The sequence below is a fragment of the Flavobacterium terrae genome (genome assembly GCF_900142035.1).
GTDB lineage: Bacteria > Bacteroidota > Bacteroidia > Flavobacteriales > Flavobacteriaceae > Flavobacterium > Flavobacterium terrae.
Genome location: NZ_FQZI01000004.1, coordinates 1 through 57,043, shown reverse-complemented (window position 1 = coordinate 57,043; position 57,043 = coordinate 1). Strand labels below are relative to the sequence as shown.

Here is a 57,043-nt window from a genome sequence, read left to right as displayed (position 1 = left end):
TTTAGCACTTTCTGAATTAAAAATATCAGTTGTATAATGTGTAGCAAGTAATTGTTTAAAATTGGTTTTTAGCTGTTTGTTTTCATTAATGAAAGACTCAAAAGTTTTACTTTCCGATTTTTTAATAAAAAAAGATACCGCTTTAATACTGGCAACTGTAATTGTTTCGTGATATTTTTCTGAAGCTCCTAGTGAAATAGCATATTCTTGAATTTGTTTTCGAATGACTTCGATTGCGTTTTCAATGCCGTATTTCTGAATATAAATCCAAGCTAGGCGTAAATGAGCTTCATGTGTAAAGAGTTCTGGATTTAATGTGCAGTTTTCGAATTCTAATGTAAATTCTGTGTCACTTAGTTCAAAATGCTTTTCCATAATCTTATATTTAGGGACAACAAAATTACTGATGTTTCGTAGAGAATAACTTATTTTTGCGAAATATTATGAAGCATCGACATTTTATTTTGCATAAACCTCACGGTTATTTAAGTCAATTTATTTACGAAAAAAAGCGCCCTAAAAAGAAATTGGGTGAATTATTCGATTTTCCCGAAGGAACTATGGCAATTGGGCGCTTGGATGAAGATTCGGAGGGGTTGTTGTTGCTTACGACAGATGGAATGATGAGCGAGATTGTAAGAAGTAAAACAATTGAAAAAGAATATTTTGCTCAAGTAGACGGGATCATAACCGATGAAGCTATTGAAAAATTAAAAAATGGCGTCGAGATTGGTTTCAAAGGAATTCGATATACAACAAAGCCTTGTGAATCGTATAAAATAGAATCCTTACCAGACTACATTGGAGAGGGAAGAAGAATACGTGATGAACGACATGGACCAACAAGTTGGGTAGCGCTTACCTTAACCGAAGGTAAATTCCGCCAAGTGCGAAAAATGACTGCGGCTGTTGGCTTTCCTACCTTGAGATTAGTAAGAGTTCGCGTAGGAACAGTTACTTTGCATGATTTAAAGGCTGGCGAAGTATTAGAAGTTGAAGATTTTTTCGAATAACCAAATTAATAAAAAGTCAAATATGTTAAATATAGTTTTAGTAGAACCCGAAATCCCAAATAACACAGGAAACATAGGTCGTTTGTGTGTTGGGACAGGGAATCGTTTACATTTAATAAAACCTTACGGTTTTGAAATTACCGATAAAAATCTAAAGCGTTCAGGATTAGATTACTGGGTTCATTTAGACTGGAAAGAATACAGTAATGTTGACGAGTGGATTGCACAAATTCCAGATCAATCAAGAGTGTTTTTATTTAGTTCAAAGTCTGACAAATCTTATTACGAAGCTGAATTTAAAGAAGGAGATTGGTTGGTTTTTGGAAAGGAAAGTATTGGTTTGAGTGAAGAAGTAATGAATACTTTTGAAAATCATCTTACTATTCCTATGAGCGATAAAATTAGAAGTTATAATATTGCGAATTCAGTTGCTTTTGTAGTAGGTGAGGCGAGAAGACAATTGTGGTTTAAATAAATGAGAAATAATAACCTTGACATACTAAAAGTAGTAATGGCCTTTTTGGTCGTAGCTTTGCATATTTTTCCTGTAACAAAGCTTAAAGGTTTTGAAGGACTTCTGTCTTATGAAATTGCAAGCGGAATTACTCGAATTGCTGTGCCAACTTTCTTTTTAATTTCTGGATATTTTTTAAGAAATAAACTCAACGATAAAGCTTATTTGTTGAAATATCTTAAACGAATTTTATTACTATATGTGATTTGGCAAATACTATACCTTCCTGATCTAATTCGGTTTTATAAGCTAGGTTGGTTTAGTCAATTTGATATGATTTTAAAGCTTATCTACGGTTATTGGCATTTGTGGTATTTGTTGGCATCTGTTATTGCTGTTGGATTATTGTATTTGGTTAGAAATAGTTCTGTTTTTTCAAAATGGGTCCTTATAATTTCATTATTGACTTTTGGATATATTTTTCAAATTTTAATTCAATCCGATGTTTTGCATCGTTATTTAGACATTCAATTTGTATATGCAGTCATAGGAACAACTAGAAACTTTTTGTTTTTTGCGTTTCCAATGATGCTTGTTGGAACTCTATACGATTCATGGGGTCCTAATGTTTTAAAATTAAAGAAGTATTATATTCCTCTCTGGATTTTATTGTTAGTAGAAGTGGGATTGTATTATCAATTCAAAGTTAAAGCAATGGATTTTTTATTGTTTTTGCCTTTGTTGAGTATGCTAACTTTTAGTCTAGTAAAAGAAAGAGCATCCATTACAGATGCTCCAGTGAGTTCAACATTATCTTTAGGGATTTATCTAATACATCCCTATGCTATTCGTTTGGTATATGAAATTTTACCTCAAAAAACATTTGGTTTTGTAGTAGTGAAATATTTTTTAGTTTGTATTACTGCTATATTTTTCTGGTGGATTTTGGATAAAATAAATAAAAGAATACCTTATTTCTTTTAGTTTAGAATCTCTGTGAAGAATTGCTTCATTGCTTCCCATGAACGTTTAGCTGCTTTTTCATTATAAGCAGTCCCTTTACTTTTATCACTTCCTGCATCTTTGTGTGTGAAAGCATGTACAGCATCTGCATAATAAATCATTTGCCAATCTGCTTTTGCTTTCTTCATTTCATCTTGAAAGGCTTTGATGTCTGTTTCAGGAACAAAAAAATCATCAGCACCATGTAAAACTAAAACTTTTGGTTGTATGGGTTCAATATTTCTTGCAGTATCTCTTCCTAAACCACCATGAAAAGATACTATGCCTTGAACTTTCATATTGCTTCGAGCTACTTCAATCGCACCAGTTCCACCAAAACAATAACCTATAACCGCTATTTTATCTGGATTTGCACCTGCTTTTATAAGTTGGTCTAATGCCAATTGAATTCTTTTTTGATATTCTATATAATTGGTTTTAAAGTGACCCGCAATTTGGCCTTCTTCTTTTGTGTTTTGTGGTCTTTTGTCTACTCCATAGACATCGGCAACAAATGTTATATAGCCAAGTTTTGCTAATTCAGCTGCGTTTTCTTTGGCATTGCTATCTATACCCATCCAGGCAGGAAGTAATAACACACCAGCTTTGTTTTTCAGTTCTTTTTTAGGCTGTGCTAATTGTCCTTCAAGTTTTTGGTCACCATCAGAATAAGCTATAGGTTTAAGTTGAGCATTTGCAATAAAAGAAACCATGACTAGTAGTATTGAAGTGATTTTAGTTTTCATATGTTTAAAATTTTGCTACTAAAATTACTCTTTTGCATGGAGAAATATGTGAAGAAAATCTTAATTATTTAAAAAGAAACTTTCCTTTTTCAGCATCAAAAACAATATCTTCATCTTCAAACAATGTATTGAATACTCCCATTTCAATCAGTTTACAAGGATCTTCTTGAACAATTTTATTTTTTGTCATTACAATCATCTCATCACTTAATTGTATAGCTAAGTCAATATCGTGCGTAGAGAAAAGTATACATTTTCCCATTGTAGCTGACAGTTTTTTTAGCAGTTTAAACAATGAAACCTTATGATGTAAATCAAGATGAGTTGTGGGCTCATCCAAAATAATTAAGTTAGTATCTTGTGCCAAGGCTCTCGCTACTAAAACCTTTTGAAGTTGGCCGTCGCTGATTTCAAAATGTTTTTTCTGGATAATTTCTTGTATGTTAGTAAGCTCAATAGCATTGATGACTTTTTCAATATCTTCAGGAGCCATTTTTCCAATCCAATTGGTATAGGGTTGGCGGCCTAAAGCGACTAATTCATAAACGGTTAAATTACTTGGAGGTAGTTTTTCGGTCAATACAACACTAAGATTTTGTGCCAATTCCTCTAAATGGTAAGAATTAATGTTTTTCTCATTTAGAAAAACTTCTCCTTGAATTGGTTTTTGAATTCCAGTAATAGTTCTTAAAAGGGTCGATTTGCCAATTCCGTTTGCACCAATTAAAGTGATTAATTTGCCCTCATGTAAATCTAAATTCAGGTTTTCCGCTATTATGGTATTTCCTTTTTTGGTGTGATAACCAATCGATAGGTTTTTACTATAAAGTACTTTTCTCATGGCTAACTCACTATTTTTTGTTTTCTAACTAATAACCAGATGACTACAGGTGCTCCAATAATCGATGTGATAGCATTGATAGGTAATGTTACTTCTAAGCCTGGCATTTGAGATACAACATCACAAATAAGCATAATAGTAGCTCCTATTAATAAGGTACTCCAATATAAAATAAAGTGATTGCTGGTTTGAAATAGTAATTTAGCCATATGGGGAACAGCCAATCCAATAAACGCTATAGGTCCCGCAAATGCTGTGATACTTCCTGCTAAAATACTTGTGGCAAATATGATGATCAATCGTGTTTTTTTAAAGTTTAATCCTAAACTACGTGCGTAATTTTCGCCTAATAAAAGGGCGTTCAAAGGCTTAATGCAGACTAAGCTCATGAGCAATCCTATGCTCACAGCTATTGTAAGGATTACTATGGATAACCAAGATAAGTTTCCTAAATTTCCAAGTGACCAAAACGTGAATTTTTGCAATTGTTCTGCGGAACTAAAATAGGTTAGTATCCCTACAATGGCACTAGTAAAACTTCCAAACATTAGACCAACAACTAAAATAGCCATAGTGTCTCTTAGTTTTTGTGATACTAGTAAAACCAAAAGTAAAACAGTAAAACTTCCTAAAGTAGATGCTATTACTACTCCGTATGAGGAAAGTAAAAAGCTACTTAAAAAAGCAGGCATTATCGACGCACCTAAAATCACAAAAGCAACCCCTAAACTAGAACCAGAACTTAGCCCAAGTACATAAGGCCCAGCAAGTGGATTTCTAAATAAGGTTTGCATTAAAAGCCCGCTTATGGAAAGTCCCATGCCAACTAAAATTGCTGTTATCGCTTTGGGCAATCTATAATTAATGATAATGTATTCCCAAGTTGATTTGCTGGCTTGTCCACCAGTTAAACTTTTAATTACTTCTTTGAAAGGTATGGTAACCGAACCAAAACTAATATTGATTAGTAATAAAGCTAGTAGCCCAAAACCGAGTAGAAAGAAGAGTAGGGTATTTCGTTTTTTGTTTGCCAATTTATTTTAATTTTTCTGCAAAAGTAAGTGTGTAATTTGGAAGTAATTCAGGATGAAATATTTTAATATAATCTTTCAAAACTAAATCGGGACGGCTTGGAGCCATTTCGTAATAAACAGTTCCACCAGTAGCCCCAAGCTTGCTTTCAAAAGTGTAAACATTTTTCTTTCCAAAGGCGGTAAATTGACTATAATGTGGATTACTTGAGCCTAATTCTTCTAGGGTTTTATAAGTTCCAGCAGCAATCCAAACATCAGCATTTTTTGCTTTTTCTAGTACTTTTTCAAAAGGAAGTCCTAAACTTCCAGTGCCTTCTAAATCAGCCCATAAATAATTTACTTTGGCATCTTTTAAAAATTGAGCAACCCAACTGTTTCCTCTAGCCACAAACCATTGATCTTTATACATATTTCCATATAAAACAGTGGCGTCTGCTTTTGTATTTGTAACAGAAGATAAGGCTTGTTTGTATTCTTTTACAATATTGTCAAATAATTCACTGGCTTCTTTTTCTTTGCCAAATAAAGCGGCATAAAGTTTTAACCATTCTGCTTTTCCTAGAGGTGATTGTTCCATCCAATCGCCTTGAATCATTACTTTTAAGCCACTTTTTTCAAGGTTTTTGATCATAGGATTATTGTTGTCTACACCAAAAGTTACAATTAATTCAGGCGATAAATCAATCAATTTTTCCATGTTCAAACGTTCGTTTTGTCCTACGTTTTTCACTATGCCTTTGTCAATCAATGCTCTTGTTTTTTCTGAAGAAATATAATCAGTGTGAGGGAAACCAACTAATTTGTTCTCTACACCTAACATTTCCAGAAAAGGAACGTTTGTTGTTGAGGTTACCACTATAGATTTTAAAGGAACTGGTATAGTTGTGTATTGTTTAAGACTGTCAGGAATATTTGCGTTTTTTTCTTGAAGTACATAAGTGAAATCTCTATCAGCATCTGGCCATGGATTAGTGACTTTTACTACCGAATATCCTGTGTATTTGTGAATGGAAAGTCCGCTCGCATATTCGATAACTTCTTCTGAAGTGGTGTTTTTAACTGTAGTTGTTTTTTCGTTTTGTTTACAACTTATAGTAAATGCAAAAAAAGAAATAAAAAGGGCTTTATAAAGAAAAGTCTTCATTAGTTAGTGTTTATTTCCCGCAAAGGTAAAAGAATTTGCAAAAAAAATCCGATTCTTTTTTATTCTAAAAATCCACAAATACTATCTTTACGGCATGAATGTTATTAAAGTAAAGCAATGTTCTACTTGCGGAACTCCTTTTAATTGTGGTGATACTTTAGAGGGGACTAAATGCTGGTGCAATGATTTTCCGCCTATTTTTGTGCCTACAACTGTTGTTGATTGTTTATGTCCTGAATGTTTTAAACAAGCATGTTCGGTTAAAATTGACGAATATGTCAATACAATTACTCCTGATACTGCTAAGGAAAATAAAGCCAAAGATTTGCCCAAAGCTGAAAACTTAATCGAAGGAATTGATTATTATCTGGAAGATGGCAAATATGTTTTCAAAACTTGGTTTCACTTGAAAAGAGGCTATTGTTGTGAAAACGGATGCCGACATTGTCCTTACAAACAAGAAATTAAATAAAAAGCTTGAAGCCTAGTGCTTAAAGCATAAAGTAATGAAATAATGATTTACCTAATCACAGGAGGTGAGCGCTCCGGAAAAAGTAGTTATGCTCAGGATTTAGCCATGGAACTTTCATCAAATCCCATGTATGTGGCTACGGCTAGAAAATGGGATGGAGATTTTCAAAGCAGAATCGATCGCCATCAGGCAGAAAGAGATGAACGTTGGATTAATGTTGAAAAAGAAAAACATTTAGGCGAAATAGATTTTTCGGGAAAAGTGGCAATTGTGGATTGTGTTACGCTTTGGTTAACCAATTTTTTTGTTGATACTAAAAATGATGTTGAGCTTTGTTTAGAACAGGCAAAAGCCGAGTTTGATGCTTTGGTTACTCAAAAAGATGCAACCATAATCATAATCACTAATGAAATAGGGATGGGGGTTCATGCGCAAACTCATATTGGAAGAAAATTTACAGAATTGCAAGGTTGGATGAACCAGTATTTAGCTAAAAAAGCCGATGAGGTAGTTTTGATGGTTTCAGGAATTCCAGTTAAAATAAAAGAGAAAAAATGAATTTTGTAACTTCTTGGAGTGGAGGAAAAGATTCTTGCTATGCAATGATGCAAGCTGTAGCACAAGGATTGAAACCAAAGGTTTTGTTGAATATGATGAATGAAAACGGTCAAGTTTCCCGTTCGCATGGATTACCGTTATCAATTTTAAAGCAACAAGCGCAAAAAATGAACTTGCCTATTGTGACTATTCCCGCCACTTGGAATGAATATGAAGCTAAGTATATAAAAGCATTGCAAGAGATAAAAACGGAATTCGAATTGGATGCTGCTGTTTTTGGTGATATCGATTTGCAACCTCATAGAGATTGGGAAGAAAAGGTTTGCAATGCAGCTGGGATTAAAGCTGTTTTACCTTTGTGGCAACAAAACCGAATTGATTTAGTGAATGAAATGCTTGCCAACGGAATTGAAACCATGATTGTTTCTTGCAATATACAAATGGGTGAGGGTTATCTTGGAAAAATAATGACTAAAGAATTAGCCCAAGAATTAGAAGCTAAAGGAATTGATTCTTGTGGTGAAAACGGAGAATTTCACACGATGGTAATTAATTGTCCGTTATTTTCAGAACCAATAATTTTACCAGAATATACCAAACAAATCTATAAAGACTATTGTTTTATTGTTTGGGAATCTAATTAGAATAAACTAATGAGCTATTTAGACGATATAATGAAATCTCGCCGAGATACACGTCATTTTTTAAATGACGCTGTGTCTGATTCGGTTTTAGAGAAAGCTTTGCAAGCTGGACATTGGGCTCCATCTGTGGGATTGACTAATGCGACTAAATATTATATCATCAAATCAGGTGAAATAAAAAAAGCTATCAAAAAACTATTCTCAGAATATGATGAAAAAGCGGCTAATCAAACCGAAAATGCTTCTCAAAAAGAACAATATCAATCACTAAAACTTGAGGCTATTGAGGAAGCTCCGCTTGGAATGGTGATTTGCTATGATCGTTCTGTATTGAATAATTTCACTATAGGCACTGTTGGTAGTAACGAAGCAATTAAATTCAGTGCGGTTTGTGCGGCACAAAATATTTGGTTGTCTCTCACAGAACAAGGGTATTCTATGGGTTGGGTTTCGATTCTGAATTATTATCAGTTCAAAAAAATATTAAATTTACCCGAACATATAGAGCCATTAGGGTATTTCTGTATAGGAAAGCCAGCGACCAATTATGATAACCAACCCATGTTGCAACAATTGCATTGGAAGCAAAAAGAAGAACATCCCTTTGTTCAGGAGATTACTGAAATACATCTAGATATAGTCGAAATACATCATGAATCTTCAGTAAAAGTTCTTGATAATAAAACACTCCAATCAGAATTACAGTTTAAGATCGATAATAAAACGAAACCAACAGGAGCTTTAGGTGTTTTAGAAACCTTGGCACTCCAAATAGGAACCGTTTTTCAAACTTTAACGCCTAAAATAAACCAACCTAATATTGTTGTTTTTGCAGCAGATCATGGTATTGCAGTGCATGGTGTTAGTGCCTATCCGCAAGATGTTACCCGACAAATGGTGACCAATTTCCTAGAAGAAGGAGCGGCGATTAATGTTTTTTGTAAGCAAAACAATATTGACTTATCAATTGTGAATGCAGGTGTAAATTATGATTTTCCGCCAAATGCAAAATTAATTGATGCTTCCATTGATAAAGGAACACAGTCTTTTTTACACGGACCAGCCATGACTAGAAGCCAAATGGAACTTTGTTTTGAAAAAGGAAGTGAGATTGTTGCAGAAATTGCTAGTAAAGGAAGTAATTGCATTGGTTTTGGTGAAATGGGTATTGGGAATACTTCAACGGCTTCTGTATTGATGAGTATCATCACAGGAATTCCTATCGAAGAATGTGTTGGAAAAGGAACAGGAGTGAATGCTGAAAAATTAAAATTCAAAAGTGATATTCTCAGAAAAGCCATTGAGACTTATTCAGGCGAGGATAATCTAGAAGATAAATTGGCTTATTTCGGTGGATTTGAAATCTTACAAATGGCAGGAGGGATGTTGGAAGCTTTTGAAAATAACATGCTTATTCTAGTTGATGGTTTCATTTGTAGTGTTGCTTTTTTAATTGCCTACACTAAGAATCCATCAATCATTAGAAATGCGATATTTAGCCATCAATCTGCAGAACAGGCACACGGATTACTTTTAAACTATATGAATGCTAAAGCAGTTTTGCAATTGGATTTGCGTCTAGGCGAAGGAACAGGTTGTGCCATTGCATTTCCCATAATACAATCGGCAGTAGCGTTTTTAAATGAAATGGCTAGCTTTGATAGTGCTGGTGTAAGTAATAAAGAATGAAATTAATGAAAAAAGAACGAGATATATTTTTAACAGCAGTAATGTTCTATACCCGAATACCGTGCCCCAAGAACATTGATCACAATCCTGAATATCTTAATAAAGCATCACGCTATTTTCCTTTGATAGGTTGGATAGTCGGGACAGCTGCATTTGGGGTGTACTGCCTTTTCAATTATCTGATAGGTTCTGAAATAGCGGTATTGTTTTCGATGGTTGCATCTATTTTAGTTACCGGAGCTTTTCATGAAGATGGTTTTGCCGATGTTTGTGATGGTTTTGGAGGAGGATGGACTAAAGACAAGATTTTAAAAATTATGAAGGATAGTGCTATTGGGGCTTATGGTGCCATAGGGGTTGTGTTACTTTTGTTAATGAAATTCTTGTCAACCAATGTTCTTTTGGGAAAAGCAAACGTATCTGGTATCAATTTGTACTTAGTATATTTTCTAATCTTCGTTAGTGCGCACGCATTAAGTAGATTAGCAGCCGTTTCTATAGTTTTTACACACGAGTATTCTCGAGAGGATGCCACAAGTAAAAGCAAGCCAATTGCCAAAAGTTATACTTGGCGAGAAGTTATAGGCGCATTCTTTTTTGGCTTGTTACCCTTGTTACTTTTGTCGTATTTTCAATGGCAAATGATTTTGGTTTTAGTTCCAATGTTTTTGATGCGAGTTTATTTAGCGCGTTACTTCCAAAAATGGATTGACGGTTACACTGGAGATTGTTTAGGAGCTACTCAACAAGTATGTGAAGTTGTATTTTATTTATCGTTCATTGCACTATGGAAATTTATTTAGTCCGTCATACCGAAACGGTGTGTGCGAAAGGTATCTGTTATGGTCAAGCCGATGTATCTTTAATGCAACCTTATCAGGAACAGTTTCAAGAAATTAAAAAGCAATTACCAGAAGAAGCATTTTTCTATTCCAGTCCGTTGGAACGCTGCACTATTTTAGCCGATTTTTTGTCGACTTCTAATTTTACTACCGACAAAAGGCTAATGGAGATGGATTTTGGGAGTTGGGAATTAAAAAGTTGGGATGAGATTCCAAAGGAAGAAATGGATCCTTGGATGAATGATTTTGTGAATGTAAAAGTTCCCGAAGGAGAATCTTTTGAGATAATGAATGATAGAGTACTTTCGTTTATCGATGAAAAACTAACAGAGGTTTCAAAACCAATTGTAATTGTTTCCCATGCAGGAGTGATACGAAGTTTTTTATGCAAACAGATGAATCTTCCACTCAAAGAAGCTTTTTCTAATAAAGTCGATTTTGGTCAAGTCATTAAAATTAATTTATAGTTTATGAATACTAGTTCAAGAGAATTTATGTATGCAGTTTATACAATTGTATTTATTCATGTTGTAATTATTTCAATTATACTTTATAAAAGATATAAAAGGAAGAAGAAATAAGATTTTGTTTAATATCTTCTAAAAAAATAATTTAAAATCAGATATTATTTGCATTATTAATAATCTGAGCTCTATATTTGCACCCGTATTGAGGTTGTGAATTTACATTTTTGTAAAAACACATTAAAAGGGAATTAGGTTAAATGCCTAAGCTGTACCCGCAACTGTAAGCTATCAAGCTTGTTGTTATCCACATGCCACTGTTTATTATTTTAAATGGGAAGGTGAACAACAAGACGCAAGCCAGGAGACCTGCCCAGTACTTTGAGTATCAAACTTTCGGGAAAAAAGGTTTGGGTATGGGTAAATTCTATACTTTTCTCCCATTTTGTTTTACAAATGTTTAATTAAAAATGAACAAAAAAATTGCATTAGCTGGTGCTTTTGTGTTGGCTACACTTGGCGTATTTGCTCAAGAAAATGACTCTATCCGTAACTTAAATGATGTAGTTGTTTCCGATTCAAAATTTGCCTTATCAAAAGAAAAATCTGGAAAAGTAATTGTAAAAATTACTGCAGAAGATTTAAAAAAGAAACAAGGACAATCATTAGCAGCGGTTTTGAGTACTGTTGCGGGTGTTGAAATTAATGGAAATCAAAGTCGTACCGGAAAAGATTTGGGTTATTACATCAGAGGTGGTAGAAACCATCAAACTTTAATCTTAATCGATGGAATTCCAGTTACTGATGCTTCTGGAACAAATTTAGCATTTGATTTAAGACTTCTACCTATTGAACAAGTTGAAAAAATTGAGATTCTTAAAGGTGCATCAAGTACATTATATGGTAGTGGAGCTGCAGCTGGGGTTATCAATATTATTTTAAAAAAATCGGCTAAAAAACCAATTCAAGGGAATGCTTACATGAATATGGGTACTCAAGAAACGGTTAATCATAAAAATAATTATGAACCTTTAGAGTACAATCAAGGAGTTTCTCTGGGAGGAACATTCGAAAAGTTTAATTACTCTGCAACTTTAAATAGTACTATTGCTGATGGTATTTCTGAGGCAAAGCCAATGAACGATAACGATGTTTTTGAGAGTGATGCATTTTCAAGAGTAAATTCTGTTGTAAAAATTGGTTTTACACCAACAAAAAAATTATCATTTGATTTTTTTGCTAATTATGATAGAATGAAGAATGAATTTGACGGTGGTTCATATTCTGATGATTTAACAAATGTTAGTCTTTCTGAGCAATATAGAGTTGGTTTCTCTCCAAAATATAAATATGAAAAAGGAGAATTTGTAATTAATTCAGGAGCAAATTCTATTACTAGAGATTTCTTTTCTTATGGTTCACCATCAGACTATAAATCAAAAAGTGTAAATGCTGATGTGTATAACAAATATCAAATTTTTTCTCAGCTATTTTTAGTTACTGGGGCACAATTTCAATTTCATGAAATGTCAAATGGAAGCCTTTATGGTTCTATTGCAAAAGAATTGGCTAAATTCAACATGATTGATCCTTATGTAACTGCAGTTTTTAATTCAAGTTTTGGATTTAATTTGAATGCAGGGGCTCGATATAATCTTCATAGTAAATATGGAAATAATTTAGTTTTTAACTTTAATCCTTCTTATAGCTTTTCTGGATTTCCTGTGAAAATATTAGCATCATTTAGCACTGCATATGTAACTCCAAGTTTATATCAGTTGTATTCACCTTATGGAGATTTAGATTTATCTCCTGAGCAAGATGCTACTATAGAAGCAGGTTTTGAAGTTGATTTATTAGATAAAAAATTGAACATTAACGCAGTTGCTTTCCATAGAGAAGAAAAAGATGCGATAGGTTTTGATTTAATTACCTACAAATATTTTAATGTTGATGGTAAAAATAATGCTAAAGGTATCGAAACTATGGTTTCTTACTCAGTTACAGATAATGTAAAGTTCAATGCTAATTATACTTTTACAGAATTAGAAAAACAATCTAGAATTTTAAATCCGAAGCATAAAGTAAATGCTTCATTAGATATTGCTGCAACTTCTCGTTTATCATTTAATGCATCTTACCAGTTTGTTGCTGATAGAACAACTCAGTATAATGTTTATGATCCAATTACTTGGGAGTCTATAACAATTACTGAAATTCTTAAAGATTATCAATTGGTAAATGCTAATGTTAGATATGCGTTAGTTAAAGATAAATTGAACGTGTTTTTCTTTTCAGATAATATTTTAAATAAAGATTTTATGGAAGCTAGAGGATACAGCGCAAAAGGTAGAAACTTTAAAGTTGGTTTCAACTTTTTATTCTAAAAATTAAAGAACGAAAAAAACTGCTCATCTGAGCGGTTTTTTTATGGTATTTGTTCTAAGTACATTTCTTTATTTAAATCTCTTCCTTCAACTTCTTTAACTTCATTGAAGACTTTAAAAGTTTTAGGAATGGCTTGTTTTCCTCCGCTAGAAATTAAATCTAAAACTTTTGCAAGATAAGGTTCTGTTGCGTTACCAAGAATTCCTAAATCACCTAGGTTTTCAGCCAATGTGTTTTGAGAGGCAGGACTTATACCTTGAGCATAATCTCCAAAACCATTTTTATCTGTAATTTTTAATACAATGGGTTGCATGGCATATTTATGATCTGGATTTACATTTTGTTTTCTATAATCATCAGAATCATATAAAGTAATTGAGCCTACATTTTTTCCTGTTGTAGTTGTACCAATTTGGACAACATCTATGTACGGTTTTAAAGAGTTAATTACTAATTCACTTGCAGATGCGGTGCTCTTTGTTGTTAAAATATATATTTTAGAAAGATTAAGACTGTTTAAAGCTATTCCAGAACTAGTAGAATTCGTAAATAAATTATTTAAACTACTTGGGTTTAATTGTGCCATAAGTTTAGGATTCCATTGTTGTTTGGCAAAAATCTGTCCGTTAAATTGACCAGTTATCATACTTGCTAATCTGGTTGCAGTTGTTACGGAACCTCCAGAATTGTACCTTAAATCTAATACTAAATGTGTTATTCCTTCAGATTTTAAATATCCAAAAGCATCATTTAATTCGTTTTCATAAGCACTGTAAAATCCATTATACATCAAATACCCAACTTTTTTTGTACCAACTATATGTGTTGTTTTTATTAAAACAGGATTTTCTGTATATGGTCCTTTTACTAAGGATACCGATTGTCCATTTGGAGTTATTGCACCATTATCATAATTTGCAAGATTTAAAGTATATGAACTGTTTGCTAGTAGATTTTTATAATTACTCGCTGTTAACGGAGTTCCATTTATTGCATAAAAAATTGATCCTCGTTGAATGTTTTTTGTTGAAGCATCAGAATTTGGCATTACATATTTTACCCAACCAAAAATTTCAGTTGTGCTTCCAGATTTGTAATTCAGACCATATTCTAAACCATTACTATCATTTGATCCATTTAAGACCTGTTCAAGTTTTGTGTAGTCATTATACAAAACACTGTATTTGTCAATAGAACTTCTTTGATAAATTAAGTTTTCAAATAAAGATTCTGGTGTAGAAAAGTTGCTTAGATAATTATCTAAATCTTTTTGATAACTAAACTTGGAATCACTCAAATCGGGAACATTTGGCTGGTACAAATAATAGCCATTCAGTCCTTTCCAAATAAAATTTTGAATAGGATAATTTGAAGGGTTGTCATCATAGTCATTGCAAGAAGTAATAAAAATACTTGAAATAACTAGTAGAAATATATGTTTAGCTAAAGATTTCATTCTAATAATTTTATTTGAGTAAATTTAAGAAGTAAAAATTATTTATAGTGAATGTAACAAAATAAAAACTGATTCGTCTAGATAATATAACAAGCCAATAAATGAACCAATCTGAATTTTTAAGTACAATAAAACCTTTTAAGGACAAGCTGTTCAGATTAGCTAAAAGATTGCTTGTTAGTAATGAGGAAGCAGAAGATGCTACTCAAGACGTTCTTGTAAAACTTTGGAATAAAAATGACGCTCTTAAAGAGTATGGAAGTATAGAGGCTTATGCAATGACAATTACTAAAAATCACTGTTTAGATGTTTTAAAATCAAAACGTGTTTCAAATTTAAAAATTGTCCACAATAACTATACTGAGCCAGGAGCTGAATTACACAAAAGAATTGAAGATCAAGATTCTTTACACTGGGTTGAAAAATGGATTAATGATTTGCCGGAACAGCAAAAGTTAATCATCCAGATGAGAGATATCGAAGAATATGAATTTGAAAAAATTGCAGAAGTTTTAGATATGAACGAAACTGCAGTTAGAGTAGCATTGTCAAGAGCTCGAAAAGCAATACGTGAAAAAATGATTAATACCCATAATTATGGATTACAATAAAATAGAAATATTAATAGAAAAATACTTTCAAGGAGAAACCTCAATTGCTGAAGAAAAGGAGTTGCGCAGTTACTTTTCTTCTCTAAATGTGGCGCCACATTTAGAACAATATAAAGCAATGTTTGGTTACTTCTCCCAAGCTAAGTTAGATCAGTATACAAAAGAATTTCCACGTCAGAAAATTACAAAAAAAGCAATGTGGATTTCTGTAGCTGCCTCGACAGTAATTTTGCTTGGAATGTTTGCTTTTTATATGAATAATGTTCAAAAGCTAGAAGTTAAAAATGAACTTGGGAGTTATGATAGTCCTCAAGAGGCATTCGAACAAACTCAAAAAGCTTTGGCTTTATTGTCACAAAACGTAAACATTGGCATAGAAAGTGTTCAATATGTACAAGAGTACGAAAATGCAAAAAACAAAGTGTTTAAAAACAATAATTAAAATTATCAATCATGAAATCAACAAATCAAAAATTTAAAAAAATTAAATCAATATCTATGACAAAAAGGATAGTTATCATTGCGGCCTTTATTTTGTTGCCGTTTTTTAGTCAAGCTCAAACATTATTTGACAAATATGATGGACAAGAAGGTGTTACTTCAATTGTAGTAAATAAAAAAATGTTTGATTTAATGAGTAAAGTGAAAATGGAAGCTTCTGATAAAGATGCTCAAAAATACTTAGCTTTAATTAAAAAGTTAGATAATTTAAAAGTGTTTATGACTTCAAGTAATAAGACAACCGCAGATATGCGTGGGAATGTTGATAAATACTTGAAATCAAGTAACCTTGAAGAATTAATGAGAGTTAATGATGGAGGTAAGAACGTAAAAATATACGTAAAATCAGGAGGTTCAGATACTCAAGTAAAAGAATTGTTAATGTTTATTGAAGGGGCAAATGTTAAGGGTAATGAAACCGTTTTAATGTCTCTAACAGGAAATTTTGACATTAATGAACTTTCTACTTTAACGAATAGAATGAATATTCCTGGTGGAGATGAATTAAAAAAAGCTGGTAAATAAAAGCTTATGAAAAATTTTTTGAAATATGTTTCATTAGGGATAACATTGCTTCTTATAGGCTGTAAAAATGAACCCACACTACAGAAATATTTTGTTGAAAAAAGTGAAAACAAAGATTTTACAGTATTAGATGTAACTCCTAATATTTTAAATCTAGAAAAGACTAAGCTATCTTCAAATGAAAAAGATGTATTAGATTCATTTGATAAAGTTAACATTTTAACTTTTAAAGCGGATGATAAAAATAAAGCTCAGTTTGAAGATGAAAAGAAGAAAATTTCATCGATTTTAAAAGATGAAAAATACGAATCTTTGATAAAAGTGAGTATGGGCAAAGATGGGGCCGAGTTTAAATGCTCTGGTAAAGGCGAACATATTGATGAATTCATCTTATATGGAAATAGAGCAGAAAATGGATTAGCGGTTATTAGAATTACTGGTAACGATATGAACCCAACAGTGGTTATGGAAATGTTGAAACTAATGCAAAAATCTAAAATAGATGTTGAGCAGTTAAAACCTTTGCAGGAATTGTTTAAATAAAAAAGGCGACCATTTGGTCGCCTTTTTTATTTAGCTTCTTTGTAATATTTCATCGGAAACAAAAGCATTCCAAAGCATTCTCCATCTTGTTTTCCAATATGTTTGTGATGCATTTTGTGTGCTCTTCTTACCGCTCGAGCATATCTGTTGTTAACGTTTTTAAAAATTTTAAATCTTTGATGTATAAAAATATCATGAACCATAAAATAGGCTAATCCATATACAAAAATTCCAACTCCTATAGACAAGCCTATATTTAGTAAGTCATATTTCCACAATAAAAAGAAAACAATACTAACTATTGCATAAAAAATGAAAAAGGCATCGTTTCTTTCAAACCAAGAATTGTGATCTTTTTTATGGTGATCAGCATGTAAATTCCATAAAAAACCATGCATGATATATTTATGACTAAACCAAGCCATAAACTCCATGAAACAGAATGTTAGTATAAAAACAAATAGTTGAGTTATCATATTATAAAAGATTCAATCGGTATTTGACATAGCAATTAGCCAGTAGACTAACTTTTTGATAATTTGGTACTCTAATTCGAGTGTTTTTAATTTCAGTAGAAGGGGTGTTTTTTAGTTTCACTAACAGTTTTTTATAATAAATGTAAGCAGTATAAACTCCAAATTTTGCTTCAAGAGGTAAATTTTTAATCCCTTCAAAACCCTTCTCAAAATCAGCTTCAATCTCTTTAATGATTTCTTTTTTTGAATTTTCGTTCAAGTTCTGTAAATCAGTGTTTGGAAAATAGGTCCTATCAAGTCCTTCAAAGTCCGCTTTTAAATCTCTTAAAAAATTTACTTTCTGGAATGCTGAGCCTAAACTCATAGCTGAATTTTTTAATTTATCGTATAAATCTTGATTTCCTTTTACAAACACTTTTAAGCACATAAGTCCTACAACATCTGCACTGCCATAAATGTATTCGTTGTACTCTTCTTTAGTTTTATATTCGTTTTTGTGTAAATCTAATCGCATGCTATGCATAAAAGATTTTATCAATTCAAAAGGAATTTCATGTTTATGAACTGTGTATTGAAAAGCATTTAAAATAGGATTTAGACTTATTTTTTCTTCCAAAGCTAAGCTTAAATCATTTTCAAATTTATTGAACAACTCCTCCTTGTTGTAGTCATGAAAAGTGTCAACAATTTCATCTGCAAATCGGACAAAGCCATAAATGTTGTATATGTCTTGTCTAATACTTGGAGCAAGCATTTTTACTGCTGATGAAAATGAGGTGCTGTAAGATTTTGTGACTAACTTACTACATTCATTCGAGACATTATCAAATAGTGCTTTCATTTTTAAGAGTATTTTTCGATGAGTTGTGCGACTAATTTTCCTGATATTAATGATGGCGGTACACCTGGACCTGGAACTGTAAGTTGACCTGTAAAATACAGATCTTTTACTTTGTTACTTTTCAATTTAGGTCTTAAAAATGCTGTTTGCAATAATGTGTTTGCCATTCCATATGCGTTTCCTTTATAGGAATTGTACTCTTTAATAAAATCATTAACACAAAATGATTCCTTAAATATAATGTTTTTTCTTACTTCTTGTTGCGTTAGTTTTTCGAGTCTTGAAATGATTTTTTCAAAATATTGTTCTCTTAATTCTGGTGTGTCATTTAAACCTGGGGCAAGTGGAATCAAAAATATCCCCGCTTCTTTTCCTTTTGGCGCCGAGTTTTCATCAGTTTTTGATGGAAAGCTAGCGTAGAAAAGAGGTTCATCAGGCCATTTAGGTTTGTCGTAAATATCTTGAGCGTGAACATCAAAATCCACATCAAAAAATAATGAATGATGTTCTACATTCTCTATTTTTTTGTCAAATCCAACATAGAAAAGTAATGACGAGGGAGCAAAAGTCTTTTTATCCCAATATTTTTCTGAGTAAGCTCTATGTTTTTGATCCAATAATGTTTCGGAGTGATGGTAATCGGCACCAGATAAAACTACATCTGTGTTTATAATATTGCCATTTACTATCAAAGCACAGGCTTTTCCATTGTCAACCTCTATTTTTTCAACATTAGAATTAGTTTTAATTTGGACGCCTAATTCTTTTGCTAGTGATTCCATAGCTAGAATAACACTGTACATGCCATTTTTTGGGTGAAAGGTTCCCAAGCCAAAATCGGCATAATTCATAAAACTATAAAAAGAAGGAGTATTAGAAGGTTTTGCGCCAAGAAAAAGAACAGGGAATTCTAATATTTGAACGAGTCTTTTGTTTTTAAAACGGCTTCGTACATCTTTAGAGATATTACTGAAAAATTGATTTATTTTTTTAGCAGTTTCAAATGTGATTAGTTCTAGTGGAGATATGCCTGGACGATATACTAAATCCTTAATAGCAATATCATAATTGTTTTTAGCTTCATTTATAAAAGCTTCTAATTTTTCACCACTTCCAGTTTCTATCTTTTCAAAAGTATTTTTGATTTCAGAAAGATTATCTGCAATTAAAACAAAATCATTTATGCCAAAATATACTTGATATGCTGGAGAAAGTTTTATTAATTCGTAATAATCGCTGGTTTTTTTATCAAAATCTTTGAAAAATCTTTCAAAAACATCTGGCATCCAATACCATGTTGGGCCAATGTCAAAAGTGAAACCTTCTTTTTTTAATTGTCTTGCTCTACCACCTACAGTTGAATTTTTCTCATATATGGTTACCGCATGTCCAGACTGAGCAAGATAACAAGCACCTGCTAAAGATGAAAAACCTGACCCTATGATTGCTATATTTTTTTTCATTTTGTTTAACAAAACTAAGTTAAAGTTAAACAAAACATATTTAAACAATTCTTAAATTTCTGTTAAGACTTCGGGTGTGGTTCTAAAAATCTTTATTGATGAATTTAATTTTGAATTGTCAATGTGTTCTGTTAATCTGCCTGCAATCCATAATTCGGAATTACCAAGTGATAATATTTTATCATTAAATTCTTTTATGTAATTGTTTATATTGTCCTTGTCTGGTTCTACAGTTGTGTATGTCAAATAGCAAATATTTTCAAAATAATTTGGCATACTTTTCAAGTTTTCTAACGGTATACTTTCAGATAAATATATGGTTTTATAGCCTTTATAGACCAATTCGTAGTTTAAATATAAAAGGCCTAGTTCGTGAATTTCATTTTCAGGTAAAAAGAGTACAAATACTTTGTCGTTTTTAGTAGGGTTTGTGTTTTGAAGTATTTCTGTGTTAACAAGTATTTTTTGTTTAATCAAATGACTAATGAAATGTTCGTGTGCAGGTGATATCGTTTCTGTTTGCCATAAAAGCCCAATCTCCTCCATTAAAGGAATGAAAACTTCAACAAACACATCTTTAAAAGTTTTTTTAGATAATAATTCGTTATAGGTGGTTGTAAAAAGAGTTTGGTCAAAGTTCATCATCGCCAATTTAAATGCATTCAAAGCGTGATTCCTTGCATTTTTTTCGGTGATTATTTTTTTGACTAATTCGGAAATTTCTTTACTGTTGCTTTTGGATATTTTAGATATTTTATAGCCATGATTATGAAGTAAAGTGATATTTAGTAGCTTTTGTAAATTGTTACCATCATATACTCTTATGTTTGTGTCTGTTCGCATGGGTTCTAAAATGTTGTATCTTTTTTCCCAAATGCGAATCGTGTGAGCTTTGATTCCTGAAAGATTTTCAAGATCTTTAATACTGAAAACAGATTTTATATTGTTCATCTTTTTCAACTTTATCTTAAACAAATTTAAAGAAATAATTAATTAGAATGTTTATTTTTGTTTAAAATCATTTAAATGAAATACGACTATATTTTTGCTGGCTTAGGTTTAGCCTCCATGATGATAATTGTCAAAATGGAGAATGAAGGTATTTTAGAAGGTAAAAATATATTAGTAGTTGAGCCAAATGACAAAAATGCTAATGATCGAACTTGGTGTTTCTGGGAAGAAGGTGATGGTGATTGGGATCAAATCTTAACTCACAAATGGTCAAGAGCTTTTTATGTAGATGAAAATGTAAAAATTGATTGTTTGAATGGATCATTCTATAAAATGATTGAATCAAAGAATTTTTATGATTTTTTTAGAAAAACCACAAGAAATTGCAGTTTGTACTGGGTAAAAGAAAGAGTAATTTCTTTTCGTGAAGAAAACAATAGTGTTATAGTACAGACTGCTGCAGATAATTATGAAGGAGCTATCTTGTTTAATTCTATTTTTGATATAGAAGAACTTGATTCCAATAAAAAATTTCCTCTTTTACAACAAAACTTTGTAGGTTGGTTTATAGAGACAGATAACAATTATTTTAATCCTGAGGAAGCTTTATTTATGGATTTTTCAGTTTCGCAGAAAGGAAATACAAGGTTTATGTATGTTTTACCATTATCCGAAAATAAAGCTTTATTTGAGTATACCTTGTTTTCTCCTGACTTGCTTAGTTTTGAAGAATATGAATTAGAAATAAAAGAGTATTTAAAAAAAATAGGTTTAGAAAACTATAATATCCTAGCTAAGGAGAAAGGAAATATTCCAATGACCACTTATCCTTTTTGGAAAAAAAATTCTAAGCTTATTTTAAATATTGGAACAGCAGGAGGATGGACGAAAGCTAGTTCTGGTTTTACTTTTTCTAATGTTATAAGGGAAAGTCAAAGAGTGGTAGATTTCTTAAAGAGAGATGCAATAGATTTTAAAAAATTTAAGGTTCCGACTAAATTCACTTTTTACGATGATTTGTTTGTAGATGTTCTTTATAATGATAACTCTTTAGGTAAAGTTATTTTTTCTTCAATGTTTACAAAGAGTGATCCTAATTTAATATTGAAGTTCTTAGATGAAAAGACTACAATGTTTGAAGATTTACAAATTATTTGGAGTTGTCCCAAAAAGGAATTTATCAAATCATTTTTTAGAAGATTAATAAAATAAAAAAATCCGCTTATTGCGGATTTTTTTGTGACCATGATGGGACTCGAACCCATACGCCTTGCAGCACCACCCCCTCAAGATGGCGAGTCTACCAATTCCTCCACATGGCCATAAACAAAAAAAGTCAAACTTAACGTTTGACTTTTTGTGACCCCGCTGGGATTCGAACCCAGGACCCCATCATTAAAAGTGATGTGCTCTACCAGCTGAGCTACGGAGTCTAAGCTTTCAAGAAATTAATTCGGTCAAATTTGTGACCCCGCTGGGATTCGAACCCAGGACCCCATCATTAAAAGTGATGTGCTCTACCAGCTGAGCTACGGAGTCTAAATCATTTCCTGATTGCGGGTGCAAATATAATACCTTATTTTTAACATTTCAAACTAAATTAATGATAAATTTGAGTTTTTTTTAAAATTACTTCCAAAGCGTTTATTTATAAGCTTTTATATTTATGAGAAAAATTGTTTTAATAGGTTATATGGGATCGGGTAAGTCGAAAATTGGTCAACTTTTAGCTGAAAAGTTAGATTTTCCATTTTACGATTTAGATTTTTTGATAGAAAATGAATTAGAAAAATCAATTGGTGAAATTTTTTCTGAAGAAGGAGAGGTCTTTTTTAGAAAAAAAGAACATGAGGTTTTTAAAAAAGTCATTGAAAGTAATGAATCTTATGTTTTAAGTACGGGTGGTGGCACACCATGTTATGCTAACAATCATTTATTTTTGGCTAATGAAGATGTAGTTTCAATATACCTTAAAGCTAGTATTCCAGTTTTAGTATCAAGATTGAAGAATGAAATCGATAAGCGCCCGTTGCTTCAAAGTTTAAAAGATGAAGAAACTTTTGAGTTTATAGCTAAACATCTTTTCGATCGTAGTTATTTTTACAATCAATGTAAATATTCGGTTTTGACAGACGATAAATCCCCAGAACAAATAGTTGCAGAAATTAATGCTCTATTGTAAATAAGCACAGTCATTGTTTTCGTTAAAAACAACCTGTACATGCTCTAAAATAGAAGTAGATAATGATATTCCTTTAAAGTCAGCTTTTACAGGATATTTTTTGTGGTTTCTATCAACTAGTACAGCAGTTTTGAATTTGTTTAAAGGAACGTCGAGAAAGTGCTTTACACCGTATATCAAAGTTGTTCCTGAATTTAATACATCATCTACTAATACTAAACCTTTGTTTTCATAAGCTGATTTGTCTAATGAGGTAGTTATAGAGGATGTTGGATTTTTTTTATCGATGATAACGTCACACAAAACAATTTTTAACGGAGATATACTTTTTAAAACAGCAGATAGTTTTTGAGCAAAAATGCTTCCATTTCCATGAATCCCTGCAAGAATAATTTCTTCATCATCTATGAATGTTTCATAAATTTGATAGGCAATGCGTTTGATTTTGAATTCTATTTCCTGATGATTTAAAATGATATTCTGATTCATGGGTTATTTTTTTGTAAAGATAAAAAAGAGTTCGTTTCCTTGGCGAGGTTTAATAGAATTATAAGCTGGTTCTAATGTTTTTATTTTGAATAATTCTGAAAAAATAGATAAATATTCTTCCTTACTTCCTCCAAAGGGAGGTCCTGCTTCAGTAAGTGGGAATTGAAATAAAAGACCAACCAATTTTCCATTGTCATTAAGTAGTGAGTGCATTTTTTTTGCATAATTCATCCTTAAATCTGGATCAAGAGCACAAAAGAAGGTTTGTTCTATTATTAAATCATACTTTTCAGTATGGTCAAAAAAATCTTGGTAAATGAATTTTGAGTTGTCGCAATCGGGGAGCTTTTTTTTCAAATTAGCTAAGGGTTCCTTCGCATAGTCTAAAACAAATGAATTGGTAAAACCATTTTTCAGTAAGTATTCAAATTCATAACTATTTCCACATCCTGGAATTAGTATTTTTAGGGCTTTATTGTTTAATTGGTCAATATATTCTTTTAGTGGTGTAGTAATCTCTCCAGTATCCCAACCTGTATCATTTTTTTGATACCTGTTTTCCCAATAGTCGCTATTCAATTTCATTTTCTTCGTCGTTAAAATCAAATTCGAAATCGTCTAAGTCTCTACGGTCTTTTTTTGTAGGTCTACCTTCACCAAATTTTCTGTAATGCGATTTTGAGAGTTTTAGCATTTCTAAATGTTCAAAAGCTTCAATAGGTGTTTCATCAATCCTATACAAATCTACAAGTTTAGCGCCAACACGATTATCTGGTACAGCTAGCACTTTTATAATATATGTAATTTGGTCTTTTCTAAAAGTAATTTTATCTCCTGGTATAATATCTTTAGAGGGCTTTGCCACATTTCCATTTAAGGTAACCTGATTTTTTTTGCATGCTTCTGTAGCCATATTTCTTGTCTTGTAATATCGAACACACCACAAGTATTTATCTATTCGCATAAATTTTAAAAAAGTAAGTTAAAATTTAAAACAAAAATAAATCAAAATTGTATCTTGCGCACTTAAAATTTTTGAATAATGAATAGAATCTTGAAGAGCATATTTTTTTTAATTTTTGGTGTTGCATTTGTTTCTTGTAACAAGGATGACAAAGCAGAGGATGTGTATGTTATTCCTTATGCAGAACAATATCCCAAGGATATAGCAGCTATTGAGAAATTTTTAGGCGAATATTATATGGAAGTTTCTTCAGATTTTGATGTTACATTCACGAAAATACCTGACGGAAATCCAGATAATAAAGTGTCTATAATGGATCAAACAGATTATCCTTTATTAAATAAAAATGTTTTGAGTAATGGTGTTAATTACAAAGTATATTATATCAACATAACTAAAACAGCGGCAAATTCATCTGATCCTGATTATTTTGGTGCTAATGAATCTCCATCTAAAGTTGATTCTGTATTTGTGTCATACAAGGGTAGATTATTGGATAATACAAGTTTTGATGAATCAAATACACCAGTTTGGTTTGAGATGACAAGAACGATTGAGGGATGGGGTGAAGTCTTGTCAGAATTTAAAACAGGGAATCATGTTTACGATGATTTAACAGGTGTAGTAACATTTTCTGATTTTGGAGCTGGGATAATGTTTTTGCCTTCAGGTTTGGGATATTATAACAATTCATCTGTTTCAATTTCTGCGTATTCACCATTAATTTTTAATTTTAAATTAAAGAAATTGAATTATGTAGATCATGACTATGATCGAATTGATTCAAGATTTGAGATTAATGTTGGGGTAGATGGGAAATTTGCTGATACAGATGGCGATGGGTATCCTGACTATTTAGATCAAGATGATGATAATGATGGGTATTCAACTAAAAACGAAATCAAAAAACCTGGTGGTGGATATTATACTTATGATGAAATTTCTGACTGTGATGGGAATTTATCAAATCCATTAAGAGTTAGAAGGTATTTAGATAAAAGCTGCCATAATTAAAAAATGTACACAATAAATAATGAAAAAAGCCACGTTTTACGTGGCTTTTCTTATGTCGAAATTAATTATTTTCTTTTGATAACTCTTTCTACAGCTTCCACAATCGCTTGATTGTTTAGTTTGTATTTCTCCATTAATTGTTCAGGGGTTCCTGATTCTCCAAAACTATCATTAACAGCTACAAATTCTTGCGGAGTTGGTGTGTTTAAAGCTAATAATCTCGAAACGCTTTCTCCTAAACCACCTAAAATATTATGTTCTTCTGCAGTTACTACACAACCTGTTTTTGCTACCGATTTTAAAATAGCTTCATCATCTAGAGGTTTAATAGTATGTATATTGATTACTTCTGCAGAAATTCCTTTAGCTTCTAAAGCTTCGGCAGCAATTAAAGCTTCCCATACTAAGTGACCTGTTGCAACAATTGTTACATCAGTACCTTCGTTTAACATAATTGCTTTACCAATTACGAATGGTTCGTCAGCTGGAGTAAAGTTAGGAACAACAGGACGTCCAAAACGTAAATATGCTGGACCGTGGTGATCTGCTAATGCAATTGTTGCTGCTTTGGTTTGATTGTAATCACAAGTATTGATTACAGTCATTCCAGGTAACATTTTCATTAATCCGATATCTTCTAGGATTTGGTGAGTAGCACCATCTTCTCCTAAAGTTAAACCAGCATGAGATGCACAAATTTTTACATTTTTGTCTGAATAAGCTACTGATTGACGAATTTGATCATAAACACGTCCAGTAGAGAAATTAGCAAATGTTCCAGTGAAAGGAATTTTTCCACCAACAGTAAAACCTGCTGCAATTCCAATCATGTTTGCTTCTGCAATTCCAATTTGAAAGAATCTTTCAGGATGATTTTTTTTGAAATCATCAAATTTTAATGAACCAATTAAGTCGGCACATAATGCAACAACGTTTTCGTTTTTTTGACCTAATTCAGTCATTCCCGCTCCAAAACCTGAACGAGTATCTTTACTTCCTTGATTTTCGTATTTTTTCATAATCTTAATAGTCTCCTAAAGTTGCAGGGTTTTGGTTTAAAGCATTTTCTAATTGTTCATTACTTGGTGCTTTTCCGTGCCAAGCATGTGTGTGCATCATGAAATCTACGCCATTACCCATTTCTGTATGTAATAAAACGCAAACAGGTTTTCCTTTACCTGTTTTAGCTTTAGCTTCTGTCATACCTGCAATGATTGCTTCAATATTGTTTCCTTCTTTTATTTCAATAACATCCCAATCAAACGCTTCAAACTTAGCTTTTACGCTTCCCATGTTTAAAACTTCGTCAGTAGAACCATCAATTTGTTGTCCGTTTAAATCAACAGTTGCAATTAAGTTGTCTACTTTTTTAGCAGATGCATACATGATAGCTTCCCAGTTTTGTCCTTCTTGCAATTCACCATCACCAGTAAGTGCATAAACAATATGATTGTCATTGTTTAATTTTTTAGCTTGTGCAGCACCAATCGCTACAGATAGCCCTTGACCTAAAGATCCAGAAGCCATTCTTACTCCAGGTAAACCTTCATGAGTAGTTGGGTGTCCTTGTAATCTTGAGTTTAACTTACGGAAAGTTGCTAATTCTGAAACAGGAAAATAACCACTGCGAGCTAAAACTGAATAGAAAACAGGTGAAATGTGACCGTTTGATAAGAAGAAAAGATCTTCACCAATTCCGTCCATGTCAAAACCTGGTTTTCTTACCATTAAATGTTGATATAGTACAGTGAAAAACTCAGCACAGCCTAAAGAACCTCCTGGGTGACCTGAATTAACAGCATGTACCATGCGAAGAATGTCTCTTCTTACTTGTGTTGTAAAATTTGTTAGTTGTTGAATGTCAGACATTTTGAATACGTATAAATTATTTGTGGCCAAAATTACTTTATATTTTTTCCATTGGCAAAAGTTTTAAAAAATACTTTGAAAAAAAGTAGGCAAGCGAGAGGGATAGGAGCAAGCTACCATGTAGCGCGGATAGCCCGACCACGACAAGGGAGTGGACTCGCCCAATTAATTGTTAAATAAATTGTGAAATGCTAAATCGAAAATTTTAAATATTTTATCTTTGCCAACTATATTTGATAGTATGAAATTTGATTTAGTACAAAAAGATCCACAAACTAAGGCGAGAGCTGGTTTTGTTACTACGGATCATGGTGTTATTGAAACACCTATTTTTATGCCTGTTGGGACTGTTGCTTCGGTAAAAGGAGTTCATCAGCGCGAATTGAAAGAAGAAGTAAATCCTGATATTATATTAGGAAATACTTACCATTTATATCTTAGACCTCAAACGGAGATTCTAGAAAAAGCTGGTGGATTGCATAAATTCATGAATTGGGATAGAAATATTTTGACTGATTCAGGAGGTTATCAAGTGTATTCTTTGTCTTCTAATAGAAAAATTAAAGAAGAAGGGGTTAAGTTCAAGTCTCATATCGATGGTTCGTACCATTTCTTTTCACCAGAGAGTGTAATGGAAATTCAGCGTTCAATAGGAGCTGACATCATTATGGCGTTTGACGAATGTACGCCATATCCTTGTGATTATCGTTATGCTAAGCGTTCGATGCATATGACTCACCGTTGGTTAGATAGATGTGTTTCGCATTTAGAAAATTTACCATTTAAATACGGTTATGAGCAAACATTATTTCCAATTGTTCAAGGTAGTACGTATAAAGATTTACGTCAACAATCTGCTGAATATATTGCAAATGTTGGAGCTCAGGGTAATGCTATTGGAGGACTTTCAGTAGGTGAACCAGCAGAGGAAATGTATGCTATGACTGAAGTGGTTACGGCAATCCTTCCAGAAGATAAGCCTCGATATTTAATGGGGGTTGGTACGCCAATTAATATCTTGGAAAATATTGCATTAGGGATTGATATGTTCGATTGTGTGATGCCAACAAGAAATGCTCGTAATGGTATGTTATTTACTGCGCATGGTACTATCAATATTAAAAATAAAAAATGGGAAGCCGACTTTTCACCAATTGATGAAATGGGTCATACTTTTGTTGATACTGAGTACACAAAAGCTTATTTACGTCACCTTTTTGCGGCTAATGAGTATTTAGGAAAGCAAATTGCTACCATTCATAATCTTGGTTTTTATATGTGGTTGGTTCGTGAGGCAAGAAAACATATCTTAGCAGGAGATTTCCGTGAGTGGAAAGAAAAAATGGTTAAACAAATGAGCCAAAGATTATAATGTTAAAACAGCTTTTTTCGAAACTAACAATTATTGATAGATACATATTAAGGAGGTATTTAATGACTTTCTCAATTATGTTGATTATGTTTATTCCTATTGGTATAATTGTCGATGTCTCGGAAAAAGTGAATAAGATTCTAGAGAATAAAGTTCCGTTCCCAAAGGTAGCTGCATACTATCTAGATTTCATTATCTATTTTGCCAATTTACTCTTCCCAATTTTCCTTTTTCTTTCCATTATTTGGTTTACTTCAAAATTGGCTAATAATACTGAGATTGTTGCTATTTTAAGTTCGGGAATTTCTTTTCAAAGGTTTTTAAGGCCTTATATTGTTGGGGCAACCATAGTTTCAATTTTTGCTCTATTGATGGGTTTCTTTTTAGTACCAAAAGCGAGTGAAGGTTTTAATAATTTCAGGTACATGTATTTGAAAGGAAATGGTCGAAACCAAATGCGGGAAACAAGTGATGTGTATCGTCAAATTAGTGATACTGAATTTATTTATGCAAGTAACTTTAATCAAGAAGCTAAAACAGGATACAACTTTGTTTACGAAAAGTTCGATAAAGAAAGGATGCTTTATAAGATAACAGCCTCTTCAATTGTTTGGAATGCAAATGATAGTACCTATACTTTAATGAATTTTAATAAAAGAACTGTTGGAGAACTTAATGATAAAATTGAGACTGAAATTAATAAGAGTATGAAATTCAATTTTGATTTAGAAGATTTAACTCCTGTAGTTTATATCGCGGAAACGCTAAACTTGACTGAGTTGAATAAGTTTATAGAAAAGGAAAAGAAAAGAGGTTCAGCGAATATTAATACGTACTTAGTTGTAAAATATAGAAAATATAGTGTTCCTATTTCGGCTTTTATTTTAACTATTATAGCTGTTGCAGTTTCTTCAATGAAACGTCGCGGTGGGATGGGAGTAAATTTAGCTATAGGAATCGCTTTAGCTTTTAGTTATGTGTTTTTAGATAAGATATTTGGAACAGTTGCAGAGAAATCATCTTTTTCTCCTCTAATTGGAGTTTGGATTCCAAATATAGTATACGGTATTTTAGCTTTTTATTTACTTAGAAATGCCAAACGATAAAAATTTAAATAGTTACTTACATCTTCATTTTATCGTTTTTGTATGGGGATTTACTGCGGTTTTAGGTGCTTTAATCACTTTAGAAGCTCTTCCATTGGTTTGGTATCGAATGCTTTTTGCTTCTCTTTTTATATTGATTTATATTTTTTATAAGAAGATTTCGATAAAACTACCCTTAAAAACAATATTAATATTACTATTTGCAGGGCTTGTCATAGCTCTCCATTGGTTTACTTTTTTCAAAGCCATAAAAGTTTCAAATGTTTCGGTTACTCTAGCATGTTTGTCAACAGGAGCTTTTTTCGCTTCTATTTTAGAACCAATTTTCTTTAAAAGAAAAATAATTGGATATGAAGTTTTATTTGGTTTAATCGTAATAGCGGGTCTTTATTTGATTTTTAATGTAGAAGGTCACTATGTAGAGGGGATAATTCTTGCTTTGACTTCAGCTTTTTTATCAGCTTCTTTTTCCATCATTAATGGAAAGTTTGCTAAAGTGTATGACCCAACAGTTATTTCATTTTATGAGTTGTTAGGAGGTGTATTGTTTTTCTCTGTTTTTCTATTAATTGGAGGAAATTTTAATGCAGATTTCTTCAAATTGTCTTGGGAAGACTTAAAGTGGTTATTTATCTTGAGTTCTTTTTGCACTGCATACGCTTTTATTGCCTCTGTTGCTGTGATGAAGTATTTAAGCCCTTACACAGTAATGCTTACTATTAACCTTGAGCCTATTTATGGGATTATATTAGCATTGATTGTATTTGGAGAAAAAGAGCAAATGAATAGACAGTTTTATATTGGTGCACTTATTATTCTTACAACAGTAATTTTAAATGGTGTTTTTAAAAACAGGAATAAGTAATTACTTGAAATTTAAACATATAGGCCTTTATTGTTTATAAACTTCAAATTTTACTTTTAAACTCAATCGAAAACTTTATCTTTGTTAATTCAAATAAGAATAAAAACCTAAAAATCTTATGGAATATTTAGATTTTGAGCTACCTATCAAAGAACTTGAGGAACAGTTAGAAAAATGTCAACAAATTGGTGAAGATTCTCAAGTTGACGTTACTGCAACATGCGAAAACCTTTCTCAAAAATTAGAAGAAACTAAGAAAGAATTATATGCAAACTTGACAGCATGGCAACGTGTTCAAATGTCAAGACACCCAAATAGACCTTATACATTAGAGCATATTGCTAGTTTAACAGATAATACTTTCTTAGAATTATTTGGAGATCGTGGTGTGCGCGATGATAAAGCAATGGTTGGAGGTTTAGGAAAAATAAACGGGCAATCATTTATGATTATTGGTCAACAAAAAGGAGTAAATACAAAAATGCGTCAGATGCGTAATTTTGGTATGGCGAATCCAGAAGGTTACCGTAAAGCTTTACGCTTAATGAAAATGGCCGAGAAATTTAATATTCCTGTATTGACTTTAGTAGACACTCCAGGTGCTTATCCAGGACTTGAAGCTGAAGAAAGAGGTCAAGGTGAAGCTATTGCAAGAAATATTCTTGAAATGATTCGCCTTAAAGTACCAATTATCACAGTTATCATTGGAGAAGGTGCTTCGGGAGGAGCTTTAGGGATTGGTGTTGGAGATAGAGTTTATATGATGGAAAATACTTGGTATTCTGTTATTTCGCCAGAATCTTGTTCTTCTATTTTATGGAGAAGTTGGGAATTTAAAGAACAAGCTGCAGAAGCTTTGAAATTGACAGCTAAGGATATGAAATCAAACAACTTAGTTGATGATATTATACCAGAACCATTAGGAGGTATTCATCGAGATAGAGAAGCTGGATTTAAATTTGTAAAAGAATATATAGTTAAAGGTTTTAATGAGTTAAAAGACTTATCAACAAATGACTTAATTGCCCAAAGAATGGATAAATACAGTAAAATGGGTGAGTTTAACGAATAGCTAACTAGTTTTAGTTACAAAGATCCGAAGCCTTACCGTTTCGGATTTTTTTTTGGTTATTAACAAAAAAAATATTGTTTTCAACATTTTATATTGACAAGTCAAAAAAATAAAACTTTAAAATTTGACTACCTTTGAAACATGGAAAATATCAAAAATATCAATCCTGTAAGAGTAGATAAAACTACTATTATAAATTTAGAGAAAGGAAAACTTCCTCCGCAGGTGCTTGACCTAGAAGAAGCGGTTTTGGGGGCTATGATGATTGACAAAAAAGGGGTAGATGAAGTAATTGATATTCTACAACCTGATGCTTTTTATAAAGATGCACATAAGTACATCTTTGAGGCTATCGTTACTTTGTTTAATGATTCGCAACCTATTGACTTATTAACAGTTTCGGCTCAATTAAAGAAAATGGGTAAGTTAGATTTAGCTGGTGGTGATTTTTACTTAATTCAGCTAACTCAAAAAATTTCATCTTCGGCTCACATTGAGTTTCATTCTAGGATTATTCTTCAGAAGTTTATTCAAAGAAGTTTAATTAAAATATCTTCAGAAATCATTGAAGATTCTTATGATGAAACTACAGATGTATTTGATTTATTAGATAAGGCAGAATCGAAGCTTTATGAAGTAACTCAAGGAAATATTAAACGAAGTTCAGAAACAGCTCAGAGTTTAGTTATTCAAGCTAAAAAACGAATTGAAGAAATTGCTGGAAAAGAAGGTCTGAGCGGAATTGCCACAGGTTTTGATAAGCTTGATGAAGTTACTTCAGGTTGGCAACCATCCGATTTAATTATTATTGCTGCTCGTCCGGGTATGGGTAAAACGGCTTTCGTTTTATCGATGGCCCGTAATATAGCTATCAGTTTTAATCATGCAGTGGCAGTTTTCTCCCTAGAGATGTCTTCGGTACAGTTAATTACCCGTTTGATTTCTTCTGAAACTGGTTTATCGTCCGAAAAGTTAAGAACAGGGAAATTAGAAAAGCATGAATGGGAACAGTTAAGTGTTAAGGTAAAAGATCTTGAAAAAGCACCATTGTTTATTGATGATACACCTTCGCTTTCTATTTTCGATTTAAGAGCTAAAGCAAGACGTTTAAAGTCGCAACATGATATTAAAATTATAATTGTCGATTACCTTCAGTTAATGACTGCTGGTGGTGGTGGAAAAGGAGGAGGAAATCGAGAGCAAGAAATTTCAACAATTTCAAGAAACTTAAAAGCTTTAGCAAAAGAGCTTGATGTTCCAGTAATTGCTCTTTCTCAGTTATCCCGTGCTGTAGAGACTCGTGGTGCAAGTAAAAGACCTTTACTGTCTGACCTTCGTGAATCTGGTGCTATTGAGCAGGATGCCGATATAGTTTCGTTTATTTATCGACCAGAATATTATAAAATTGATGAATGGGATGATGATGAACATACACCAACTCAAGGTCAAGCGGAGTTTATTATTGCTAAACACCGTAATGGTGGATTAGAAAACATTCGTCTTAAGTTTATTGGCCAGTATGGTAAGTTTGATAATCTAGAAGATTTTAGCACTGGATTTAGTGATTTGCCTTCAAAAATGAATTTAGATGATCAACCTAACCCGTTTATCACACCTAATTTGCCTTCTGCAAATGATGCTTTTGGAAGTAATCTCAATAATTTTGATGATGACAGTGATGTCCCTTTCTAAAATTTAAAAAAAACTTTTTAAAAAAGCTGTTCCTCAAAGAACAGCTTTTTTTATTTCATAAAATAATATATGAATCATGATTCATTAGTAGTTTCAAAGATGTTTATAGTTTAAAAAATAACACTATGAATAGATAATTAAAATTGTATTTTAGTTAAAAATTTAGATGACAATTCCTATGATTTCAATTTGTAAATAAATGGATACTACTTTATCTATTATTATTCCTGTCTATAATGAGGAAAGAACAATTTTAAAAATTCTTGAAAAGATAGAACTTGTTGTTTTAGAACAAGAGATTAAAAAAGAAATCATTGTTGTTAACGATTGTTCTTCAGATTCATCAGAAATTTTGATTCAGAACTACCTGCAAGAAAAGAAGCATTTAAATATTAGATTTTTTTCCAACGAAATAAATGTGGGTAAAGGAGCTTCAATTCATAAAGGAATTAGTGAAGCTACAGGAGACTATATTATTATCCAAGATGCAGATTTAGAATACGATCCAAGAGAATACAACATTCTTCTACAGCCTTTTTTAGATGGTTTTGCCGATGTTGTTTATGGTTCGAGATTTATGGGAAGTAAACCACATCGTATTTTGTTTTTTTGGCACACAGTAGGGAATAAGTTTCTAACTTTTTTGTCGAACATGATGACCAATCTAAACCTAACAGATATGGAAACATGTTATAAGATGTTTTCTGCAGATGTCTTGAAATCATTACAATTACAAGAAAAAAGATTTGGATTTGAACCCGAAGTAACTGCTAAAATGGCAAGAATTCCAAATATTCGAATTTATGAAGTAGGTATCTCATATTATGGGCGAACTTACAAAGAAGACAAAAAAATAACATGGAAGGATGGATTTCGAGCCATATTTTGTATCATCAAGTATGGGCTTTTAAAATTATAGTTCTCTATTCTTTATAAAAATATTATGATATGGCTGAAAAAAAGAAAATACATTCAAAAGCTACAGATGAAGTAAACGAAACACAAAAATCCTATTCTTGGATGTTATGGTTGGTTGGAATTGTTTCCTTTGCTTTATATGCTAATACTTTGGCACATGGTTTTGTTCTTGATGACATAGCTGTTATTCAAGAAAATAAATTTGTTAAAAATGGTATACTTGGAATCAAAGATATTTTAACTACTTTTTATTGGCAGGGGTATTGGAACTCTAACAGTGGTTTGTATAGACCAACGTCATTAATCTTTTTTGCGATTGAATGGCAAATTATGCCTAATTCTCCATTTATTCATCATTTAATGAATGTGGTTTTTTATGTATTGGATAATATATTGTTGTTCATAGTATTGAGACATTTTTTTAAAAATTACTCGTATTGGATTTCATTTATCATTGTTATCCTTTTTGCTGTTCATCCTATACATACTGAAGTTGTTGCAAACATTAAAAGTAGAGATGAAATTTTATGCTTGTTCTTTTTTCTATTATCAGTTTATAGTTTATTCTGTAGAATAGGTAGGTATTGGAAAATGGCATCAGTTGTTTTCTTTCTTTTTTGTTTGCTATCAAAAGAAGCTGGAATATTGTTTCTTCCAATTTTAGCTTTTCTTTTATGGAGCGAGTCAAAAAATAATAAACAAGTAATAAAAAGCATTTTGCCTCATGTAGCTGTAACTATCTTTTGGCTATTTGGCCATCAATTAGTGATTAATTCATCGTCATACCCAAAAATACAATATACTTATTTAGATAATTCGCTGGTGGCTTGTAAAGATTCACTATCACAAATAGCTACTGGTTTTACAATTTTGGGACGTTATATTTGTAATGCTTTCTTTCCTGTTAATATGAGTTATGATTATTCTTTTAATCAAATTCCTTGTGTTGAATTTTTATCATTTCCTTTTTTTGGGAGTGTGTTTGTAATACTTCTATTATTAGGGATTGCTTTTTATTATAGAAAGAAATGCGTTGAAATCTCGTTTGGTATTATTTTCTTTTTTATTACAATTGCTCTAGCTACTAATATAGTAGTTTTGATAGGTACTACTATAGGAGATAGGTTGTTGTATACCCCTGTTTTAGGAATTTGTATTGCTTTTGTTTTTATGACTTTTAATAGTTTTAAAAAAATGCAAATTGATTCGAATAGTAATAGACTAATTGTTGGTTTTGGATTACTCTGTATTGTTTTTTTCTTAAATTCTTTCCAAAGAAATAAAGACTGGAAATCTAATTTTACACTTTTTACATCAGATATAAATAATTCACCAAATAGTGCAAGAGTTAATTTTAATTATGCTACTGCTTTTTTCTCACAGTTGCCAGAAGATGTTTCTGAACAACAATCGCAATTACCTGCTATTATTCAGTATTATAATAAAGCCTTACATATTGATCCTAATGATAAAAGCACTTTAGTTAATCTTGGCGTTTGTTACTATAGAATGAAAGATTATGATAGTGCTTACAAATGTACTAGTAAAGCAATGGAAATTGACCCTAGCGATACATCTCTTTTTGGAAATATGGCAGATATTTACTTTATGAAGTCGGATTATGAAAATGCCATAACATACTATAAAAAATGTATATCTAATAATACAGATTCATCTAATACTTATAACTTCTACGGCACTGCACTTTTTAATTTAAAGAGTTATGATGAAGCAATTGCTGTTTTTAAAGAAGGACTTAAAAAGAACCCAACTCATTCCCAAATGTGGCTGAATTATGGTAATGCATTGGCGATATCAAATAGGTTAAAAGAAGCTATTGAAGCTTTTGAAAAAGCCTATGCTTTAAATCCGAATCAAAGACAAGCTTTAAATTGTTTATTTATGGCATATAACGCTATAGGTGACCCAGTTAAAGCAAGCTATTATTATCAACTTTATACAAATAAATAGGCCGTATTTATATACGGCCTAAAATTTAATTATACTAATTAGTTATTTTTTTATAACTAATTTTTTTGTTTGAATGTTTGTTCCTTTGTCACCTTTAACAAAGTAAGTCCCTTCACTTAAATTCTCAATATTGATGGTAGTTTTAGAATTTGCTTTTGAGCTAAATCTATTTACGGTCTGACCTAATTGGTTAATGATTACAAAATTTCCATCAGTTTCTGTTTCAATAGTAAGTATTCCACTGTTAGGATTTGGATACATTTTGAATTTAGAAAACAAATCAAATTCATTTGTTCCAAGAGTTGTTACAGTGATACAATTTGAAGTAACTGTACAGCCTGCAACAGTAATATCAACTTTATAATCTCCAACAACAGTAGGAGTGTAAGTTTGATTAGTTTCTCCTGTTAGAAGTGTATTTGGACAACTATACCATTGATAAGAAGCTCCTGTTTGAGTCGCAGTTAAAATTCCATTAGATTGTGTTACATTAGAATCAATTGCTGAAGGCTGTGTAATAGTAAAGTTTACTGATGTTGTACAAGAGTTAGCATCAGTAATTGTACATGTCCAAGTTCCAGCAGTTAAACCAGTTACAGATGTTGTTCCATCACCTATAGGATTTCCAGGGGTCCAATTATATGTATATCCACCAGCACCTCCAGATACCGGATTAATAGATGCCGCTCCATTAGCTCCACCATTACATGAAACATTCGTTTGTGATGCAGCACTAGTAAATAAAGCTGAAGGTTGTGTTATTGTAAAGTTTTGTGTGGCAGTACAACCATTAGCATCAGTTACTGTACAGGTCCAAGTTCCAGCAGTTAATCCACTTACAGACGTTGTTCCATCACCCACAGGGTTTCCTGGAGTCCAATTATAAGTATATCCACCAGCTCCACCAGTTGCTGCTGTTACAGAAGCAGCACCATTGGCACCTCCATTACAAGCAATATTAGTTTGAGAACTAGCATTTAATACTAAAGCAGTAGGTTGTGTAATTGTAAAGTTTTGTGTTGCAGTACAACCATTAGCATCAGTAACGGTACACGTCCAGGTTCCTGCACTTAATCCAGTTACAGACGTAGTTCCGTCACCTGTAGGGTTTCCTGGAGTCCAGTTGTATGTATAACCACCAGCACCACCAGTTGGTGTATTAATTGCTGCTGCTCCATTAGATCCACCATTACATGAAACATTCGTTTGCGAAGCTGCAGTAGCAACTAAAGCTGAAGGTTGAGTAATAGTAAAGTTTACCGATGTTGTACAAGAGTTAGCATCAGTAATTGTACATGTCCAAGTTCCAGCAGTTAAACCAGTTACAGATGTAGTTCCATCACCTACAGGATTTCCAGGGGTCCAATTATATGTATATCCACCAGCACCTCCAGATACCGGATTAATAGATGCGGCTCCATTAGCTCCACCATTACATGAAACATTCGTTTGTGATGCTGCACTAGCTGCTAAAGCAGAAGGTTGTGTAATAGTAAAGTTTCTTGTAGCTGTGCATCCATTAGCATCAGTTACTGTACAGGTCCAAGTTCCAGCATTTAAGCCACTTACAGATGTTGTTCCATCACCTATAGGGTTTCCTGGAGTCCAATTATAAGTATATCCACCAGCTCCACCAGTAGCTGCTGTTACTGAAGCAGCACCATTGGCACCTCCATTACAAGAAATATTGGTTTGAGAATTAGCATTTAATACTAAAGCAGTAGGTTGTGTAATTGTAAAGTTTTGTGTTGCAGTACAGCCATTAGCATCAGTAACTGTACACGTCCACGTCCCTGCACTTAATCCAGTTACAGACGTTGTTCCATCACCTGTAGGGTTTCCTGGAGTCCAGTTGTAAGTATAACCACCTGCACCACCAGTTGCTGCATTTACAGAAGCTGCACCAGTTGCCCCTCCATTACAAGCTATATTAGTTTGAGAAGCTGGGGTTAAAGATAAAGAGGTTGGTTGAGTAATCGTAAAGTTTCTCGATGCTGTACAACCATTCGCGTCAGTTACTGTACAAGTCCAAGTTCCAGCAGTTAAACCACTCACTGAAGTTGTTCCGTCACCTGTAGGGTTTCCTGGGGTCCAGTTATATGTGTATCCACCGGCACCACCAGTTGCTGCATTTACAGAAGCCGCTCCTGTCGAACCACCATTACATGCGATATTCGTTTGAGAACTAGCATTTAATACTAAAGCTGTAGGTTGAGTAATTGTAAAGTTTTGAGTTGCTGTACATCCTATTGCATCAGTAACTGTACAAGTCCAAGTACCAGCGGTTAAACCAGTAACAGATATTGTTCCGTCGCCTACAGGGTTTCCTGGAGTCCAGTTGTAAGTGTATGGTCCAATTCCACCAGTTGCTGCATTTACAGAAGCTGCACCAGTTGCACCTCCATTACAAGCAACATTTGTTTGTGAACTAGGTGATAGTGCAGGATTTGAAATTGTCAATGTCGCAGAGTTTGAATTCGTAAAACAAGTTGGGCTACCATTAGTAACTACACAACGATAAAGGAATCCATTCATACCAGTAGTTGCTCCCGTAATTGTTAAAGTGTTTGTTGTTGCAGTTGAATAAACTCCACCATTTGTTATATCATTAAATCCACTTCCAGTATTTACTTGCCATTGATAACCAGTAGCACCAGTAGCAGTTACACCAAAAGTTGTATTTGTATTATTACAAATACTTCTATTTACAGGCTGAGTATTAATCGTTGGAGCAACACAAGTTGGAGTTTCGAATAGTCTAAAATTATCTATTGCCCATTCCTCATTATTGGTGTTATTGGAGTAAACCCTAAGTCTTAAGTTCAGGGTAGTTCCTGTACCTGAAATTGTTTTGGTAAATTCGCTGAAAGATTTAGTAAGAAGTCCTCCATCTCCAAGCATATCTCCATTAGTGTCTTCTCGAAATTGTTTATTTGCAACATTATCAGAATAGAAAGTAATCAAATTGTTATAGGGACCTCCATCTATTGAATATTGAACGATTATATAATCGTTGTGTGTATTACCAAAAGCTAAATTATCCCATTGACCATTAGATGAAGCAGCTGCAAACAAACCTCTAAAGCTTAAACCTGTTTTTCCGGAGATGTTTATTCCAGTAAAATCAATTTGTTGTTCTTCGTTACCAGCTCCGAAAGCAGCATCGTGGTCTTCACCAGCCCAAAACATTGTTCCTTGCATTCCTGTATATGGACCATCAGAAGATACTGTTAGCTCTAAATCAGAACCATTTGTTCTTTTAAAATAAGCCGTATTTGGTGGCCCCCCAACACCGCCATTATTTTCTGGAGTTCGCGTTCCACTTGATGGTGCTCCAACATCTTCAAAGCTATCACTCCAAAACTGAGTTTGTGCATAACTGTTAAAAACACCAAAAAGTACCACCAATAAGATTAGTGTAATTTTTTGTTTCATTTTATTTAGTATTTAGTTTGTATTTGAAATGTTTATTTGACTAATCTAAAATCAAAAAATGAAGATATCTCATTTTCTGAGTGTTCATTTTTTGGACAATTTTTATGATCAAAATTTTTATTATAATTCCATTCTTCACTATGTAAATTACAACCACTTGTAGATAAATAAATGAATCCAGTATAGGATTTGTAGCCTGAAGCTGAAATCTCTACTTTGATTTTTTTACTTATTTTTCCTTCTGCAGTAAAACCAGAAACAATAGTATAGTCTCCGTTAGATGTAAGTATGTTTTGTTTTGAATTTAAAATTCGATTTATTTTAGTTTTTACTGTCATTTTGCAATTTTCAATTGGTTTTGATGTAGTTGCATCTATGATTGATCCTTTCAAAACAATTTTTTTTGAAATTTTCCTAAGAGGTAATAAATCTATAACTGAACTTTTTTGCTCTTTTTCAGAGTTGTTAGCTAGTACGTCGGTTCCCGACACAGCTAGAATACCCATGGAAACTATACTTGCGTTTTTAACAAATAATCTTCTTTTCATAATTTTCAGATTTGATTTTATAAGAACACTTTTCAATGATAATTCATTATTATCATTGAAAAGCTTATATTCTAATTAGTATAATAAAAATTATTTTTTAATAATCATTTTTTGAGTAATAACTTTAGATTCGTTGGTGCCTTTTACAAAGTAAATACCATCAGATAGTGAATTAAAATTATAACTATTTACAATATTTGAACTTACTTTGAAAGACGTTACGATTTGTCCCAATTGATTGATTACTTGGAAATCTCCATCAAAATCAGATTTTATATTAACCATTGCACCATTATTAGGGTTTGGATACAAAACAAATGATTTATTGAATACAAAACTTTCATTACTTAATGTAGCATCTAATAATCTTAAGTTGTCCATTGCCCATTCTTCGTTACTTGAATTAGAGTTAGATCTAATTCTTAAATCTAAAGTTGTTCCTGTTCCAGGTATTGAATTTTCAAATTGTTGAAAACTAGTTGTAAGGGTTGTACCATCTCCTATATTATTTGCATCAGTGTCTAAAGCTAATGATCTGTTATTTGTTCCTGATGCAATATCATTGTTTCCATAAAAACTCAAAAGTGGCATGTATGATCCTCCATCAATTCTATATTCAACAATAATATAGTCACTATGAGTATCACCTAGTGCTTGTGTTTCAAAAGCTGCTGAAGTATTGTTTGCTGCAAAAAGACCTTTAAAAACTAGACCAGTTTTACCACTAATATTGATACCAGTCCAGTCGATTTGTTGTTCTTCAGTACCAGCTACAGGTGCTCCAGAAATATCATCATGATTTTCTCCTGCCCAAAATTTAGATCCTTCTCCTAGTTGGTATCCGCCACTAAGTGATGAAACTAGGCTAATGCCAGAATTATTTGTTCTTGTAAAATATGCAGTAAAAGGAGATCCAGAACCTGAGTTACTCTCAGCAGTTCTAATACCACTTGATGGAGAACCTACGTCTTCAAAAGTATCATTCCAAAATGATGGAGTAGGCTCAGGTACATAATTTACAACGGCATTACCATTCATCGTAGAAGTACATAAACCAATATTTCTACTACCTACTACAGTGTAAGTTCCTGATGTTGTTTGAACCCCAAATGAAATAGCTGCTCCAGTTCCAGCAACAGGCATCCCTACATTGTTTGTACCATTTACCAACTGATAAGTTACTCCAATTTCAGAGTTTGATAATCCAACAGTGACTGAAGAGCCTGTACCACCACCTGTTACATTATAAACTATTGGGTTAACACATGCTGGTCCTTCTTGAAGTTTAAAATTATCTATTGCCCATTCTTCACTTCCACCATTCATGAAACTTCTAATTCTAAGCGTTAAAACAGAGCCAGTCCCTGGAATCGCTTTTTCAAAGTTTTGAAATGTTGAGTTTAGAATAGTAGCATCTCCAATGTTATCCCCATTAGTATCTAATGCTAATGATTTGTTATTTGTACCGCTATTTACCCCATTGTTGGCATAAAATCTCAAAAGCGGTAAATATGCACCTCCATCAATGTTGTATTCAACTATTATGTAATCATTATGTGTTGATCCAAAAGCTGTGTTTTCAAATGCAGCAGTAGTATTATTTGCTGCAAAAAGACCATTGAAATGCAAGTTGTTTTTACCACTAATATTAATGGAACTCCAAACGATTTCTTGTTCTTCTGATCCTGCTACAATAGCACCAGAAATTTCATCATGGTTTTCACCAGCCCAAAATTTTGAGCCTTCACCAGATAAATATCCTCCATTAATAGATGTTACTACATTTATTCCTGCATTATTAGTTCTTGCAAAATAAGAAGTAAATGGTGTTCCAGTTCCTGTATTGTTTTCAGGAGTTCTTATTCCACTTGATGGTGCCCCCACATCCTCAAATGAATCACTCCAAAAAACTTGTGCTTGTCCGCTATAAACGGCAAAGACAAGTAAGATGATTGATAAAGTAATTTTGATTTTCATTTTATTAAGTTTTTAGTTTATTATGTTTATTCAGTCTTACTATTTAGTTTAATGCATATTGATTTATTTTTTTCAATTTGAAATATTCTTTAGATGTCATAATTCCTTCATCTGTACTTAAAATATTTATTCCTATGACTTCATTATCAGAACAAGCAACCTTCAAAATACCATCATCAGACATTCCAATTATGCTTCCTTCTTGTAAATTATCATGTAATTCATCAATTAATACTCCAGAAATAATTTTTATTTGTTCACCTAGTAAACTTGCATCTGCACCTGTGTTCCATGGATTACATGCATTTACTAAAGCAACAATTTCATGGGCATTCATACTTTTCCAATTGATAAAAGTATCAGATAATTCAGGCTTTTCATAATAACAAGAATCGTTTTCATCTTGAACAAAGTTTGGTATTTTAGATCCGTATTCTAACATATTTGCGACATTAAGAACAACTTGTGACATTCTGTTGCTTATCTTAACGGTTAATTTGCCATATGTTTCATTTTCTTCAATTGCTATAGGATCATTAAATATGATATTGCCTTCATCAAAATTCTTATTCATGAAATGAGCACAAATCGCGGTGCTATTTTCTTGATTTCTTAAAACTTCAAAAATTGGCATAGGACCTCTGTATCTGGGTAGCGGGCCAGGATGAAAATTGATAAATTTAGCAGGACCATAGGATAAAACAGATTCCGGTAATAGAAATGGAAATGAAATTGAAAAAATAAAATCCGGTTGTATTTCATCTATCCATTCACGCATTGTCGATAAGGATTTTTTTGTCGGAAAAGAGTGAAAAGCTAATCCGCTATTTGAGGCTTCTTTTTCAAGTGCTTCTGTAACTGTTTTATTGCCGTTACCAATTGCTATTCCATATAGAAATTTTTCAAATGCTAATAATTGCAATGTTTTGAAAGCAAACTTTCCACCACATAATACTACTATTTTCTTTTTGTTTTCCATATTAAATGCATACGTAACTATTATACCAAGCTGATGTCACGCCTTCTAATTCATGGCTGTATAAATCATCGAAATGTTGGTCAGTATTTTCTATTTTTGAATTTATTTTTACAGAACAGTTTCCATTATCATCAGGTACAATTGAAGCTTCGTATAAAGGAGCTATGGTTTGATTGTGTTTCGAATAAAATGTTACTAATCCGCGTGGACTTTTAAATTGAAATTCATTTAATTCAGTAATTATTTTTGAGATGTTATTTGTGTTTGTTGCAGAAAGAGATATGATTTCTTTTACTAACACTGCACTTTCCCAACCCAATAATGTGAATATATTTGGAGTTTTTCCTAAAGATTCTATTTCTTCAATAAAAATTTTATTTTCAGGATTGTTAATGTTTTTTGACCAAGCAGCAATACCATGAATATTATTACTAGGGCAAATTACATTTTTCAACATTGTTTCTTCAAAACCAAATGGTGTTAAAAAAATAGGAATGTTTGTGTCATTAAATAAAGCTTTTATTTTTTCAAAATACCATTGTACGTAATCACCACTAAATAATGATAAAAAAGCCGAATCAGGATAAGAATTTAAAAACCCTGTTAATGGTTCCATTGTAAAATCTTCTTCTTTATATCCTGTTGCGTGATTAAAACAAATTGTACCACCTTCATTTTCGAAACTTTTAGCTAAACTATAAGTTTGTAAATAACCACCATCATAATAACCTGTAATCATTCCACCTGTTTTGTATCCTTTTTTAACCGCTAATTTTGATGATAAAAAAGCACCAAGAGAATTGTGGAGAGAATGATAAATTATATTAGGACAAACAGACCATTCTTGTGGCATATTAGCACCGGCATCAAGTACAATCAAAATTTTATTTGTTGCTAAGAACAAAGGACGTAATAACTCAGCCATTCTATGTCCAATATATGCAATTACTAGATCGACACTTTCGTCCAATAGCAATTTTTCTGCAGATCTATAACATTGTTGCTTATCGGCTCCAAATCCTATGTTCTCAGTTACAATTTTTAAATCTTCTAAACCATTTTTTTTTAAATTGGATTTAAGCCCTTCAAATAGGTCAAATCCAATTGTTGAATAGTAAGTTGATTTTGGTAATAAAAGTCCAATTTTTTTCATTTATTATTATTGACAATATTTAGATTGTCTTTATTTGTTAATTCCTAGAAGGAAAAATTCCGTAAATAGCAATAGAATAATTGATTGTTAAATATGGATTCATAATTGAAAAGGGTTGACTTCCGCCGGCCATAGCAGTTGATCCAGAAACTACTGGAGCACCCAGTGAATCACTAGCTGATGGATTAGGACCAAATGTATCATTCACGGCATTGCCTATGTAATTGTTGGTTGCTGCAGAGTCTTCACTTGCAGCAGTTACAGGTATTCTAACATTAATTCCTGTTGCAGCATGGTTGTGAATTGGCATATTTGCTGTTAACAAAGTTGCAGTTGTTGCTCCACTACGTTGTCCCATATTGTAGTTTGGTAGTCCTGGTCCAGTTCCTTGTCCAATAGGAACTCGTCCTTGTAAATCAGGCAATGCAAAAGTAGTTTGCCCGTTTCCTCCATATGTTGTTCCCAACAAAGAAAAAAGCGCTGTGTTTTGAGCAATTGATAAAATTTGACCTTGACAAGTCATATAGCTTTGAGGAGCAAAATTAAAACCAAAAATTTTGATTTCGCCAATGAAAGGTTCCGTAGACATAGTTTTAAATTTATTTTTTTTATTTGATTTTTGAGTCAATTAATTTCTTGATGGAAATATACCTTGTGTAGCAATAGAATAATTTATTGTTAGGTAAGGATTTAAAATTGAAAAAGGTTGGCTACCTCCTGCTAAAGCTGTTGAACCTGATACAACTGGAGCCCCTAAAGAATCAGTTGCAGATGCTTGTGGACCAAAAGTGTCGTTTACAGCATTACCAATATAGTTATTAGCCGCTGCTGAATCTTCACTGGCAGATGTAACAGGAATTCTGACGTTAATTCCAGTTGCGGCATGATTATGAATTGGCATGTTTTGAGTTAATAAAGTAGCATTCGTACTTCCGCCTATTTCACCCATGGTATAAACTGGTAATCCAGGGCCTTGGCCTTGGCCAATTGGCATACGGCCTCTTAAATCAGGTAATGCAAAGGTGGTTTGCCCGTTTCCACCATAAGTTGTTCCTAGTAATGAAAATAAAGCAGTATTTTGTGCAATACTCATGATTTGACCTTGACAAAGAGCATAACTCACAGGCGCAAAATTGAAACCAAAAATTTTGATTTCTCCAATAAAAGGTTCTGTAGACATAATTTTAAGTTTGTTTAGTATTTGATTGTTACACAAATATATGTTTTTTTTCAATTTCTTGATGGGAAAATTCCTTGTAGTGCAATAGAATAATTAATTGTTATATAAGGGTTTACTATTGAAAAAGGCTGACTACCTCCAGCCATGCCTGTAGAACCTGATACAACAGGAGATCCCAATGAATTTGTTGCAGATGCTTGTGGACCAAAAGTGTCATTTACAGCATTACCAATATAATTATTGGTTGCTGCTGAATCTTCACTTGCAGCAGTAACAGGTATTCTAACATTAATTCCTGTTGCAGCATGATTATGAATTGGCATGTTTTGAGTTAATAAAGTAGCAGTAGTACTTCCGCTCGTTTGGCCCATAATGTAACTTGGTAGACCAGGACCAGTTCCTTGGCCTACAGGCATTCTTCCTCTTAAGTCAGGCAATGCAAAAGTGGTTTGACCATTTCCTCCATAAGTTGTTCCTAGTAGAGAAAAAAGAGCTGTATTTTGTGCAATGCTCATAATTTGACCTGCGCAATTTGCATAATATCTTGGAGCAAAATCAAATGCTAAAATTTTAATTTCCCCAATAAAAGGTTCTGTAGACATATTTTTTTAGTTAGAGTTTTTGATATTGCTAATTTATTGTTTAACTAAAAAAAAAGTATAGGTATTTATACCTGTTTTTAGTTGTTTACTTTTTTTATAAAATTATAGTATTATTTTTGTTAAATAATTAAAAAAGCTATTTTATAGATGCTTATTTTAGTAAGAAAAATTTTATAAACTAAAAAAACTAATAAACATGTCTGAAAAAGTTGGAATTGAAGAAAATGTAATTTCATTAGAATGTGCTCAACAATGGGCTACTAATTGGAGATCAAACCCTGAAAATACTGTTAAAGCACACTTGATTCCTCAAGTCGATATTACAGAGCTTTTTGCTTATGAAGGTGTAGTTGATATCCGTGCATATATTGGTGTTGATGAAGAAGGAGTGAATAAATTAATGTTGGTAGGTGTAGATAAAGATGGGAATGATTTAATCAATGATGAAAAACAGGAATTCATCTATGACTTTACAAGACCATGTCCAACAACATGTGATGTTAATAGCCCTCTTTATACTCTAAAGTAAATAACTATTAACTTTTTTAAAAATAATAATTTGGAAATTCTTGCCTATATATTTTAGGAAATAACCTTTTTATTGCTCAAAGATAGAAAATGATTTTAGAAATTATTGGTGATTTAGGTTATGTGTTATTATTTTTAAATACTATAATTCTCTCTGTAGGCTTTCCAAAAAATGGAAAAGCCTACAAGATATTTACTATTTATACTGTGATAATGTTTTTAATACAGATGTCAAGTTTTGTGTTGTTAAAATTGCAAAAAAACAATTTATATATGTCACATTTTTACTTTATACTTCAGTTTATATTTTTAAGCTTTTTTTATCTACAGCTTAATTTTAAGAACGATCAAAAAAAAATTATAAAAGCTGGTTTTGTATTTTGCTTTTTTACGCTGGGAGTGCAATATGCGTTGGATTGTAGTCTTTTTTGGAAATTTAATCTATTTGAAATATTTATAACTTCTTTTTTATTAATTGTTTATGCGGTATTTCATTTATATAATTTGTTAAATGAGAAAAAGGAATTTTATTACATAAACGTGGGGATTTTATTGTATCTCTTTGGAAGTACCATACTATTCTTGTCCGGTAATTTGATGGTTTACTTGAGTCCAGAGTTAAATACTGTTACTTGGATTCTTAATGCTTTCTTGTATGTGATATATCAACTGTTTATTCTTTTTGAGTTGAAAAAAGGCTTGCCAAAAGACAATTTAATTTTGAGAAATGAATAATTCACCTATAGAACAAAACGAACTCATTAGTGCGATAATTTACACTTTTAGTGCCTTCTTATTGATGGCAATGGTGCTTGTTTTGTTTTTCTATTTTTCACGGAAAAAAATAATCCAAAAGGAAATAGAAAAGAAAAATATGGAGATCAATTACCAAAAAGAGTTACTCCATTCCATTTTAGTTACTCAAGAAGAAGAGAGAAAGCGTATAGCCCAAGATTTACATGATGCTATTAGTTCAAAGCTAAATATAGTTTCTCTTAACAGTCATTTATTAACTGCAAAAGATCTCTCTAAAACTGAAATTGAAGAAATTTCTACAAGCATTATAAATCTTACTACTAAAGCATTGGATAGTTCAAGAAGAATTGCTCATGATTTATTACCACCAGTACTTGAAAAATTTGGTCTACACGCAGGGATTGAAGAATTATGTTTTGAAATTAATAGTGCTAAATCTATTGAAATTGAATATAAAAACAGTGTCGATTTTAATGATGCCGATATTTTTAGACATTTACATGTGTTTAGAATAGTTCAAGAATTATTTAATAATTCAATAAAACACGGTAATTCTACTAAAATTAATCTCTCTTTTGAAGAGAAAAATGGTATTACATATTGTGAGTTTTCTGATAATGGGAAAGGTTTTGATTTAAAAAAAATAGAGAATCAAAAAGGTTTAGGTATGAAAAATATAGAAAGCCGTGTTAGTTTTCTTGGTGGAGATTTAGATATATATTCAGAGGTTGACAAAGGAACACAAGTAGTTTTTAATTTTTAAAATGAAAAATAAAATTAAAATAATTTTAGCCGATGATGAAGTCTTGTTTAGAAAAGGGATTTCATTTTTGCTTGAAAGAGAAGAAAATTTTGAGATAATTTTTGAAGTTTCTAATGGTAAAGAATTGGTTTCTTTTTTGAGAGAAAGTACAATTCATCCAGATATCATAATGATGGATTTAAAAATGCCTCTACTTAATGGTGTTGAAGCGACAAGAATAATAATGGAAGAATTTCCTGAGGTTAAAATAATTGCATTGACAAGTTATGATTCAAAATCTTTTATAGCGAACATGATAAATATAGGAGCAGCTTCCTATCTAGTTAAAAATACTACTCCTTTAGTTATGATTAAAACTATTAATGAAGTTTACCAAAAAGGAGTTTATTATAACGATCAGGTTTTAAAAATTATTCAAGAAGGAATTGTAAGTAATACTACAAAACACAACAAGAGTATGTTTGATGAAGATTACCTTACAAACAGAGAAAAAGAAGTCTTAATGCTAATTTGTAAGCAATTAAACACACATGAAATTGCTGATAAACTTTTTATAAGTCCAAGAACAGTTGAAGGTCACAGAAATAATTTGTTATTAAAAACAGAATCTAAGAATGTTGCTGGATTAGTAGTTTATGCAATACAAAATAAATTGATAGGAGTTGATGATTTAGTTTTATAATAAAACTAAATTCTTCATTTGAGTTTTAGATGATATCAAATTCGTTCATTTTGAACGTTTTTTAGTAATCCAATAACATTTTTATAAAAAATAACTGTTTATATTTGGATAGAAATAAACAGAAAATGAGATTTAAATACCTATTGTTTTTTTTATTTATTAGTTGTCTAGTAGCAAAGGCAAATTATATTTTGTTGCCCATGGATGAGACTTCTCAAAAGAATCATTTAAAAGCTTATGGAATAACTTATTGGACACTAGAAAAACAATACAAGGCTAGTTGGCTTCTTAATTATAGAGGAGGATCATTTTTACTTCCAGATGTTTCAGAAATAAGAAAAGAATGTCAGATACGTGGAGTTTCTTTTGAGATTCTATCTGATACTGAAGCAAGCCAAATTCTTGCCGAAATTGCCAGCCCTTCACAAAATATGGAAACAGTTATTTTAGAGAAAGCTCCTAAAGTAGCAGTATATACACCAAAAGGGAAACAACCATGGGATGATGCGGTAACTTTGGTTTTAACATATGCCGAAATTCCTTATAAAGAAATTTATGATGAAGAGGTCTTGAGTGATCAATTAATTTTATATGATTGGTTGCATTTACATCACGAAGATTTTACCGGTCAATACGGTAAGTTTTATGGTGTTTACAGAAATATGCCATGGTATATTGAACAAAAAAAAGATGCAGAACTTTTAGCTCATAAACTAGGTTATCAAAAAGTATCACAAGAAAAGCTTGGAGTTGCTAAGAAAATTAGAGATTTCGTAATAGGTGGTGGTTTTATGTTTGCGATGTGTTCTGCGACAGATAGTTTTGATATTGCCTTGTCTGCAGAGGGCGTAGATATTTGTGAAACTATGTTTGATGGTGACGGAAGTGAGGCAAATTATCAATTAAAGATTGATTATTCAAGGACTTTTGCATTTAAAGATTTTATTTTGGAAAGAAGGCCTGAGAAATATGAGTTTTCGAGTATTGATATGACCGAAAAAAGAGGCGTTCCCTTTGAAAAAGATTATTTTACATTAATGGAATTTTCTGCAAAATGGGATGTAATTCCAAGTATGTTGTGTCAAAATCATACTCAATTAGTTAAAGGATTTATGGGGCAAAGTACTGCATTTGATAGAGATTTAATAAAATCAAATGTTTTAGTAATGGGAGAATGTCAAGTTAATGGTGAAGCAAGATATATTCATTCTCAAAAAGGGAAAGGTTTTTTTACTTTTTATGGAGGCCATGACCCTGAAGATTATCAGCACAAAGTGGGAGATGAGCCAACTGTTTTAGATTTGCACCCAAACTCTCCTGGATACAGATTAATTCTTAATAATATTCTTTTCCCAGCTGCTAAGAAAAAACATCAAAAAACATAAAATTAATGTTTGATAAAGTTCTTCAAGATATTTATACCGAATCAAAATTGCAACCTAAAATAGGGGAAATTGCAAATTATATTCCTGAACTAGCTAATGTTAATCCTGATAAATTTGGAATCTATCTAACCTCCATTTCTGGAGAAGAATTTGGTATAGGTGATGTTCATGAACGTTTTTCGATTCAATCTGTTTCAAAAGCGCTTAGTGTTGCATTAGCCTATTCATTATTGGGTGAAAAAATATGGGAGAGAGTAGGGGTAGAACCTTCTGGTAATCCATTTAATTCTTTGGTACAATTAGAATACGAAAAAGGGATTCCTCGTAACCCCTTTATTAATGCTGGGGCATTAGTAATTGCAGATATGTTAATTACTGAATTAAAAAATCCCAAGGAGGATTTTTTAGGCTTTATTCGAAATTGCTCTGGTATTGCAGACATTAATTTTGATTATAAAGTTGCACAATCTGAAAAAGATACTGGGTTTAGAAATGCTGCTTTAGCAAATTTTTTGAAGTCCTTTGGTAATATTAATAATGATGTTGATGAGGTTTTAGATTTTTACTTTCATCAATGCTCAATAGCTATGTCTTGTTCTGAATTAACTAAGACTTTCTTCTTTTTTGCAAACCAAGGTTTAACTTCTTCAGGTGAATTAATATTAAACCAAAGTCAGGTTAAAAGAATGAATGCTTTAATGCAAACCTGCGGATTTTATGATGAATCTGGTGAGTTTACTTATCGTGTAGGATTACCCGGTAAAAGTGGTGTAGGGGGAGGTATTGTTGCTTTATTGCCAAAGCAGTTTATAGTCTCTACTTGGAGTCCAAGATTAAATTCAAACGGGAATTCAGAATTAGGGATGTATGCTTTGGAGCAATTAACTACTAAAACAGGAATGTCTATTTTCTAAAAGTTCCATACTAATATTCGGCTAATTTTATTTCCTTGTTCCATATCTATAACCTCATATGTAGCTTGTGTTTTTTTCAAAACTGTAAAAAAGGATTTCAGATTTTCTTTTTTTGACACTAGTGTAGTAAAGTATTTTACTTGATTTTTAAAATGTACACTTTCGTAAATCATATTTGTAATAAAAGCCATTTCTCCACCTTCACACCAGAGTTCATTGTTTTGTCCACCAAAATTAAGGACTGGTTTTGATTCTGTTTTCTGTCCTAAGTTTTTTAATTTCCTTAAAGTCCCTTTATTGGCTTCTTCTTTAGAATTATGAAATGGAGGATTACAAATTGAAATATCAAAATAATCTTTCTCTGTAATAATTCCTTTAAATACTGAACGTTTATTATTTTGGATTCTAATTTCTATATGCTGATTTAAATTAAAGTTATTATTTATAATTTCTGATGCTGTTTTAATGGATTGTTTGTCAACATCTGTCGCAACAAAATCCCAACCGTATTCTTTTTGACCAATAATAGGATATATACAATTGGCACCTGTTCCTATGTCAAGAACTTTAATTTTGTTTCCTTTTGGAATTTCACCTGAATTATTTTTTGCCAAAAGGTCAGCTATATAATGTATGTAATCAGCTCTACCTGGAATGGGTGGATATAAATTGGTTTTTGGAATTTCGTAATACTCGATTTCATAAAAGTGTTTTAGCAAAGCTTTGTTTAAAGCTCTCACTGCATCTGGATTTCCAAAATCTACACTTTCATTCCCGTATTTATTAATCGTAACATAGTTTTTCAATTCAGAATATGTATCAATTAGTTTTTGAAAAGCATAATTGGAATTGTGTTTGTTACGTGGATGTAATTTTTTTGATGTAGCGTTGGTTTTCATAAATGCGATTATTTGTTGATAAAAGTACTGAAATTCAAAACTAAGAAGGTTTGCTTTAGAACAATTAACAACTAAAACTGGAATGTCTATTTTTTATAGGTTATTCACTTGGTTGCGCTTCATACATTTTAGTCACAAAATCCTCAGGATTAAAATCTGAAAAACTAGATGTATAAGTGAATTTATAATCTGTAGTTTCGCTGGGCATATCTTCTTTCATTGTATTTACTTGTGTGATTGAAACAAGATTTATTTTACTTGAATAGGTCATGGTTGTTTGACCTCCAGCGCCTTGATTATAAGTTTCAGCTTCTTTTAGTTTAAGTTTCTCATTTTCTACACCAAAAAGCAATGATAAATTTCCTTTAGGGCCAATTGAGTAGGTTTCTATTGATAAAAGTTTATTGGAAATAGAAACAGTTTCTTCGTCATTAATTTTAAAGTCATCACTGTTGTATTCAGGTCCAAGAATAAGATTGTTTTTTTCGATCAATTCATATTCTCCGTTATTTTGTTTAATTAATACTAATAAAATTCGATTACTATATTTGTCATTTTTTTCACGAATCACTAGTACAATATCTTTGTAATTATCCTCATTCAAATAATCTTCAGTACTTTCTGTAACTTCATAATTTGAGTTTCTGATAAAATCTTCTGGAGTTTTCCCAGTTTCAGGGAACTTAAAATCAGTAAAATCTTCTATCTCCTCTGATTCATTTTCTAATGAATCTATAACAATATGTTCTTCTACAACTGGAGCGTTTATAGAATAAGTTTCTTTATCTTTTTTACAACCCAATAAAAGTAATGCCGAAAATAGAAGTAAATGGCGCATATGAATATATCTGTTTTTCCTGCAAATTAAAGGATTTTATATTCTGATGAAAGTTTATTTCATAAAAAAATCCCACTCTTTCGAGCGGGATCTTTAAAATAAGTAAGTTAAATATATTGTTAAACGTTTATTATTTTACTTTGTTAAGAATAGCTTTGAAAGCTTCTGGGTGATTCATAGCTAAATCAGCTAAAACTTTACGATTTAACTCGATGTTGTTAGCTTTTACTTTACCCATGAATTGAGAATATGACATTCCCTCTAAACGAGCTCCAGCGTTAATACGTTGAATCCATAAAGCACGGAAGTTTCTCTTTTTAGCTTTACGGTCTCTGTAAGCATATTGCATTGCTTTTTCAACCGCATTCTTAGCAACTGTCCAAACGTTTTTTCTACGACCAAAGAAACCTTTGGCTTGCTTCATTATCTTTTTTCTTCTTGCTCTTTTAGCAACTGAATTTACTGATCTTGGCATAATTTTTACTTTTTTTTGAAGTAAGGCGTTCTGAAATTGATCAGACTCTTAAAAAAGCCCACCCCAGGGTTATTAAATTGTTTTAACCAAAGAATTGATTAAGAGTATCTAATTAGATAATTCTTAATTGTTCTTTAACACTCTTCACGTCTGATTGGTGAACCAATGCAGAGTGAGTTAACGCTAATTTACGTTTTTTAGACTTTTTAGTCAAAATGTGACTTTTAAAAGCGTGTTTTCTTTTAATTTTTCCAGAGCCAGTAACTTTAAAACGTTTCTTAGCACTAGATTTAGTTTTCATTTTAGGCATAATTTCCCAAATTTATTTAATTCAACTTACTTACTTTTTCTTTTTCGGAGTAATGAACATGATCATTCTCTTTCCTTCTAGAACAGGCATAGCTTCTACTTTACCTACTTCTTCTAAATCTTGGGCTAATCTTAATAATAAGATTTGTCCTTGTTCTTTATAAATGATAGAACGTCCTTTAAAGAATACGAAAGCTTTTAATTTAGCTCCATCTTTTAGGAATTTCTCAGCATTCTTCTTTTTGAATTCATAATCGTGCTCATCTGTTTGAGGACCAAAACGAATTTCTTTAATTGTAATTTGAGTAGATTTAGCCTTTAATTCTTTTTCTCTACGTTTCTGCTCATATAGGAACTTTTTATAGTCCATGATTTTACAAACAGGTGGTTCAGCGTTTGGAGAAATCTCTACTAAATCCAATTCAAATTCGTCTGCTAAGCGTAATGCTTCAGAAATTTTATAAACTCCTGGTTCTACATTTTCTCCTACAAGACGTACTTCTGGCACTCGAATATTATTGTTTATTCTGTGTGCGTCTTTTTTTTCTACGCGAGGTTGAAATCCTCTGTTGTTTCTGATTGCGATAACCTTAATTTTTTAGTTAAACTTCAAATGTCTTTAATGACTTGCTTACTTCTTCATTTACAAGAGCAACAAACTCATCTATTTTAATCGTAATATTTCCTTTTCCTTCTTGACCGTGACGACGAACAGATACCGTTCCGTTTTTCTCTTCTTCTTCCCCTACAATCAGCATGAATGGGAATTTCTTTGTTTCAGCTTCACGGATTTTCTTTCCGATTGTCTCGTTTCTATTGTCAATTAGGGCGCGAATTTCGTGATTTTCTAGCAAATCTGAAACTTTTTTCGCATAATTTTCATATTTCTCGCTCAAAGACAGGATTATAGCCTGTTCTGGCATTAACCACAGTGGGAAATTTCCGCCTGTGTGCTCCAGTAAAATAGCGATAAAACGTTCCATTGAACCAAAAGGTGCTCTGTGAATCATCACTGGACGATGTAATTCATTATCTGCTCCTTTATATGTCAAGTCAAAACGTTCAGGTAAGTTGTAATCTACCTGAATTGTTCCTAACTGCCAGCTTCTACCTAAAGCATCTTTTACCATGAAGTCAAGTTTAGGTCCGTAGAAAGCAGCTTCGCCAGCTTCAATAACATAATTTAAGCCTTTGTCTTTTGCAGCACTGATAATTGCATTTTCTGCTTTTTCCCAGTTTTCAACGCTACCTATATATTTATCAGGATTATTTAAATCACGAACAGATACTTGAGCTGTAAAGTTTTCAAATCCTAGTGACCCGAATACATATAATACAAGGTCAATTACATTTTTAAACTCTTGATCTAATTGATCTGGTGTACAAAATAAGTGTGCGTCATCCTGAGTAAATCCTCTTACACGAGTCAATCCGTGTAACTCACCCGATTGTTCATAACGGTATACAGTACCAAATTCAGCATAACGCTTAGGTAAGTCTTTATATGACCAAGGTCTTGCATTGTAAATTTCACAGTGGTGTGGACAGTTCATTGGTTTCAATAAAAACTCTTCACCTTCTGCTGGTGTGTGAATTGGCTGAAAGCTGTCGGCTCCGTATTTTGCATAATGGCCAGAAGTCACATATAATTCTTTTTGACCAATGTGTGGAGAAACTACCTGCTCATATCCAGCTTTTTTCTGCGCTTTTTTCAAAAACTGTTCTAAACGATCACGTAAAGCAGCTCCTTTTGGTAACCATAATGGTAATCCTTGACCTACACGTTGTGAGAAATGGAATAACTCTAATTCTTTTCCTAATTTTCTATGGTCACGACGTTTAGCTTCTTCTAGTAATTCTAAATAGTCAGTTAAGTCTTTTTGTTTCGGGAACGAAATTCCGTACACACGAGTTAACTGTTTGTTTTTCTCATCACCTCTCCAGTAAGCACCAGCAACCGAAAGAATTTTCATTGCTTTAATAATTCCTGTATTAGGGATGTGTCCACCACGACATAAATCAGTAAAAGTAGAATGATCACAAAAAGTGATTGTCCCATCTTCTAGGTTCTGAATCAATTCAGTTTTGAATTCATTGTCTTTATATAATTCTAATGCTTCTGCTTTTGTAGCTGAACGCATTTTGAAATCATGTTTCTCACGAGCAATCTCTAAAACTCGATCTTCTATTTTTTTAAAATCAGCATCAGTAATCTTTTTATCGCCAAAATCTACATCATAATAAAAACCTCTTTCGATAGCTGGACCAATAGTTAATTTGATTCCAGGGTATAATTCTTCAAGAGCTTGAGCCATCACGTGCGAAGTCGAATGCCAGAATGCTTTTTTACCATCTGCATCATTCCATGTAAATAATGTAAGCGTACCATCGGTCGTCAATTGGGTTTCGGTTTCAATAGTTACATTATTAAAAGAAGCCGAAATCACATTTCTTGCTAAACCTTCACTAATAGATTTAGCCACATCCATAGGAGTAACACCACTTGCGTACTCTCTAACCGAACCGTCTGGTAAAGTAATCTTAATCATTATACATTTTTTAGAAGCGCAAATATATGCCATTCATAAAATACATACAATATATATAGGTATATTCTTTATTATGTATACATATTATATATAAGGTGTTTTTTATTTCAGTGCGTGTCCCTTCGGGTCGGGCTTTCCGCTGTATCTTTTATTTGCTACCTTCGAGAGCACTTCGACAAGCTCAGTGTGACACCTCAGTCAGCAAATAAAAGGATGCCGCTTCCATCCTTCACGCGTATACTATATATAATAAGATATAAGTATACATATATATAGTATAGGAGAGTTAAACCAGTAAAAGTTACAGTAAAATCTGAGGACTTAAAAAAACTTTCAGAGCTAACTTATTGACGGTCAGAAGAACTGTAAAAAACTTGCAAAAAAGTTTTGTAAAAGGCTTGTGTAATTGAAAAAAGGTGGTACTTTTGCACCCGCATTGAACAACAAGTGACATGCAAAACAAGCAAAGTTCTTTATCATAGTGTTAAAAAATCTTTAAGTGGTTGAGTTTAAAGCGAGAGCGAAAAACTTAAAAAAAAATTGCAAAAAGATTTGGAGATAAGAAAATAAAGATGTTATCTTTGCACCCCGCAACGGAGAGGTTCTTAAGAGATATTGACAACAAAAACGGACTGAAAGTTTTCTCAAAAAAAAGTTTCAAAAAGTTTTGGTAAATAAGAAAAGAGTTTTTACCTTTGCACCCCGCAAACGAAGTGAAGTTCATTTGAAATATTGAGTAAGTAATAAAGGTTTTAATCTTTGAAAAAAGACAAAAAATAAATCAAGAATTATTTGCGAGATTAGAAAAGAGTTCTTACCTTTGCACCCGCAAAAACAACGAAAGAAGTTAAGCGAGAAATAAGAAGAAACGTTCATAGACATATTGGATTGACAGCCGC

Annotated in this window: 59 protein-coding genes, 3 tRNA genes and 1 riboswitch (1 of these 63 cut by a window edge); of the genes, 30 read left to right on the top strand and 32 right to left on the bottom strand. The window is 32.2% G+C overall.

The window, feature by feature from the left end; translation table 11 throughout:
- On the bottom strand, positions 1–375 hold the 5' portion of the coding sequence (locus BUC09_RS10780) for a hypothetical protein (protein WP_073311481.1). It extends 39 nt beyond the left edge of the window; 375 of the gene's 414 nt are visible here — the first part of the coding sequence; the start codon lies at positions 373–375; the stop codon falls past the left edge of the window.
- Positions 376–443: 68 nt separating this feature from the next.
- Between BUC09_RS10780 and BUC09_RS10775 the strand changes: the two genes are divergently transcribed.
- From BUC09_RS10775 to BUC09_RS10765, 3 genes are read left to right on the top strand one after another with little or no spacing between them, the layout of a single operon-like run.
- On the top strand, positions 444–1,013 hold the full coding sequence (locus BUC09_RS10775) for a pseudouridine synthase (protein ID WP_073311479.1): 570 nt from the start codon (positions 444–446) through the stop codon (positions 1,011–1,013).
- A 22-nt stretch (positions 1,014–1,035) separates the two neighbouring features.
- Positions 1,036–1,488, top strand: coding sequence for a tRNA (cytidine(34)-2'-O)-methyltransferase (locus tag BUC09_RS10770; protein WP_073311812.1), 453 nt, complete (start codon positions 1,036–1,038; stop codon positions 1,486–1,488).
- The gene (locus BUC09_RS10765) at positions 1,489–2,451 is read left to right on the top strand and encodes an acyltransferase family protein (RefSeq protein WP_073311477.1); all 963 of its coding nucleotides are present in this window, start codon (positions 1,489–1,491) and stop codon (positions 2,449–2,451) included.
- On the opposite strand, the gene BUC09_RS10760 is transcribed toward BUC09_RS10765, so the two are convergent.
- The 4 genes from BUC09_RS10760 to BUC09_RS10745 form a co-directional block, all read right to left on the bottom strand.
- Positions 2,448–3,215, bottom strand: a complete 768-nt coding sequence (locus tag BUC09_RS10760; RefSeq protein WP_073311475.1) for a dienelactone hydrolase family protein — start codon at positions 3,213–3,215, stop codon at positions 2,448–2,450. The two genes, BUC09_RS10765 and BUC09_RS10760, sit on opposite strands and share 4 nt — an antisense overlap.
- A gap of 64 nt (positions 3,216–3,279) precedes the next feature.
- The gene (locus BUC09_RS10755) at positions 3,280–4,056 is read right to left on the bottom strand and encodes an ABC transporter ATP-binding protein (protein WP_073311472.1); all 777 of its coding nucleotides are present in this window, start codon (positions 4,054–4,056) and stop codon (positions 3,280–3,282) included.
- A gap of 2 nt (positions 4,057–4,058) precedes the next feature.
- The gene (locus tag BUC09_RS10750) at positions 4,059–5,090 is read right to left on the bottom strand and encodes an iron ABC transporter permease (protein WP_073311469.1); all 1,032 of its coding nucleotides are present in this window, start codon (positions 5,088–5,090) and stop codon (positions 4,059–4,061) included.
- Position 5,091: 1 nt separating this feature from the next.
- The gene (locus BUC09_RS10745; protein WP_073311467.1) at positions 5,092–6,234 is read right to left on the bottom strand and encodes an ABC transporter substrate-binding protein; all 1,143 of its coding nucleotides are present in this window, start codon (positions 6,232–6,234) and stop codon (positions 5,092–5,094) included.
- 94 nt (positions 6,235–6,328) lie between these two features.
- On the opposite strand from BUC09_RS10745, the gene BUC09_RS10740 reads away from it, so the two are divergent.
- The 7 genes from BUC09_RS10740 to BUC09_RS10710 all read left to right on the top strand — a co-directional run bounded on the left by BUC09_RS10740 (position 6,329) and on the right by BUC09_RS10710 (position 13,290).
- Positions 6,329–6,706, top strand: coding sequence for a C1orf53 family protein (locus tag BUC09_RS10740; RefSeq protein WP_073311465.1), 378 nt, complete (start codon positions 6,329–6,331; stop codon positions 6,704–6,706).
- Between the two features lie 42 nt (positions 6,707–6,748).
- Positions 6,749–7,264 (top strand): bifunctional adenosylcobinamide kinase/adenosylcobinamide-phosphate guanylyltransferase, encoded by a 516-nt coding sequence (gene cobU / locus BUC09_RS10735; RefSeq protein ID WP_073311461.1) that lies wholly within the window; start codon positions 6,749–6,751, stop codon positions 7,262–7,264.
- Positions 7,261–7,908: a Dph6-related ATP pyrophosphatase gene (locus tag BUC09_RS10730; protein ID WP_073311458.1), complete on the top strand. Its 648-nt coding sequence runs from the start codon at positions 7,261–7,263 to the stop codon at positions 7,906–7,908. The genes cobU and BUC09_RS10730 overlap by 4 nt, the downstream gene beginning before the upstream one ends.
- 9 nt (positions 7,909–7,917) lie before the next feature.
- On the top strand, positions 7,918–9,597 hold the full coding sequence (gene cobT / locus BUC09_RS10725; protein ID WP_073311456.1) for a nicotinate-nucleotide--dimethylbenzimidazole phosphoribosyltransferase: 1,680 nt from the start codon (positions 7,918–7,920) through the stop codon (positions 9,595–9,597).
- Between the two features lie 5 nt (positions 9,598–9,602).
- On the top strand, positions 9,603–10,400 hold the full coding sequence (locus tag BUC09_RS10720) for an adenosylcobinamide-GDP ribazoletransferase (protein WP_073311811.1): 798 nt from the start codon (positions 9,603–9,605) through the stop codon (positions 10,398–10,400).
- Positions 10,401–10,417: 17 nt separating this feature from the next.
- Positions 10,418–10,906 carry a histidine phosphatase family protein gene (locus tag BUC09_RS10715; protein WP_317041200.1) on the top strand — a complete coding sequence of 163 codons (489 nt, stop codon included), beginning with the start codon at positions 10,418–10,420 and terminating at the stop codon, positions 10,904–10,906.
- A gap of 188 nt (positions 10,907–11,094) precedes the next feature.
- Positions 11,095–11,294: riboswitch (cobalamin riboswitch) on the top strand.
- 79 nt (positions 11,295–11,373) lie between these two features.
- Positions 11,374–13,290 carry a TonB-dependent receptor plug domain-containing protein gene (locus BUC09_RS10710; RefSeq protein ID WP_073311452.1) on the top strand — a complete coding sequence of 639 codons (1,917 nt, stop codon included), beginning with the start codon at positions 11,374–11,376 and terminating at the stop codon, positions 13,288–13,290.
- Positions 13,291–13,331: 41 nt separating this feature from the next.
- Here BUC09_RS10710 and BUC09_RS10705 read toward each other — a convergent pair whose 3' ends face one another.
- Positions 13,332–14,747: a S41 family peptidase gene (locus BUC09_RS10705; RefSeq protein ID WP_073311450.1), complete on the bottom strand. Its 1,416-nt coding sequence runs from the start codon at positions 14,745–14,747 to the stop codon at positions 13,332–13,334.
- A 101-nt stretch (positions 14,748–14,848) separates the two neighbouring features.
- Between BUC09_RS10705 and BUC09_RS10700 the strand changes: the two genes are divergently transcribed.
- The 4 genes from BUC09_RS10700 to BUC09_RS10685 are packed head-to-tail and all read left to right on the top strand — an operon-like array spanning position 14,849 to position 16,927.
- Positions 14,849–15,358 (top strand): RNA polymerase sigma factor, encoded by a 510-nt coding sequence (locus BUC09_RS10700; protein ID WP_073311448.1) that lies wholly within the window; start codon positions 14,849–14,851, stop codon positions 15,356–15,358.
- On the top strand, positions 15,345–15,800 hold the full coding sequence (locus BUC09_RS10695; RefSeq protein ID WP_073311444.1) for a hypothetical protein: 456 nt from the start codon (positions 15,345–15,347) through the stop codon (positions 15,798–15,800). The genes BUC09_RS10700 and BUC09_RS10695 overlap by 14 nt, the downstream gene beginning before the upstream one ends.
- A gap of 11 nt (positions 15,801–15,811) precedes the next feature.
- Positions 15,812–16,384 (top strand): DUF4252 domain-containing protein, encoded by a 573-nt coding sequence (locus tag BUC09_RS10690; protein WP_394333004.1) that lies wholly within the window; start codon positions 15,812–15,814, stop codon positions 16,382–16,384.
- 6 nt (positions 16,385–16,390) lie between these two features.
- A complete protein-coding gene (locus BUC09_RS10685) occupies positions 16,391–16,927 on the top strand; it encodes a DUF4252 domain-containing protein (protein ID WP_073311441.1) in 537 nt (178 codons plus the stop codon).
- A gap of 26 nt (positions 16,928–16,953) precedes the next feature.
- Here the strand turns inward: BUC09_RS10685 and BUC09_RS10680 are convergent, their stop codons facing one another.
- The 4 genes from BUC09_RS10680 to BUC09_RS10665 are packed head-to-tail and all read right to left on the bottom strand — an operon-like array spanning position 16,954 to position 20,658.
- Complete coding sequence (locus BUC09_RS10680; protein ID WP_073311438.1) at positions 16,954–17,403, bottom strand: sterol desaturase family protein; 450 nt, start codon at positions 17,401–17,403, stop codon at positions 16,954–16,956.
- Position 17,404: 1 nt separating this feature from the next.
- Positions 17,405–18,244 (bottom strand): phytoene/squalene synthase family protein, encoded by an 840-nt coding sequence (locus BUC09_RS10675; protein WP_073311435.1) that lies wholly within the window; start codon positions 18,242–18,244, stop codon positions 17,405–17,407.
- Between the two features lie 2 nt (positions 18,245–18,246).
- Positions 18,247–19,707: a phytoene desaturase family protein gene (locus tag BUC09_RS10670; protein ID WP_073311433.1), complete on the bottom strand. Its 1,461-nt coding sequence runs from the start codon at positions 19,705–19,707 to the stop codon at positions 18,247–18,249.
- A 51-nt stretch (positions 19,708–19,758) separates the two neighbouring features.
- The gene (locus tag BUC09_RS10665; protein ID WP_073311430.1) at positions 19,759–20,658 is read right to left on the bottom strand and encodes a MerR family transcriptional regulator; all 900 of its coding nucleotides are present in this window, start codon (positions 20,656–20,658) and stop codon (positions 19,759–19,761) included.
- Between the two features lie 75 nt (positions 20,659–20,733).
- Here BUC09_RS10665 and BUC09_RS10660 point away from each other — a divergent pair, with 75 nt between their 5' ends.
- Positions 20,734–21,870, top strand: a complete 1,137-nt coding sequence (locus BUC09_RS10660) for a lycopene cyclase family protein (RefSeq protein WP_073311428.1) — start codon at positions 20,734–20,736, stop codon at positions 21,868–21,870.
- Between the two features lie 28 nt (positions 21,871–21,898).
- Here BUC09_RS10660 and BUC09_RS10655 read toward each other — a convergent pair.
- From BUC09_RS10655 to BUC09_RS10645, 3 genes are all read right to left on the bottom strand, one after another.
- Positions 21,899–21,980: transfer RNA gene (locus BUC09_RS10655), tRNA-Leu, on the bottom strand.
- Positions 21,981–22,018: 38 nt separating this feature from the next.
- A tRNA-Lys gene (locus BUC09_RS10650) sits at positions 22,019–22,091 on the bottom strand.
- Positions 22,092–22,124: 33 nt separating this feature from the next.
- Positions 22,125–22,197: transfer RNA gene (locus BUC09_RS10645), tRNA-Lys, on the bottom strand.
- A 127-nt stretch (positions 22,198–22,324) separates the two neighbouring features.
- Between BUC09_RS10645 and BUC09_RS10640 the strand changes: the two genes are divergently transcribed.
- Positions 22,325–22,840, top strand: coding sequence for a shikimate kinase (locus BUC09_RS10640; protein WP_073311426.1), 516 nt, complete (start codon positions 22,325–22,327; stop codon positions 22,838–22,840).
- Here the strand turns inward: BUC09_RS10640 and BUC09_RS10635 are convergent.
- The 3 genes from BUC09_RS10635 to BUC09_RS10625 are packed head-to-tail and all read right to left on the bottom strand — an operon-like array spanning position 22,832 to position 24,293.
- Entirely contained in the window at positions 22,832–23,329 is a 498-nt protein-coding gene (locus BUC09_RS10635) for a phosphoribosyltransferase domain-containing protein (RefSeq protein ID WP_073311424.1), read from the bottom strand. The two genes, BUC09_RS10640 and BUC09_RS10635, sit on opposite strands and share 9 nt — an antisense overlap.
- A 3-nt stretch (positions 23,330–23,332) precedes the next feature.
- Positions 23,333–23,914 carry a methyltransferase domain-containing protein gene (locus tag BUC09_RS10630; protein WP_073311422.1) on the bottom strand — a complete coding sequence of 194 codons (582 nt, stop codon included), beginning with the start codon at positions 23,912–23,914 and terminating at the stop codon, positions 23,333–23,335.
- Positions 23,901–24,293 carry an RNA-binding S4 domain-containing protein gene (locus BUC09_RS10625; RefSeq protein WP_073311420.1) on the bottom strand — a complete coding sequence of 131 codons (393 nt, stop codon included), beginning with the start codon at positions 24,291–24,293 and terminating at the stop codon, positions 23,901–23,903. The genes BUC09_RS10630 and BUC09_RS10625 overlap by 14 nt, the downstream gene beginning before the upstream one ends.
- A gap of 78 nt (positions 24,294–24,371) precedes the next feature.
- Here BUC09_RS10625 and BUC09_RS10620 point away from each other — a divergent pair, with 78 nt between their 5' ends.
- Positions 24,372–25,307 (top strand): FKBP-type peptidyl-prolyl cis-trans isomerase, encoded by a 936-nt coding sequence (locus BUC09_RS10620; RefSeq protein WP_073311418.1) that lies wholly within the window; start codon positions 24,372–24,374, stop codon positions 25,305–25,307.
- A 65-nt stretch (positions 25,308–25,372) separates the two neighbouring features.
- Here BUC09_RS10620 and BUC09_RS10615 read toward each other — a convergent pair whose 3' ends face one another.
- Together BUC09_RS10615 and BUC09_RS10610 are read right to left on the bottom strand one after the other, a co-directional pair.
- Positions 25,373–26,326 carry a transketolase family protein gene (locus tag BUC09_RS10615; protein ID WP_073311407.1) on the bottom strand — a complete coding sequence of 318 codons (954 nt, stop codon included), beginning with the start codon at positions 26,324–26,326 and terminating at the stop codon, positions 25,373–25,375.
- 4 nt (positions 26,327–26,330) lie between these two features.
- Positions 26,331–27,176: a transketolase gene (locus BUC09_RS10610; protein WP_073311405.1), complete on the bottom strand. Its 846-nt coding sequence runs from the start codon at positions 27,174–27,176 to the stop codon at positions 26,331–26,333.
- Positions 27,177–27,417: 241 nt separating this feature from the next.
- Here BUC09_RS10610 and tgt point away from each other — a divergent pair, with 241 nt between their 5' ends.
- The 7 genes from tgt to BUC09_RS10575 all read left to right on the top strand — a co-directional run bounded on the left by tgt (position 27,418) and on the right by BUC09_RS10575 (position 36,172).
- Positions 27,418–28,548 (top strand): tRNA guanosine(34) transglycosylase Tgt, encoded by a 1,131-nt coding sequence (gene tgt, locus BUC09_RS10605; RefSeq protein ID WP_073311403.1) that lies wholly within the window; start codon positions 27,418–27,420, stop codon positions 28,546–28,548.
- Positions 28,548–29,654, top strand: a complete 1,107-nt coding sequence (locus tag BUC09_RS10600) for an LptF/LptG family permease (protein ID WP_073311401.1) — start codon at positions 28,548–28,550, stop codon at positions 29,652–29,654. The genes tgt and BUC09_RS10600 overlap by 1 nt, the downstream gene beginning before the upstream one ends.
- On the top strand, positions 29,641–30,519 hold the full coding sequence (locus tag BUC09_RS10595; RefSeq protein ID WP_073311400.1) for a DMT family transporter: 879 nt from the start codon (positions 29,641–29,643) through the stop codon (positions 30,517–30,519). The genes BUC09_RS10600 and BUC09_RS10595 overlap by 14 nt, the downstream gene beginning before the upstream one ends.
- Positions 30,520–30,637: 118 nt before the next feature.
- The gene (locus BUC09_RS10590) at positions 30,638–31,591 is read left to right on the top strand and encodes an acetyl-CoA carboxylase carboxyltransferase subunit alpha (protein WP_073311398.1); all 954 of its coding nucleotides are present in this window, start codon (positions 30,638–30,640) and stop codon (positions 31,589–31,591) included.
- Between the two features lie 141 nt (positions 31,592–31,732).
- On the top strand, positions 31,733–33,283 hold the full coding sequence (gene dnaB, locus BUC09_RS10585; RefSeq protein WP_073311396.1) for a replicative DNA helicase: 1,551 nt from the start codon (positions 31,733–31,735) through the stop codon (positions 33,281–33,283).
- Between the two features lie 199 nt (positions 33,284–33,482).
- Positions 33,483–34,202: a glycosyltransferase family 2 protein gene (locus BUC09_RS10580; protein WP_073311394.1), complete on the top strand. Its 720-nt coding sequence runs from the start codon at positions 33,483–33,485 to the stop codon at positions 34,200–34,202.
- Positions 34,203–34,231: 29 nt separating this feature from the next.
- Positions 34,232–36,172 carry a tetratricopeptide repeat protein gene (locus tag BUC09_RS10575; protein ID WP_073311392.1) on the top strand — a complete coding sequence of 647 codons (1,941 nt, stop codon included), beginning with the start codon at positions 34,232–34,234 and terminating at the stop codon, positions 36,170–36,172.
- Between the two features lie 42 nt (positions 36,173–36,214).
- Here the strand turns inward: BUC09_RS10575 and BUC09_RS10570 are convergent, their stop codons facing one another.
- The 8 genes from BUC09_RS10570 to BUC09_RS10535 form a co-directional block, all read right to left on the bottom strand.
- Entirely contained in the window at positions 36,215–39,607 is a 3,393-nt protein-coding gene (locus BUC09_RS10570) for a T9SS type A sorting domain-containing protein (RefSeq protein ID WP_073311390.1), read from the bottom strand.
- Positions 39,608–39,639: 32 nt separating this feature from the next.
- The gene (locus tag BUC09_RS10565) at positions 39,640–40,155 is read right to left on the bottom strand and encodes a hypothetical protein (RefSeq protein WP_143161911.1); all 516 of its coding nucleotides are present in this window, start codon (positions 40,153–40,155) and stop codon (positions 39,640–39,642) included.
- A gap of 90 nt (positions 40,156–40,245) precedes the next feature.
- Entirely contained in the window at positions 40,246–42,132 is a 1,887-nt protein-coding gene (locus BUC09_RS10560; RefSeq protein WP_073311386.1) for a T9SS type A sorting domain-containing protein, read from the bottom strand.
- Positions 42,133–42,175: 43 nt separating this feature from the next.
- A complete protein-coding gene (locus BUC09_RS10555; RefSeq protein WP_073311384.1) occupies positions 42,176–43,111 on the bottom strand; it encodes a methionyl-tRNA formyltransferase in 936 nt (311 codons plus the stop codon).
- A gap of 1 nt (position 43,112) precedes the next feature.
- Positions 43,113–44,264 (bottom strand): ABC transporter substrate-binding protein, encoded by a 1,152-nt coding sequence (locus BUC09_RS10550; RefSeq protein ID WP_073311382.1) that lies wholly within the window; start codon positions 44,262–44,264, stop codon positions 43,113–43,115.
- A gap of 37 nt (positions 44,265–44,301) precedes the next feature.
- Positions 44,302–44,853, bottom strand: a complete 552-nt coding sequence (locus tag BUC09_RS10545; RefSeq protein ID WP_073311809.1) for a phage tail protein — start codon at positions 44,851–44,853, stop codon at positions 44,302–44,304.
- A gap of 39 nt (positions 44,854–44,892) precedes the next feature.
- Positions 44,893–45,444: a phage tail protein gene (locus BUC09_RS10540; protein ID WP_073311380.1), complete on the bottom strand. Its 552-nt coding sequence runs from the start codon at positions 45,442–45,444 to the stop codon at positions 44,893–44,895.
- Between the two features lie 50 nt (positions 45,445–45,494).
- A complete protein-coding gene (locus BUC09_RS10535) occupies positions 45,495–46,046 on the bottom strand; it encodes a phage tail protein (protein ID WP_073311378.1) in 552 nt (183 codons plus the stop codon).
- 196 nt (positions 46,047–46,242) lie between these two features.
- Between BUC09_RS10535 and BUC09_RS10530 the strand changes: the two genes are divergently transcribed.
- The 6 genes from BUC09_RS10530 to BUC09_RS10505 all read left to right on the top strand — a co-directional run bounded on the left by BUC09_RS10530 (position 46,243) and on the right by BUC09_RS10505 (position 51,074).
- On the top strand, positions 46,243–46,575 hold the full coding sequence (locus BUC09_RS10530; protein WP_073311376.1) for a hypothetical protein: 333 nt from the start codon (positions 46,243–46,245) through the stop codon (positions 46,573–46,575).
- An 89-nt stretch (positions 46,576–46,664) separates the two neighbouring features.
- The gene (locus tag BUC09_RS10525) at positions 46,665–47,309 is read left to right on the top strand and encodes a hypothetical protein (RefSeq protein ID WP_084127218.1); all 645 of its coding nucleotides are present in this window, start codon (positions 46,665–46,667) and stop codon (positions 47,307–47,309) included.
- 139 nt (positions 47,310–47,448) lie between these two features.
- The gene (locus tag BUC09_RS10520; RefSeq protein ID WP_317041199.1) at positions 47,449–48,093 is read left to right on the top strand and encodes a sensor histidine kinase; all 645 of its coding nucleotides are present in this window, start codon (positions 47,449–47,451) and stop codon (positions 48,091–48,093) included.
- Position 48,094: 1 nt separating this feature from the next.
- Positions 48,095–48,775, top strand: coding sequence for a response regulator transcription factor (locus tag BUC09_RS10515; RefSeq protein ID WP_073311372.1), 681 nt, complete (start codon positions 48,095–48,097; stop codon positions 48,773–48,775).
- Positions 48,776–48,975: 200 nt separating this feature from the next.
- Positions 48,976–50,160, top strand: coding sequence for an asparagine synthetase B (locus tag BUC09_RS10510; protein WP_394333003.1), 1,185 nt, complete (start codon positions 48,976–48,978; stop codon positions 50,158–50,160).
- 5 nt (positions 50,161–50,165) lie between these two features.
- On the top strand, positions 50,166–51,074 hold the full coding sequence (locus tag BUC09_RS10505) for a glutaminase (protein WP_073311368.1): 909 nt from the start codon (positions 50,166–50,168) through the stop codon (positions 51,072–51,074).
- On the opposite strand, the gene rlmF is transcribed toward BUC09_RS10505, so the two are convergent.
- The 6 genes from rlmF to thrS form a co-directional block, all read right to left on the bottom strand.
- Positions 51,071–51,973: a 23S rRNA (adenine(1618)-N(6))-methyltransferase RlmF gene (gene rlmF, locus BUC09_RS10500; RefSeq protein ID WP_073311366.1), complete on the bottom strand. Its 903-nt coding sequence runs from the start codon at positions 51,971–51,973 to the stop codon at positions 51,071–51,073. The two genes, BUC09_RS10505 and rlmF, sit on opposite strands and share 4 nt — an antisense overlap.
- 100 nt (positions 51,974–52,073) lie before the next feature.
- Positions 52,074–52,811: a hypothetical protein gene (locus BUC09_RS10495; protein ID WP_073311365.1), complete on the bottom strand. Its 738-nt coding sequence runs from the start codon at positions 52,809–52,811 to the stop codon at positions 52,074–52,076.
- A gap of 130 nt (positions 52,812–52,941) precedes the next feature.
- Positions 52,942–53,286, bottom strand: a complete 345-nt coding sequence (gene rplT, locus BUC09_RS10490; protein WP_073311363.1) for a 50S ribosomal protein L20 — start codon at positions 53,284–53,286, stop codon at positions 52,942–52,944.
- A gap of 112 nt (positions 53,287–53,398) precedes the next feature.
- Positions 53,399–53,596, bottom strand: coding sequence for a 50S ribosomal protein L35 (gene rpmI / locus BUC09_RS10485; protein ID WP_014164268.1), 198 nt, complete (start codon positions 53,594–53,596; stop codon positions 53,399–53,401).
- A gap of 30 nt (positions 53,597–53,626) precedes the next feature.
- Positions 53,627–54,181 (bottom strand): translation initiation factor IF-3, encoded by a 555-nt coding sequence (gene infC / locus BUC09_RS10480; RefSeq protein WP_394333005.1) that lies wholly within the window; start codon positions 54,179–54,181, stop codon positions 53,627–53,629.
- 16 nt (positions 54,182–54,197) lie between these two features.
- Positions 54,198–56,144: a threonine--tRNA ligase gene (gene thrS / locus BUC09_RS10475; protein WP_073311359.1), complete on the bottom strand. Its 1,947-nt coding sequence runs from the start codon at positions 56,142–56,144 to the stop codon at positions 54,198–54,200.
- Positions 56,145–57,043 lie beyond the last annotated feature (899 nt).

Excerpts from the sequence above, each read along its gene's own strand:
- BUC09_RS10775 (WP_073311479.1), top strand. The coding sequence starts at position 444 with ATGAAGCATCGACATTTTATTTTGCATAAACCTCACGGTTATTTAAGT.
- BUC09_RS10770 (WP_073311812.1), top strand. The coding sequence starts at position 1,036 with ATGTTAAATATAGTTTTAGTAGAACCCGAAATCCCAAATAACACAGGA.
- BUC09_RS10765 (WP_073311477.1), top strand. The coding sequence starts at position 1,489 with ATGAGAAATAATAACCTTGACATACTAAAAGTAGTAATGGCCTTTTTG.
- BUC09_RS10760 (WP_073311475.1), bottom strand. The coding sequence starts at position 3,215 with ATGAAAACTAAAATCACTTCAATACTACTAGTCATGGTTTCTTTTATT.
- BUC09_RS10755 (WP_073311472.1), bottom strand. The coding sequence starts at position 4,056 with ATGAGAAAAGTACTTTATAGTAAAAACCTATCGATTGGTTATCACACC.
- BUC09_RS10745 (WP_073311467.1), bottom strand. The coding sequence starts at position 6,234 with ATGAAGACTTTTCTTTATAAAGCCCTTTTTATTTCTTTTTTTGCATTT.
- BUC09_RS10740 (WP_073311465.1), top strand. The coding sequence starts at position 6,329 with ATGAATGTTATTAAAGTAAAGCAATGTTCTACTTGCGGAACTCCTTTT.
- cobU (WP_073311461.1), top strand. The coding sequence starts at position 6,749 with ATGATTTACCTAATCACAGGAGGTGAGCGCTCCGGAAAAAGTAGTTAT.
- BUC09_RS10730 (WP_073311458.1), top strand. The coding sequence starts at position 7,261 with ATGAATTTTGTAACTTCTTGGAGTGGAGGAAAAGATTCTTGCTATGCA.
- cobT (WP_073311456.1), top strand. The coding sequence starts at position 7,918 with ATGAGCTATTTAGACGATATAATGAAATCTCGCCGAGATACACGTCAT.
- BUC09_RS10720 (WP_073311811.1), top strand. The coding sequence starts at position 9,603 with ATGAAAAAAGAACGAGATATATTTTTAACAGCAGTAATGTTCTATACC.
- BUC09_RS10710 (WP_073311452.1), top strand. The coding sequence starts at position 11,374 with ATGAACAAAAAAATTGCATTAGCTGGTGCTTTTGTGTTGGCTACACTT.
- BUC09_RS10705 (WP_073311450.1), bottom strand. The coding sequence starts at position 14,747 with ATGAAATCTTTAGCTAAACATATATTTCTACTAGTTATTTCAAGTATT.
- BUC09_RS10700 (WP_073311448.1), top strand. The coding sequence starts at position 14,849 with ATGAACCAATCTGAATTTTTAAGTACAATAAAACCTTTTAAGGACAAG.
- BUC09_RS10695 (WP_073311444.1), top strand. The coding sequence starts at position 15,345 with ATGGATTACAATAAAATAGAAATATTAATAGAAAAATACTTTCAAGGA.
- BUC09_RS10690 (WP_394333004.1), top strand. The coding sequence starts at position 15,812 with ATGAAATCAACAAATCAAAAATTTAAAAAAATTAAATCAATATCTATG.
- BUC09_RS10685 (WP_073311441.1), top strand. The coding sequence starts at position 16,391 with ATGAAAAATTTTTTGAAATATGTTTCATTAGGGATAACATTGCTTCTT.
- BUC09_RS10680 (WP_073311438.1), bottom strand. The coding sequence starts at position 17,403 with ATGATAACTCAACTATTTGTTTTTATACTAACATTCTGTTTCATGGAG.
- BUC09_RS10675 (WP_073311435.1), bottom strand. The coding sequence starts at position 18,244 with ATGAAAGCACTATTTGATAATGTCTCGAATGAATGTAGTAAGTTAGTC.
- BUC09_RS10670 (WP_073311433.1), bottom strand. The coding sequence starts at position 19,707 with ATGAAAAAAAATATAGCAATCATAGGGTCAGGTTTTTCATCTTTAGCA.
- BUC09_RS10665 (WP_073311430.1), bottom strand. The coding sequence starts at position 20,658 with ATGAACAATATAAAATCTGTTTTCAGTATTAAAGATCTTGAAAATCTT.
- BUC09_RS10660 (WP_073311428.1), top strand. The coding sequence starts at position 20,734 with ATGAAATACGACTATATTTTTGCTGGCTTAGGTTTAGCCTCCATGATG.
- BUC09_RS10640 (WP_073311426.1), top strand. The coding sequence starts at position 22,325 with ATGAGAAAAATTGTTTTAATAGGTTATATGGGATCGGGTAAGTCGAAA.
- BUC09_RS10635 (WP_073311424.1), bottom strand. The coding sequence starts at position 23,329 with ATGAATCAGAATATCATTTTAAATCATCAGGAAATAGAATTCAAAATC.
- BUC09_RS10630 (WP_073311422.1), bottom strand. The coding sequence starts at position 23,914 with ATGAAATTGAATAGCGACTATTGGGAAAACAGGTATCAAAAAAATGAT.
- BUC09_RS10625 (WP_073311420.1), bottom strand. The coding sequence starts at position 24,293 with ATGCGAATAGATAAATACTTGTGGTGTGTTCGATATTACAAGACAAGA.
- BUC09_RS10620 (WP_073311418.1), top strand. The coding sequence starts at position 24,372 with ATGAATAGAATCTTGAAGAGCATATTTTTTTTAATTTTTGGTGTTGCA.
- BUC09_RS10615 (WP_073311407.1), bottom strand. The coding sequence starts at position 26,326 with ATGAAAAAATACGAAAATCAAGGAAGTAAAGATACTCGTTCAGGTTTT.
- BUC09_RS10610 (WP_073311405.1), bottom strand. The coding sequence starts at position 27,176 with ATGTCTGACATTCAACAACTAACAAATTTTACAACACAAGTAAGAAGA.
- tgt (WP_073311403.1), top strand. The coding sequence starts at position 27,418 with ATGAAATTTGATTTAGTACAAAAAGATCCACAAACTAAGGCGAGAGCT.
- BUC09_RS10600 (WP_073311401.1), top strand. The coding sequence starts at position 28,548 with ATGTTAAAACAGCTTTTTTCGAAACTAACAATTATTGATAGATACATA.
- BUC09_RS10595 (WP_073311400.1), top strand. The coding sequence starts at position 29,641 with ATGCCAAACGATAAAAATTTAAATAGTTACTTACATCTTCATTTTATC.
- BUC09_RS10590 (WP_073311398.1), top strand. The coding sequence starts at position 30,638 with ATGGAATATTTAGATTTTGAGCTACCTATCAAAGAACTTGAGGAACAG.
- dnaB (WP_073311396.1), top strand. The coding sequence starts at position 31,733 with ATGGAAAATATCAAAAATATCAATCCTGTAAGAGTAGATAAAACTACT.
- BUC09_RS10580 (WP_073311394.1), top strand. The coding sequence starts at position 33,483 with ATGGATACTACTTTATCTATTATTATTCCTGTCTATAATGAGGAAAGA.
- BUC09_RS10575 (WP_073311392.1), top strand. The coding sequence starts at position 34,232 with ATGGCTGAAAAAAAGAAAATACATTCAAAAGCTACAGATGAAGTAAAC.
- BUC09_RS10570 (WP_073311390.1), bottom strand. The coding sequence starts at position 39,607 with ATGAAACAAAAAATTACACTAATCTTATTGGTGGTACTTTTTGGTGTT.
- BUC09_RS10565 (WP_143161911.1), bottom strand. The coding sequence starts at position 40,155 with ATGAAAAGAAGATTATTTGTTAAAAACGCAAGTATAGTTTCCATGGGT.
- BUC09_RS10560 (WP_073311386.1), bottom strand. The coding sequence starts at position 42,132 with ATGAAAATCAAAATTACTTTATCAATCATCTTACTTGTCTTTGCCGTT.
- BUC09_RS10555 (WP_073311384.1), bottom strand. The coding sequence starts at position 43,111 with ATGGAAAACAAAAAGAAAATAGTAGTATTATGTGGTGGAAAGTTTGCT.
- BUC09_RS10550 (WP_073311382.1), bottom strand. The coding sequence starts at position 44,264 with ATGAAAAAAATTGGACTTTTATTACCAAAATCAACTTACTATTCAACA.
- BUC09_RS10545 (WP_073311809.1), bottom strand. The coding sequence starts at position 44,853 with ATGTCTACGGAACCTTTCATTGGCGAAATCAAAATTTTTGGTTTTAAT.
- BUC09_RS10540 (WP_073311380.1), bottom strand. The coding sequence starts at position 45,444 with ATGTCTACAGAACCTTTTATTGGAGAAATCAAAATTTTTGGTTTCAAT.
- BUC09_RS10535 (WP_073311378.1), bottom strand. The coding sequence starts at position 46,046 with ATGTCTACAGAACCTTTTATTGGGGAAATTAAAATTTTAGCATTTGAT.
- BUC09_RS10530 (WP_073311376.1), top strand. The coding sequence starts at position 46,243 with ATGTCTGAAAAAGTTGGAATTGAAGAAAATGTAATTTCATTAGAATGT.
- BUC09_RS10525 (WP_084127218.1), top strand. The coding sequence starts at position 46,665 with ATGATTTTAGAAATTATTGGTGATTTAGGTTATGTGTTATTATTTTTA.
- BUC09_RS10520 (WP_317041199.1), top strand. The coding sequence starts at position 47,449 with ATGGAGATCAATTACCAAAAAGAGTTACTCCATTCCATTTTAGTTACT.
- BUC09_RS10515 (WP_073311372.1), top strand. The coding sequence starts at position 48,095 with ATGAAAAATAAAATTAAAATAATTTTAGCCGATGATGAAGTCTTGTTT.
- BUC09_RS10510 (WP_394333003.1), top strand. The coding sequence starts at position 48,976 with ATGGATGAGACTTCTCAAAAGAATCATTTAAAAGCTTATGGAATAACT.
- BUC09_RS10505 (WP_073311368.1), top strand. The coding sequence starts at position 50,166 with ATGTTTGATAAAGTTCTTCAAGATATTTATACCGAATCAAAATTGCAA.
- rlmF (WP_073311366.1), bottom strand. The coding sequence starts at position 51,973 with ATGAAAACCAACGCTACATCAAAAAAATTACATCCACGTAACAAACAC.
- BUC09_RS10495 (WP_073311365.1), bottom strand. The coding sequence starts at position 52,811 with ATGCGCCATTTACTTCTATTTTCGGCATTACTTTTATTGGGTTGTAAA.
- rplT (WP_073311363.1), bottom strand. The coding sequence starts at position 53,286 with ATGCCAAGATCAGTAAATTCAGTTGCTAAAAGAGCAAGAAGAAAAAAG.
- rpmI (WP_014164268.1), bottom strand. The coding sequence starts at position 53,596 with ATGCCTAAAATGAAAACTAAATCTAGTGCTAAGAAACGTTTTAAAGTT.
- thrS (WP_073311359.1), bottom strand. The coding sequence starts at position 56,144 with ATGATTAAGATTACTTTACCAGACGGTTCGGTTAGAGAGTACGCAAGT.